Annotated in this window: 51 protein-coding genes (1 of these 51 running past the window's edge); 38 read left to right on the top strand and 13 right to left on the bottom strand. The window is 59.0% G+C overall.

The features are described 5' to 3' along the window. Nucleotides 1-57: 57 nt before the first annotated feature. Entirely contained in the window at nt 58-1,080 is a 1,023-nt protein-coding gene (locus HMPREF2857_RS09030; RefSeq protein WP_070643811.1) for a pirin family protein, read from the bottom strand. Nucleotides 1,081-1,197: 117 nt separating this feature from the next. Here HMPREF2857_RS09030 and HMPREF2857_RS09035 point away from each other — a divergent pair, with 117 nt between their 5' ends. Further along, nucleotides 1,198-1,602: a hypothetical protein gene (locus tag HMPREF2857_RS09035; protein WP_070643814.1), complete on the top strand. Its 405-nt coding sequence runs from the start codon at nt 1,198-1,200 to the stop codon at nt 1,600-1,602. A gap of 16 nt (nt 1,603-1,618) precedes the next feature. Here HMPREF2857_RS09035 and HMPREF2857_RS09040 read toward each other — a convergent pair whose 3' ends face one another. Genes HMPREF2857_RS09040 through HMPREF2857_RS09050 form a run of 3 tightly spaced genes read right to left on the bottom strand, consistent with a single transcriptional unit; the run spans nt 1,619 to nt 4,673 of the window. Next, nucleotides 1,619-2,335, bottom strand: a complete 717-nt coding sequence (locus HMPREF2857_RS09040) for a LutC/YkgG family protein (protein ID WP_016422443.1) — start codon at nt 2,333-2,335, stop codon at nt 1,619-1,621. 2 nt (nt 2,336-2,337) lie between these two features. Continuing rightward, the gene (locus tag HMPREF2857_RS09045; RefSeq protein ID WP_070643817.1) at nt 2,338-3,885 is read right to left on the bottom strand and encodes a LutB/LldF family L-lactate oxidation iron-sulfur protein; all 1,548 of its coding nucleotides are present in this window, start codon (nt 3,883-3,885) and stop codon (nt 2,338-2,340) included. Beyond that, entirely contained in the window at nt 3,885-4,673 is a 789-nt protein-coding gene (locus HMPREF2857_RS09050; RefSeq protein WP_070643819.1) for a (Fe-S)-binding protein, read from the bottom strand. The genes HMPREF2857_RS09045 and HMPREF2857_RS09050 overlap by 1 nt, the downstream gene beginning before the upstream one ends. Nucleotides 4,674-4,886: 213 nt before the next feature. Here HMPREF2857_RS09050 and argS point away from each other — a divergent pair, with 213 nt between their 5' ends. The 4 genes from argS to thrB all read left to right on the top strand — a co-directional run bounded on the left by argS (nt 4,887) and on the right by thrB (nt 10,281). Beyond that, the gene (gene argS, locus HMPREF2857_RS09055; protein WP_049172039.1) at nt 4,887-6,539 is read left to right on the top strand and encodes an arginine--tRNA ligase; all 1,653 of its coding nucleotides are present in this window, start codon (nt 4,887-4,889) and stop codon (nt 6,537-6,539) included. A gap of 65 nt (nt 6,540-6,604) precedes the next feature. Beyond that, entirely contained in the window at nt 6,605-8,023 is a 1,419-nt protein-coding gene (lysA, locus tag HMPREF2857_RS09060; protein ID WP_070643823.1) for a diaminopimelate decarboxylase, read from the top strand. Next, a complete protein-coding gene (locus tag HMPREF2857_RS09065; protein WP_070643826.1) occupies nt 8,020-9,354 on the top strand; it encodes a homoserine dehydrogenase in 1,335 nt (444 codons plus the stop codon). Before lysA ends, HMPREF2857_RS09065 begins: the two co-directional genes overlap by 4 nt. Continuing rightward, entirely contained in the window at nt 9,355-10,281 is a 927-nt protein-coding gene (gene thrB, locus HMPREF2857_RS09070) for a homoserine kinase (RefSeq protein ID WP_070643829.1), read from the top strand. A gap of 45 nt (nt 10,282-10,326) precedes the next feature. Here the strand turns inward: thrB and HMPREF2857_RS09075 are convergent, their stop codons facing one another. Continuing rightward, entirely contained in the window at nt 10,327-12,045 is a 1,719-nt protein-coding gene (locus HMPREF2857_RS09075; protein ID WP_070643832.1) for a long-chain fatty-acid--CoA ligase, read from the bottom strand. Between the two features lie 515 nt (nt 12,046-12,560). Between HMPREF2857_RS09075 and rho the strand changes: the two genes are divergently transcribed. The 16 genes from rho (at nt 12,561) to nucS (ending at nt 28,093) form a co-directional block, all read left to right on the top strand. Then, the gene (gene rho / locus HMPREF2857_RS09080) at nt 12,561-14,483 is read left to right on the top strand and encodes a transcription termination factor Rho (protein ID WP_070643834.1); all 1,923 of its coding nucleotides are present in this window, start codon (nt 12,561-12,563) and stop codon (nt 14,481-14,483) included. A gap of 103 nt (nt 14,484-14,586) precedes the next feature. Beyond that, entirely contained in the window at nt 14,587-15,660 is a 1,074-nt protein-coding gene (prfA, locus tag HMPREF2857_RS09085; protein WP_005509382.1) for a peptide chain release factor 1, read from the top strand. Continuing rightward, nucleotides 15,647-16,591: a peptide chain release factor N(5)-glutamine methyltransferase gene (gene prmC, locus HMPREF2857_RS09090; protein ID WP_069358825.1), complete on the top strand. Its 945-nt coding sequence runs from the start codon at nt 15,647-15,649 to the stop codon at nt 16,589-16,591. Before prfA ends, prmC begins: the two co-directional genes overlap by 14 nt. A gap of 37 nt (nt 16,592-16,628) precedes the next feature. After that, nucleotides 16,629-17,285 (top strand): L-threonylcarbamoyladenylate synthase, encoded by a 657-nt coding sequence (locus HMPREF2857_RS09095; RefSeq protein WP_070643837.1) that lies wholly within the window; start codon nt 16,629-16,631, stop codon nt 17,283-17,285. An 82-nt stretch (nt 17,286-17,367) separates the two neighbouring features. Next, entirely contained in the window at nt 17,368-18,600 is a 1,233-nt protein-coding gene (locus HMPREF2857_RS09100) for a glycosyltransferase family 4 protein (protein WP_246819692.1), read from the top strand. After that, nucleotides 18,597-19,046, top strand: a complete 450-nt coding sequence (locus HMPREF2857_RS09105) for a Cg1360 family ATP-synthase-associated protein (protein WP_005509564.1) — start codon at nt 18,597-18,599, stop codon at nt 19,044-19,046. Before HMPREF2857_RS09100 ends, HMPREF2857_RS09105 begins: the two co-directional genes overlap by 4 nt. A 390-nt stretch (nt 19,047-19,436) precedes the next feature. Further along, on the top strand, nt 19,437-20,231 hold the full coding sequence (gene atpB / locus HMPREF2857_RS09110; RefSeq protein WP_016422455.1) for a F0F1 ATP synthase subunit A: 795 nt from the start codon (nt 19,437-19,439) through the stop codon (nt 20,229-20,231). Nucleotides 20,232-20,371: 140 nt separating this feature from the next. Beyond that, the gene (locus HMPREF2857_RS09115; RefSeq protein WP_005509463.1) at nt 20,372-20,626 is read left to right on the top strand and encodes an ATP synthase F0 subunit C; all 255 of its coding nucleotides are present in this window, start codon (nt 20,372-20,374) and stop codon (nt 20,624-20,626) included. Between the two features lie 31 nt (nt 20,627-20,657). Next, nucleotides 20,658-21,221, top strand: coding sequence for a F0F1 ATP synthase subunit B (locus HMPREF2857_RS09120; protein ID WP_070643839.1), 564 nt, complete (start codon nt 20,658-20,660; stop codon nt 21,219-21,221). Nucleotides 21,222-21,226: 5 nt separating this feature from the next. Next, on the top strand, nt 21,227-22,045 hold the full coding sequence (locus tag HMPREF2857_RS09125; RefSeq protein ID WP_048735245.1) for a F0F1 ATP synthase subunit delta: 819 nt from the start codon (nt 21,227-21,229) through the stop codon (nt 22,043-22,045). Nucleotides 22,046-22,099: 54 nt separating this feature from the next. Further along, nucleotides 22,100-23,743: a F0F1 ATP synthase subunit alpha gene (atpA, locus tag HMPREF2857_RS09130; protein ID WP_070643842.1), complete on the top strand. Its 1,644-nt coding sequence runs from the start codon at nt 22,100-22,102 to the stop codon at nt 23,741-23,743. 53 nt (nt 23,744-23,796) lie between these two features. Further along, nucleotides 23,797-24,777 carry a F0F1 ATP synthase subunit gamma gene (locus tag HMPREF2857_RS09135; protein ID WP_070643845.1) on the top strand — a complete coding sequence of 327 codons (981 nt, stop codon included), beginning with the start codon at nt 23,797-23,799 and terminating at the stop codon, nt 24,775-24,777. Between the two features lie 2 nt (nt 24,778-24,779). Then, nucleotides 24,780-26,219, top strand: coding sequence for a F0F1 ATP synthase subunit beta (atpD, locus tag HMPREF2857_RS09140; RefSeq protein WP_005509621.1), 1,440 nt, complete (start codon nt 24,780-24,782; stop codon nt 26,217-26,219). 11 nt (nt 26,220-26,230) lie between these two features. Then, nucleotides 26,231-26,602 carry a F0F1 ATP synthase subunit epsilon gene (locus HMPREF2857_RS09145; protein ID WP_049172054.1) on the top strand — a complete coding sequence of 124 codons (372 nt, stop codon included), beginning with the start codon at nt 26,231-26,233 and terminating at the stop codon, nt 26,600-26,602. 217 nt (nt 26,603-26,819) lie between these two features. Beyond that, complete coding sequence (locus HMPREF2857_RS09150; RefSeq protein ID WP_070643848.1) at nt 26,820-27,323, top strand: DUF2550 domain-containing protein; 504 nt, start codon at nt 26,820-26,822, stop codon at nt 27,321-27,323. Between the two features lie 77 nt (nt 27,324-27,400). Next, on the top strand, nt 27,401-28,093 hold the full coding sequence (gene nucS, locus HMPREF2857_RS09155; protein WP_005509457.1) for an endonuclease NucS: 693 nt from the start codon (nt 27,401-27,403) through the stop codon (nt 28,091-28,093). A 364-nt stretch (nt 28,094-28,457) separates the two neighbouring features. Here nucS and mce read toward each other — a convergent pair whose 3' ends face one another. Then, on the bottom strand, nt 28,458-28,910 hold the full coding sequence (gene mce, locus HMPREF2857_RS09160; RefSeq protein ID WP_005509354.1) for a methylmalonyl-CoA epimerase: 453 nt from the start codon (nt 28,908-28,910) through the stop codon (nt 28,458-28,460). 31 nt (nt 28,911-28,941) lie between these two features. Here mce and HMPREF2857_RS09165 point away from each other — a divergent pair, with 31 nt between their 5' ends. Continuing rightward, nucleotides 28,942-29,247 carry a thiamine-binding protein gene (locus tag HMPREF2857_RS09165; RefSeq protein WP_016422461.1) on the top strand — a complete coding sequence of 102 codons (306 nt, stop codon included), beginning with the start codon at nt 28,942-28,944 and terminating at the stop codon, nt 29,245-29,247. A gap of 83 nt (nt 29,248-29,330) precedes the next feature. Continuing rightward, nucleotides 29,331-30,380, top strand: a complete 1,050-nt coding sequence (locus HMPREF2857_RS09170; protein ID WP_070643851.1) for a co-chaperone YbbN — start codon at nt 29,331-29,333, stop codon at nt 30,378-30,380. A gap of 51 nt (nt 30,381-30,431) precedes the next feature. Here HMPREF2857_RS09170 and HMPREF2857_RS09175 read toward each other — a convergent pair whose 3' ends face one another. Continuing rightward, on the bottom strand, nt 30,432-30,827 hold the full coding sequence (locus HMPREF2857_RS09175; RefSeq protein ID WP_048735265.1) for a TIGR02611 family protein: 396 nt from the start codon (nt 30,825-30,827) through the stop codon (nt 30,432-30,434). A 333-nt stretch (nt 30,828-31,160) separates the two neighbouring features. Between HMPREF2857_RS09175 and HMPREF2857_RS09180 the strand changes: the two genes are divergently transcribed. Further along, on the top strand, nt 31,161-32,333 hold the full coding sequence (locus HMPREF2857_RS09180; RefSeq protein ID WP_070643854.1) for a serine hydrolase: 1,173 nt from the start codon (nt 31,161-31,163) through the stop codon (nt 32,331-32,333). A 128-nt stretch (nt 32,334-32,461) separates the two neighbouring features. Here the strand turns inward: HMPREF2857_RS09180 and glgB are convergent, their stop codons facing one another. Together glgB and HMPREF2857_RS09190 are read right to left on the bottom strand one after the other, a co-directional pair. After that, nucleotides 32,462-34,657 (bottom strand): 1,4-alpha-glucan branching protein GlgB, encoded by a 2,196-nt coding sequence (glgB, locus tag HMPREF2857_RS09185; RefSeq protein ID WP_070643856.1) that lies wholly within the window; start codon nt 34,655-34,657, stop codon nt 32,462-32,464. A 180-nt stretch (nt 34,658-34,837) separates the two neighbouring features. After that, nucleotides 34,838-36,868, bottom strand: a complete 2,031-nt coding sequence (locus HMPREF2857_RS09190; RefSeq protein ID WP_070643859.1) for an alpha-1,4-glucan--maltose-1-phosphate maltosyltransferase — start codon at nt 36,866-36,868, stop codon at nt 34,838-34,840. A 140-nt stretch (nt 36,869-37,008) separates the two neighbouring features. Between HMPREF2857_RS09190 and HMPREF2857_RS09195 the strand changes: the two genes are divergently transcribed. From HMPREF2857_RS09195 to HMPREF2857_RS09230, 8 genes are all read left to right on the top strand, one after another. Then, complete coding sequence (locus tag HMPREF2857_RS09195) at nt 37,009-37,845, top strand: ABC transporter ATP-binding protein (RefSeq protein ID WP_049194094.1); 837 nt, start codon at nt 37,009-37,011, stop codon at nt 37,843-37,845. 6 nt (nt 37,846-37,851) lie between these two features. Further along, nucleotides 37,852-38,691, top strand: a complete 840-nt coding sequence (locus tag HMPREF2857_RS09200) for an NUDIX hydrolase (protein WP_070643861.1) — start codon at nt 37,852-37,854, stop codon at nt 38,689-38,691. 54 nt (nt 38,692-38,745) lie between these two features. After that, the gene (locus HMPREF2857_RS09205) at nt 38,746-39,930 is read left to right on the top strand and encodes a THUMP-like domain-containing protein (protein WP_070643864.1); all 1,185 of its coding nucleotides are present in this window, start codon (nt 38,746-38,748) and stop codon (nt 39,928-39,930) included. 337 nt (nt 39,931-40,267) lie between these two features. Then, complete coding sequence (locus HMPREF2857_RS09210; protein WP_070643867.1) at nt 40,268-41,053, top strand: electron transfer flavoprotein subunit beta/FixA family protein; 786 nt, start codon at nt 40,268-40,270, stop codon at nt 41,051-41,053. 54 nt (nt 41,054-41,107) lie between these two features. Then, nucleotides 41,108-42,052, top strand: a complete 945-nt coding sequence (locus HMPREF2857_RS09215; protein WP_070549672.1) for an electron transfer flavoprotein subunit alpha/FixB family protein — start codon at nt 41,108-41,110, stop codon at nt 42,050-42,052. A 253-nt stretch (nt 42,053-42,305) separates the two neighbouring features. Further along, entirely contained in the window at nt 42,306-43,457 is a 1,152-nt protein-coding gene (locus HMPREF2857_RS09220) for a cysteine desulfurase family protein (protein WP_070644043.1), read from the top strand. A gap of 63 nt (nt 43,458-43,520) precedes the next feature. After that, the gene (gene mnmA, locus HMPREF2857_RS09225) at nt 43,521-44,660 is read left to right on the top strand and encodes a tRNA 2-thiouridine(34) synthase MnmA (protein ID WP_070643870.1); all 1,140 of its coding nucleotides are present in this window, start codon (nt 43,521-43,523) and stop codon (nt 44,658-44,660) included. Next, entirely contained in the window at nt 44,657-45,709 is a 1,053-nt protein-coding gene (locus HMPREF2857_RS09230) for a uroporphyrinogen decarboxylase/cobalamine-independent methonine synthase family protein (protein WP_070643873.1), read from the top strand. Before mnmA ends, HMPREF2857_RS09230 begins: the two co-directional genes overlap by 4 nt. Nucleotides 45,710-45,714: 5 nt before the next feature. Here HMPREF2857_RS09230 and HMPREF2857_RS09235 read toward each other — a convergent pair whose 3' ends face one another. Both HMPREF2857_RS09235 and HMPREF2857_RS09240 read right to left on the bottom strand, forming a co-directional pair. Then, a complete protein-coding gene (locus HMPREF2857_RS09235; RefSeq protein WP_070643875.1) occupies nt 45,715-46,875 on the bottom strand; it encodes an ATP-binding protein in 1,161 nt (386 codons plus the stop codon). A 139-nt stretch (nt 46,876-47,014) separates the two neighbouring features. After that, nucleotides 47,015-47,683: a 3'-5' exonuclease gene (locus HMPREF2857_RS09240; RefSeq protein WP_070643878.1), complete on the bottom strand. Its 669-nt coding sequence runs from the start codon at nt 47,681-47,683 to the stop codon at nt 47,015-47,017. Between the two features lie 96 nt (nt 47,684-47,779). On the opposite strand from HMPREF2857_RS09240, the gene ligA reads away from it, so the two are divergent. Then, nucleotides 47,780-49,900, top strand: coding sequence for an NAD-dependent DNA ligase LigA (ligA, locus tag HMPREF2857_RS09245; RefSeq protein WP_141752753.1), 2,121 nt, complete (start codon nt 47,780-47,782; stop codon nt 49,898-49,900). Between the two features lie 39 nt (nt 49,901-49,939). On the opposite strand, the gene HMPREF2857_RS09250 is transcribed toward ligA, so the two are convergent. Continuing rightward, nucleotides 49,940-52,306, bottom strand: a complete 2,367-nt coding sequence (locus HMPREF2857_RS09250) for a glycogen/starch/alpha-glucan phosphorylase (RefSeq protein ID WP_070643881.1) — start codon at nt 52,304-52,306, stop codon at nt 49,940-49,942. A 144-nt stretch (nt 52,307-52,450) separates the two neighbouring features. Next, nucleotides 52,451-53,116: an ACT domain-containing protein gene (locus tag HMPREF2857_RS09255; RefSeq protein WP_048735304.1), complete on the bottom strand. Its 666-nt coding sequence runs from the start codon at nt 53,114-53,116 to the stop codon at nt 52,451-52,453. 227 nt (nt 53,117-53,343) lie between these two features. Here HMPREF2857_RS09255 and gatC point away from each other — a divergent pair, with 227 nt between their 5' ends. The 5 genes from gatC to HMPREF2857_RS09280 all read left to right on the top strand — a co-directional run. Then, nucleotides 53,344-53,637 carry an Asp-tRNA(Asn)/Glu-tRNA(Gln) amidotransferase subunit GatC gene (gatC, locus tag HMPREF2857_RS09260; protein ID WP_005509328.1) on the top strand — a complete coding sequence of 98 codons (294 nt, stop codon included), beginning with the start codon at nt 53,344-53,346 and terminating at the stop codon, nt 53,635-53,637. A 15-nt stretch (nt 53,638-53,652) separates the two neighbouring features. Next, the gene (gene gatA, locus HMPREF2857_RS09265; RefSeq protein ID WP_016422480.1) at nt 53,653-55,167 is read left to right on the top strand and encodes an Asp-tRNA(Asn)/Glu-tRNA(Gln) amidotransferase subunit GatA; all 1,515 of its coding nucleotides are present in this window, start codon (nt 53,653-53,655) and stop codon (nt 55,165-55,167) included. 115 nt (nt 55,168-55,282) lie between these two features. Continuing rightward, complete coding sequence (locus HMPREF2857_RS09270) at nt 55,283-56,350, top strand: FecCD family ABC transporter permease (RefSeq protein ID WP_083310548.1); 1,068 nt, start codon at nt 55,283-55,285, stop codon at nt 56,348-56,350. Next, the gene (locus HMPREF2857_RS09275) at nt 56,351-57,151 is read left to right on the top strand and encodes an ABC transporter ATP-binding protein (RefSeq protein ID WP_070643886.1); all 801 of its coding nucleotides are present in this window, start codon (nt 56,351-56,353) and stop codon (nt 57,149-57,151) included. A gap of 10 nt (nt 57,152-57,161) precedes the next feature. Beyond that, a protein-coding gene (locus HMPREF2857_RS09280) for an ABC transporter substrate-binding protein (RefSeq protein WP_070603750.1) crosses the window boundary here: on the top strand, nt 57,162-57,671 show its start. 615 nt of this gene lie beyond the right edge of the window; the window shows 510 of its 1,125 coding nt (coding positions 1-510); it begins with the start codon at nt 57,162-57,164; its stop codon lies beyond the right edge, outside the window.

Raw genomic sequence — 57,671 nt, forward strand, 5'->3', positions numbered from 1 at the left:
CCTGAAAGTGTCATAAACTCACACAGTTTCACATGTGCAGCCCGCCGGAGATCCTGGTTAGTTGACCGGGCGACGAACCGTACCGTCCGGATAGCGGGCAAAGCGCCCCTCTTCAAAGGGTGCAACCGGATCGTTGGAATCAAACCGCCATGCGCCGAACTCGCCACGCTGGTAGGCATCGAATGCCTCAACGAGCTCTTCGCGGCTATTCGCGACAAACGGGCCATGCTGATACACGGTAGCGCCAATTGGTCGGCCTTGGAGGATGAGCGCGAAGGCTCCCTCGTCACCTGCAGAAATGTCCAGTGCCTCGGTTGAGCGCAGCACTGCGCCCTCTTGCTCCAGCGTTTCGCCCTCGATAGTGAGGCTGCCGCGTAGAGAGTAGAGAGTCCGAATTGTCTCGGCATAATTGGTTGGTGGCAACGTTAGCTGTGCGCCCGGCTGCAGGCGCAGCACCCACACGGCTACATCGGAATCTGGTGCAGCGGCCCAGGATTCCGGTGGTGGAGTAAGCGGCTGAGTATCGCCGAATGCGCCCGCGATGACCTTTACGTCGTAGCCGTGGCCATTGTCATCAGTGCCGGTGACATGCGGAGTGTCTTCTGCCCAGAACATCTGGAAGTGCGGCTTTGCCCCCTTGCCTTCGGGCGGCAGGTTCAGCCAAATCTGAAACATGTGGTGAGGATTGGGGCTGTCGTTATGCAGAAGCGGGAACATTTCAGCATGCGCAGTGCCTGCGCCGGTGGTCAGCCACTGAGTGTCGCCGTCGCCGTAACGAGCCTGTGCTCCTTCGGAGTCGGTGTGGTCGACGTAACCTTCCTCGACAATCGAGATAGTTTCAAAGCCGCGGTGTGGGTGGGAGGGGAAGCCGGGGACAGTTGTGCCGTGGTACATGGACCAGCCGTCCTTGCCGGAAAAGTCCATGCCGATATTACGGCCGAGCAGAGAGGCATCGGGAGCCATAGTTTGGCCCTTGGCCTGTGGATATAGGTCATAGTGGTGGACGGCAAACAGGAAGGGATCCATGCCGGGAAGCTGTGGGTTGTCGGCTACTGAGAACTTTTGAATGATTGCGCTCATGGAAGGCTCCTTTAGCTAGGTTGTTTCATTTTCCATAACGCATTGTTGTCATGTCAATATTCCGAGGTTTGGTTGAAACCGCTGTGGAGCTTCGATTTGAGGTTTAGCCTGGAATCTATGACGGAAACCGAAGTTGCGCTGAAAAGACCCAAAAGCCCTAGTGCAGTATGGGGACAAGCAGTTATCTATGCTGCCATTTTCGGGTTCTTAATCGGAGTCATTGCATGGGCGGGATTGACAACTAAGTGGATTTTTCCCGGTGTGTTGCTACTAATCGCGGTTCAGTTCGTTTTTGATTACCGCAATAGGGAAGGGGTCTTTGACCCGGACTGGGAGGACAATGCCTTCAAATGGGATAAAAGGGCGCGACAAGGTTGGGCTGCAGTCCTTGCGCTGGTTATTGTGCTGGTAGTTGCATCAAATGTGCCGCGGCACCATGTTGGCGCTACCGCTGCGGTGACAACCGTGGCGGTAGCGGTGATGCTATTCGTGTCAGTCAAAAGGTACTGGCCAGGGCGATAACAGGGAGTATTCGCCCCTACCCAGCAATAATCACAATCAAGGTGCGCGGGCCGTGGACACCTTCGACGCGGGAAAGCTCGATATCCGAGGTCGCAGAAGGCCCGGAAATCATAGTGATTGGAGCCGTGGGGTCAACCTCTCGCAGGCGGGAAATGGCCTCCGGAATGCCAGAGACAATCGTCTCTGCTGGGACGACACAAATATGCTTATCCGGCACCAAGGTCAGGGCTCGGCGCCCGGAGGTAGCAGAGCCGTCCAGGAAAATGGTGCCGGTCTCCGCGCAGGTAACCGCAGAGCTGGTGACAATGGCATCGAGTTCGTCCAGTTCGCGGGCGTTGAAACCGGTATCGACGCGGATTTCGGTCGCCCCTTCAGCAGTCTCGCCAGAGCCAAGCCCCGCAACCCAGTCGCGGTCCAAGCCCTCGGGGATACCAATCAGCGAGGCCCCAACATCCGCAATAGCCTTCTTCACTGCGTCATTGATTTCAGTTGCCGAGCTGCCACAACGGCGCACATCGGCTTTGTAATCGGCGATGCGTTCGTCGGCAAGCGAAACGATGTCCTTGTGGGGCAGCTCCGAGCTTCGTTCATAGTCGCGTGGAACGGAGAAGTGCGCGCCGGGCTCGCCGGTGATAATGCCCACGTCAGAGGCTAAATCGCGGCCCTCAAAGGCAATCTTCTGCGCGTTGCGGATGCGGCCGAGAATGTCGTTTTTGGCGCCAGAGTTGGTCATCGCTAGGACTCCTTTTCGCTTTGGCCATTGATCTTGGTCGGTACCTGATGCGCCGATTCGCGTGCCAGCTGCGCCGAGAAATCCTTCGAACCCCACAGTGAGCGGAACGGCTTCTTCGGCGGAACCGGGGTATCACGCGCATCCGACCACCCGCTGAGGAAGAGCGGCAGGGCGTGAATCTCGCCGTCCTTCAAACCGAGTACGCGGGCGAGGGAGGCCATCTTTGCGCTCATGTTCCACAGCTTCTGATTGCCCATGATGAACCCGAGCGTGGCAAACAGCTTGCCCTCCACCGGCGGGCGGTGCTCCGTGACCTTACGGTGACGCAGCTCCAGCAGTGCCGCAGGGATGTCAATTCGCACCGGGCAGACCTCAAAGCAAGCCCCGCACAGCGAAGACGCATAGGGCAGCGAAGCATTCGGATCATCGTAGGAATCCATGCCAGTGAGCTGCGGGGACAAAATCGCACCAATCGGACCCGGGTAGACCGAACCGTAAGCGTGACCGCCCACGTGCTCATAAACAGGGCAGATATTCAGGCATGCCGAGCAGCGAATGCACTTCAGCGCTTCACGCCCAATCGGATCTGCAAGAGTGGCCGAGCGCCCATTGTCCAGCAACACAATGTGGAAATTCTTCGGGCCGTCGCCGTCGGTCGTTCCCGTCCACAGAGAGGTGTAGGGATTCATACGCTCGCCTGTCGACGACCGTGGCAGTAGCTGCAAGAAGACTTCCAGATCCTGGAAGGTGGGAAGCAGCTTCTCAATACCCATCACCGAAATCAGTGTTTCCGGCAGCGTGAGACACATACGGCCGTTGCCCTCTGACTCGACGACGGCCACAGTACCGGTTTCGGCCACACCGAAGTTGGCGCCAGAAATCGCAACCTTGGCCTCCATAAACTGCTCGCGCAGGAACTTACGGGATGCCTCGGCCAGATCGGCCGGATTGGCTTTCAGGTCCGGGTCGACTCCGGGGATTCCATTGAGGAAGATCTCGCGGATATCTTCGCGATTGCGGTGGATAGCAGGAACCAGGATGTGGCTCGGCATGTCGTCGGCAAGCTGAACGATGAGTTCCGCCAGGTCGGTTTCGCGGGCGGTGATGCCGGCGTCGGCAAGTGCTTCGTTCAAGCCGATTTCCTGTGTGGCCATCGACTTAATCTTGACGACCTTTTCTTCGCCGGTCTCTTTCACCAAGTCCGTGATGATGCGGTTTGCCTCGGCGGCATCGCGCGCCCAGTGGACGTGACCGCCGGCATTCGTAACTGACTCTTCAAACTGCTCCAGCAGTTCCGGCAGACGCGCCATAACATCGCGCTTGATGTGGCTGCCCGCGAGCCGCAGCTGCTCCCAGTCATTCTTCTCGGCTACGACATGCGCGCGCTTCTGACGAATCGAACGCGTGGCATGACCGACATTTTCGCGCATGCGAGTGTTCTTGAGCTCCTCGTGCGCTGCGGCCGTGAACCCGCGCGTACCGCGCAGATGCCCGACGTTGTGCGGCGCGCGGGGAGGAAGGGCTGGCATGCCGACGTTAATTGCGACCATTACTGTTCACCTCGCAGGGAAGCCTCTTGGCGGTTGTGCACATCAAACGGGGTCTCCTTGGTGGAGGCCAGAATCTCGGCCATATGGATGGCGTGCACGCCAGAGTCCTGGCGACGCAACGCGCCACCGATATTGAGCAAGCAGGAAGCATCGCCAGCGGTGACGAACTCCGCTTCCGCAGCGCGGATATTGGCTGTCTTGTCGGCAACCATTGCAGCGGAGGTCTCCGCATTCTTCACCGAGAAGGTGCCGCCAAAACCGCAGCACTCCGCCGCGCCAGGCAGCTCGCGCAGATCGATTCCATCGACTGCGCTGAGCAGCCGCCACGGACGGTCACCCACCTTGAGTACCCGCAAGCTGTGGCAGGTGGAGTGGTAGGTCACTGAGTGGGGGAAGTAAGCACCGACGTCAGTCACACCAGCGACATCGGTGATGAACTCGGAGAGATCCAGCGTCTTGTTCGCGCAGGCCTGTGCCGCGTGGACTTGGGCACGGGTACCGTAACGGCCCGCAATCATCGGATGCTGGTGGCGAACGGCGCCGGCGCAGGAACCGGACGGGGCGACAACGTAATCAATCGAGGAATCTGCAAAAGCATCAGCGTAGGTGTCCAGCTGAGGAAGGACTTCCTTCTGGTACCCGGTGTTGACGTGCATTTGGCCGCAGCAGGTTTGTTGTGGTGGAAAGACCACATCGCATCCTAGGCGCGTGAGAACTCTGGCGGTCGCACTCACTGCATCTGGAAACATCATGTCCCCGATGCAGGTCGCGAAAAGTGCTACTTTCACGGTCGCTCCAAAAAGGGTTGAGGGGTAAGGCAATAATTTCCTACCTGAATGCTACGCCTAGCCCCGGATTAAATCTGTTCTCAACCTGAATTCGGCTGGACTGTGAAAGCGGTGTAGGACAGCCGGACGCGGTGGCCTGCAGATACCCCTCAAATCAATCTTTTGGTGGCTGATGTTTCCACGACTGCGATTGACCTAATAGGATAGGCAATCGTGAATCCTGCTGATCTTGCTGTACTAGTCCGAAAAGTCACCGTCGAGGTTTTGACTGCCCACGATGCCGATGTCTCTATCGTGCCGGAAAACCCGACCGTCGAGCGTCCGCGTAACCCTGAGCACGGCGACTATGCAACCAATATCGCCATGCAGCTGGGCAAGCGCGTCGGCATGGTGCCGCGTGACTTGGCAACTGAAATTGCCACAGCGCTCGGCGCTTCTGAGGGCATCGATGAAGCAACCATCGCAGGCCCGGGCTTTATTAACATCCGCCTGGCCTCCGATGCCCAGGGCAAGATCGTCGAGGACGTCCTGGCAGCGGGGGAGAAGTGGGGTCATGCCGACTTCAACTCCAACCTCGACGTGAACCTGGAGTTCGTCTCCGCGAATCCGACCGGGCCGATCCACCTGGGCGGTACTCGCTGGGCAGCAGTCGGTGACGCTCTCGGTCGTGTCCTGTCCGCCACCGGTGCCAAGGTCACTCGCGAGTACTACTTCAATGACCACGGTCGCCAGATTGACCGCTTCTCCGACTCCCTGGTTGCAGCCGCTCGCAACGAGCCGACTCCGGAAGATGGCTACGGCGGAGAGTACATCCAGGACATCGCCGCTGCTGTGCTGGAGAAGAACCCGCAGGCACTCGAGGGCTCTGAGGAAGAGGTCCAGGAGCACTTCCGCGCCATCGGCGTGGACATGATGTTCGAGCACATCAAGAAGTCTCTGCACGAGTTCGGCACCGATTTCGACGTTTACTTCCACGAAAACTCGCTGTTCGAGTCCGGTCAGGTAGAAGCAGCTGTCAATTCCCTGAAGGAAAACGGCAAGCTCTACGAAGCTGACGGCGCATGGTGGCTGAAGTCCACCGATTACGGTGACGACAAGGACCGCGTGGTCATCAAGTCCGACGGCGACGCAGCCTACATCGCAGGTGACATCGCATACGTTAAGAACAAGTTCGACCGCGGCCACAACCTGTGCATCTACATGCTGGGTGCCGATCACCACGGCTACATCGCGCGTCTGCGCGCGGCCGCTGCAGCGCTCGGCTACAACGCCGATGGCGTCGAGGTGCTCATCGGTCAGATGGTCAACTTGCTTCGCGACGGCAAGGCTGTCCGGATGTCGAAGCGTGCGGGCACAGTGGTCACCTTGGACGACCTGGTTGAGGCAATCGGCGTCGATGCTGCTCGCTACTCCCTAATCCGTTCCTCTGTCGACTCCAGCCTGGATATCGACCTGGGGCTGTGGGCTTCGCAGTCCAGCGACAACCCGGTCTACTACGTCCAGTACGGCCACGCTCGTCTGTGCTCAATCGGCCGCCGTGCCGAAGAGGCCGGTGTGACCAGCGAAGGCGCTGACTTCTCCCTGCTGGTAGAGGACCGTGAAGGTGAGCTCATCCGCACTATCGGTGAGTTCCCGGCCATCATCAAGTCTGCTGCTGACCTGCGGGAACCACACCGCATTGCCCGTTACTCTGAGCAGCTCGCCGGTGTCTTCCACCGCTTCTACGACACCTGCCAGATTCTGCCAAAGGCAGACGAAGAGGTATCCGAGCTACACCGTGCTCGTCTCGGCCTGGCTGAGGCTACCCGCCAGACGCTGGCCAATGCTCTGCAGCTGCTCGGTGTTACCGCACCTGAGCGCATGTAGTCGAACGCGCCCGTAAAACTACACCCCGTTGCTCCGCCCGGGTAACGGAGAAAGAGAGCTGTTTCGTGCCTATCGACGGCAATGGTTTCGAACTGGGGGGCTACACCCGACCCGATTCCACCCAATTTAATGAACTACCACCGCATGTCTGGCCAACTACCGCCCGTCGTCGGGGCGCTGACGAAGAGAATCCCGGCTCGGTGGAAATTGGCGGCGTGAGCCTGGTCGACATTGCCAAGGAATTTGGCACTCCGGTTTTTGTCGTCGGTGAGCAGGACTTCCGCTCTCGCTGCCGCTCGATGGCCAAGGCCTTCCGCGGCGCGGAGAATGTCCACTACGCATCCAAGGCTTTCCTGTCGAAGACCATTGCCCGCTGGGTAATGGAGGAGGGGCTGCATCTCGATGTCGCCTCGGGCAACGAGATGGCTATCGCTCTGGCGGCGGGTTTCCCAGCCAAGGACATGACCTTCCACGGCAACAACAAGTCCACCGCTGAGCTGCGTGATGCTATCTCCGCTGGCGTGGGCAAGATTGTGCTTGACTCCCGTTCGGAGCTGCGTCGCCTGTCCCAGGTGGCGGCTGAAGCAGGCGTGGTGCAGGACGTGCTCGTTCGCGTGAAGCCCGGTGTGGAAGCGCACACCCACGAGTTCATTGCTACTGCGCATGAAGATCAGAAGTTCGGCTTTTCCCTCGCGTCCGGTTCGGCGCTGGAAGCTGCCAACCTCGTAGAAGAGGACGACAATCTGCGCCTGGTTGGTCTGCACTGCCACATCGGCTCCCAGATTGTCGATTCCGACGGTTTCATTCTCGCCGCCGAGCGCGTGTTCTCACTGGTGGAAAAGCTGGTCGAACGCCACGGCACTGAAATCTCGGAACACTTCAACACCCTCGACCTCGGTGGCGGTTTCGGAATCGCCTACACCGCAGGCGAGCAGCCCCTCGACGTTGCTCCGCTTGCCGACGAGATCCTCACTGCCGTAGACAAGCTTGCGCAGCGTATCGGCATTGCGACTCCGACAGTGGCTGTTGAACCAGGTCGTGCCATCGTTGGCCCGTCCATGGTCACGGTGTACGAAGTGGGCACTTTGAAGGATGTGACCATCGATGACGGCATGACCCGTCGTTACGTATCGGTCGATGGCGGCATGAGCGACAATATTCGTCCGGCGCTTTACGGCTCGAACTATGATGGTCGCGTTGTTAATCGCGAGGTGTCCGGTTCCAGGATTCCCACCCGCGTCGTCGGAAAGCACTGTGAATCGGGAGACATTCTGATTAACGATGCGAACTACCCGAACGACATTGTCGAGGGTGATCTGTTCGCGCTCGCTGCTACTGGGGCATACTGTTACGCAATGGCCAGCCGCTACAACATGCTGACGCGACCACCAGTAGTGTCGGTATGCGATGGTCAAGTGACCCAAATATTAAGACGAGAAACCGTACAAGACTTACTAAGCCTGGAGTGTGAAACGCCACGATGACTGCCGCAACGAATAATCCTGGAAAGGGCGAGGGCCACAAAGTTGGTGTCGCTATTTTAGGTCTTGGCACAGTCGGTACTGAGGTTTACCGCCTGCTCAACGAGAAGGCTGAGGACTTCGAGCGCCGCATCGGCGGACCGGTCGAGGTCGTTGGTATTGCTGTGAGCGACAAGACCAAGCCGCGTCCGAATGTGGATCAGGATCTTCTTACCGACGATGCTTTTTCGCTGGTTCAGCGCGATGACGTTGACCTGGTAGTCGAGGTCATCGGCGGCATTGATTACCCACGTCGCGTTGTGCTGGAGGCACTGCGTGCCGGCAAGTCGGTCGTGACCGCCAACAAGGCACTCGTCGCCGCACACGGTGAGGAGCTCTCTGAGGCTGCCGATTCCTCGGGTGTCGACCTGTTCTTTGAGGCAGCTGTGGCGGCAGCTATCCCGGTCGTCGGTCCGCTCCGTCGTTCGCTGGCCGGTGACACTGTCAATAAGGTCATGGGCATTGTCAACGGCACTACCAACTTCATCCTTGATGCGATGGACTCCACCGGTGCGGACTACGACGAGATGCTGGCAGAGGCCACCCGCCTGGGGTACGCCGAGGCCGACCCGACTGCAGACGTCGAGGGCCACGATGCCGCTTCCAAGGCAGCTATTCTGGCCAGCCTGGCATTCCACACCCGCGTGACTGCTGATGACGTTCACTGTGAGGGTATTACCGAGATCACCGCTGACGACATTGCAGCCGCCAAGAGCGCCGACTGCACCATTAAGCTGCTGGCTACCTGTGAGCGAGTCACGGACGAAGAAGGCAAGGAGTCCATTTCCGCCCGCGTGTACCCAGCGCTGATTCCACGTCGCCACCCGCTGGCAACTGTGCGTGAGTCCTTCAACGCTGTCTTCATTGAGGCCGAGGCCGCTGGTCGCCTGATGTTCTACGGCAACGGCGCTGGTGGTAACCCGACCGCCTCCGCAGTGCTCGGTGACCTTGTTGCAGCTGCTCGCAACATTGTCCACGGTGGTCGCGCACCGGGAGATTCCACCTACGCTAACCTGCCGATTCTCGACTTCGGTGACGTTCGCACCCGCTACCACATCGACCTGCACGTCGACGATCGTGTCGGAGTGCTTGCCGATGTCGCTCGTACCTTCTCTGATCACAACATCTCCCTGCGCACCGTCCGCCAGGAAGAGGGCGCAAACGGCGCTCGCCTGGTCATCGTGACCCACAAGGCGCTGGAGAAGGATTTGGAAGCAACGGTCGACGAATTGCGCGCCAATGACGCGGTTTTGGCCGTCAACAACGTCATTCGTATCGAAGGAATGGATATCTAAATGGCACAGGAGCTTTTCCCGGGTCAGAAGGTCACCGTCACGGTTGCAGGTTCGTCAGCGAACTTGGGCCCGGGCTTCGACACCCTGGGGTTGGCAGTTGCACTCTATGACATCGTCGAGGTCGAGGTCATCGAGTCCGGTGTCGTCGTTGAAATTCACGGCGAGGGCGAAGTCGACCTGCCGCGCAACGAGTCTAATCTGGTTGTGCGCGCGATTCGCGCGGGCCTTCGCGCCGCAGGAGTCGAGACGCCGGGGCTGAAGGTTATTTGCCACAACACCATTCCGCAGTCGCGCGGTCTGGGCTCTTCCGCAGCCGCCGCTGTTGCTGGTGTCGCTGCCGCTAACGGTCTGGCTGGCTTCCCGCTTACCGACGACCAGGTAATCCAGGAATCTTCGGTCTTCGAGGGGCACCCGGATAACGCTGGCGCATCCGTTCTCGGCGGGGCAGTGGTCAGCTGGACCGACAAGCCTGTCGATGGTCGCACCGCTCCTCAGTACCGAGCAGTGAGCATCCCGGTGCATGAGTCCATTCAGACGACCGCACTCGTACCGGCATTCCACGCCTCCACGAATGCAGTTCGTCAGGTGCTGCCGAGCGATGTTTCGCATGTCGACGCTCGTTTCAATGTCTCTCGTACTGCGGTTATGACCGCAGCGCTGCAGTCCCACCCGGAACTGCTGTGGGAGGGAACGCGAGATCGCCTGCACCAGCCGTACCGCTCCGACGTGCTGCCGGTGACCGCAGAGTGGGTCAACCGCCTGCGCAACCGTGGCTACGCAGCATTTCTCTCGGGTGCTGGACCGACCTGTATGGTTCTGGGAACTACTGCAGTGGATGAGAAGATCTTGGACGATGCCCGCGAGGCTGGCATCAAGGTCATGGAGCTGGGAATCGGCGAGCCGGTTAAGGTCGTGGTCGACGGCTAAGCCGCCGCTGCGGCCAGGTGCCGAGCCAGTGGCTTAGCCTGCCACCTACTTTTCGCCCGGCCCCTTCAGTTTCACGATGCTGTACTGACCTGCGCTCAAGTGCGAGCGCAGGTCTTTCTTGTCGAACTTGCCCACTGAGGTCTTATCGATTGAGTCCACGAAGGCCCAGTACTCCGGCAACATCCACTTTGGCAGCTTTGGCCGCAGCTCATCGCGGAGCATTTCAGCGGTCTCCTTGCTTGGTTCAACTTCCGGCATCAGCACTGTAATGGCCAGTGGGCGCTCACCCCACTTCTTATCTGGCATGCCGATAATCGCGCACTCGAGTACCTGTGGGCTTTCCATTACGAAGTTCTCCAGCTGAGCAGAGTAGATCCACTCGCCACCGGAACGAATGACATCGCGAGCACGGTCATGAATAGTCAGATAGCCGTCGTGAGTAATCGAGCCGACATCGCCAGTGCGGAGCCACCCGTCCTCGGTGAACTGTTCGCTAGCCTCGTCGACCTCCGCACCGCGGAAGAAGTGCGCGGTGCCTCCATCTTGAGCCTCCGGAGAACTGTAGTAGCCTCCGGTGACCGTGTTGCCGCGCACCTGCAGCTCACCCTGGTTGCGGTCATGCAGGTCGAGCACGCGGTCGTTGTCATCAACAATGCGGAACTGCATGATGTCCGGGAAACGCCCTTGGCTGACACGGTAGCGTTCGCGGGCCTCACCGGAGGCGCCGTACGGAGGTCGTGCCACGGTACCGATAGGCGAAGTCTCGGTCATGCCCCAGAAATGGATGACATCGACACCGTAGCGCTCTTCCCATAGCCGAATCAGTGCAGGTGGCACAGGGGAACCGCCCGAGAAAATCTCCTGCAGACTCATGCGCTTCGGAGGATTGCTGAGGTAGTGCGCCATGAGGTTAATCCACAGCGTCGGCACGCCCTGAGCTACGCGCGGCATTGAGGTTTCGATGATTTCTGCCAGACGCGGTGCGGACAGGTCCGCGCCGGGGAAGATCAGCGATGCCCCGCACATGAAGGAGGCCAGCGGCACGCCCCAGGACAGGACGTGGTAAATGGGCACACAGCAAAGCCACGGGTTTCCATGCGAAATGGCAAAGGAGTCAGTGGTGCGCATATTCAGGCTGTGCAAGTACAGCGAACGGTGGCTGTAGACGACACCTTTAGGTGCGCCCTCGGTGCCCGTCGAATAGCACATGGCTGCACCGGAGTTTTCATCGAGCTCAGGCCAGTCGAAGCGGCTGGGGCGTCCGTCGATGAGTGATTCGTAGGAGTACCACGGGATACCATCCGGCAGTTGCTCAGCCACGTCGGACAGATCACCGATACCGATAATGATGACAGCGCGGACGCGCGGGCAGTGCGGAAGAATCTCGGCGAGCAGCTCAATCTCGGTCGGGTCCGCGATAATGACCTGGTCATCGGCGTGATTGATAATGTGCACAATCTGATCCGGCATGAGCTGCTTGTTCAGCGGCTGGAATACCGCGCCCATGGAGGCGACGCCGAGGAAGACCTCGAAGTGTTCGGTGCAGTTGTACATCAGGGTAGCGATGCGCTGGTCACCGTCGATGCCGAGCTCATCACGAAGTGCATGTGCCAGCGCACTAGCGCGCGCGGCGATGGCGGAAAAAGTGGTGGTCTCAGGTCCGTCACTGTTCCAGGAGGTCACCGGAGTCCGACCGTGAATGGTGCGACCGTATTCCACAATCTGAGCGATATTGAGAGGAATATGAGGCATCGTACTGCGCATGAGCTCTACAGTACCGACTCGCAGCCCCGCGACCTAGCGAAACGCAGGTGAGAACTAGTGTTGCTACCTGACTATTTGGTGACTATCCTTGGTCAATAGGTCGTTTTCAATACGCGGATAGATACGTACTTCTTCATGTACTCCGCATGCCGTTGACCTTCGCAGTTGTTCACACAACGCGATGGCGCAACGTGACATTGAAAACACATAAATCAGTAGTGCGACTACATAGTCTTGCGGTGCTGTGGACCTAAAATTTCCTAACCATCTTCAGCCCGGACGCTCGGGTTTGAGATGCGGAAATAATGTAGGCAAGATGCCTCGGTTTAGTTTCAACGTCGAGGTCTTTTGCCTGGCTTTTTCGATAATTTCCCGTCAGCTGCGGCTACTTTTCCGCACGTGGTAAAGGTTCGACGACGGAGCACACGCGGTGGCGGGCAGTAAGAGCGAAAAAGTGTCAATGACATAGCCCCCTGTAGAGAGTGACTGCAGGGAAGGTCGATGAAAGGACATCCGTGACCGATACGGACACCACTGCCACGGCAGGCGGCCCAGAGAATCTTGCGGCCCTCCGAATGGCAGAACTGCGTGAAATCGCTTCCAGCAAGGGCATTCGCGGCATCTCCGCCATGCGCAAGCATGAGCTGATTGAGGCCATTAAGAATGGTGCCCCGGCTGCTGGTTCCGCTCCCGCTCGGAAATCCCGCGCGAAGAAGGCTGTGGCTGGGGCTGCGGATACCGGCTCCAAGGCGAAGGATGCCAAGGAATCGCCGTCGGAAAGCGCGGATAAGGGTTTTAGTAAGAGCGCCGACAAGAGCGACAAGGGCAACGACAAGCGTGACGACGCCAACGCGGATGGCCGCGAGGAGATGTCCCGTTCTCAGCAGCGTCGAAATCGTCGTAACCGTGCTCGTCAGCGCGAGCAGGAGAATCAGGACGATCGCAGCAACGATAGCCGCGACGATTCCGATAACGGCAACGACCGCGGTGAGCGTAACGACAATCGCAACGATCGTAATGATCGTAATGACCGCGGTGACCGCAACGATCGCAACAACCACGATCGAGACAACGATGATGAAGGCCGCGGCAACCGCAACAACCGCCGCGGTCGCAACAACAATCGCAATAACCATGACGATGACGGTCGTGGCAACCGTAACCGCCGCAACCGTCGCAATCGCCGCGACCGTCGCGGACGCGATAACAACGGTGGGGGACACGGCGGCCAGGACGAGATCCGCGAGGATGACGTTCTCCAGCCGGTGGCTGGCATCGTCGATGTGCTAGATAACAAGACCGCATTCGTGCGCACGTCCGGCTACCTGCCGGGATCTAACGATGTGCTGGTGTCCGCGCAAATGGTTCGTAAGTACGGCCTGCGCAAGGGCGACGCCGTCACCGGTCAGGTCCGCATGCCACGGGAGAATGGCTCGGGCCAGGTCACTCATGGCAACGGCCGTAATCGCCGCAAGTACAACCCGCTGGTCAAGGTCGAAACCGTAAACGGCATCAATCCGGAGCAGGCAAAGCAGCGCCCGAACTTCGCAAAGCTCACCCCGCTGTACCCGAACCGTCGCCTGCGTCTGGAGACCGAGCAGAAGATCCTCACCACTCGCGTCATAGACCTGATTATGCCGATTGGTAAGGGTCAGCGTGCGCTCATCGTTTCGCCGCCGAAGGCCGGTAAGACCACGATCCTGCAGAACATCGCGAACGCTATCGCGACGAACAACCCTGAGTGCTACATGATGGTTGTGCTTGTCGACGAGCGCCCGGAGGAAGTCACCGACATGCAGCGCAGTGTCCGTGGCGAGGTTATTGCTTCTACCTTCGACCGCCCGCCGTCAGATCACACGGCAGTGGCCGAGTTGGCTATTGAGCGTGCAAAGCGTCTGGTGGAACAGGGGCAGGACGTCGTCGTACTGCTGGACTCCATTACCCGCCTTGGCCGTGCGTACAACAACTCTTCGCCGGCATCGGGACGAATCCTCTCCGGTGGTGTGGACTCCAACGCTCTGTACCCACCGAAGCGCTTCTTGGGTGCTGCCCGAAACATCGAGGAAGGCGGCAGCCTCACCATCATCGCCACCGCGATGGTGGAGACCGGCTCCGCAGGCGACACCGTCATCTTCGAGGAGTTCAAGGGCACCGGTAACGCCGAGCTGAAGCTCGACCGTAAAATCTCCGAGCGCCGCGTGTTCCCGGCAGTGGATGTCAACCCGTCGGGTACTCGTAAGGATGAGCTGCTGCTCAGCACGGAGGAGGCTCGCATTATGCACAAGCTGCGCCGCATCCTCTCCGCGCTGGAGTCGCAGGCTGCTATTGACCTGTTGATTAAGCAGCTGAAGAAGACCCGGAACAATAAGGAATTCCTGATGCAGGTGGCTTCTTCTGCACCAATGGCCGCCGACGTTGATGTGGACGACATGCTTTAGCTGGGGTTAGCCACGCGGAGTGGTGCCGACGACGCAGCGCCACTCCGGCCGAAACCACAGCACCAACCAGCATTTCACCCATCACAATCTGAAGGAATATTCAATGGCTAATCAGGTTTCCGCAGTTGACGACATCCTCTCCGAATACCACGGTCTCGAGGCGCAGCTGGCTGACCCCGAGCTGCACAACGACCCGAAGGCTGCCCGTAAGGTCGGCAAGCGCTTCAATGAGTTGCAGCCGGTCATTCAGACTCACAAGAAGTTGACTGAGGTCCAGGATGACCTGGAAGCAGCTCGCGAGATGGCATACGAGGACTCCGAATTCGCAGCTGAGGCTGAGCGTCTCGCTGCCGAGGCAGAGGAACTCGAGGAGAAGCTCGCCGACCTGCTGGCTCCGCGCGATCCGCACGACAGCGATGACATCGTTATGGAGCTCAAGTCCGGTGCCGGCGGTGAGGAAGCAGCGCTCTTCGCAGGTGAGCTCGCTCGCATGTACCAGCGCTATGCAGAAAAGCACGGCTTTACCACCGAAATTCTCGGGTTGTCCGAGTCTGATCTCGGCGGCGTGAAGGACATGACTATGTCCATCCGAGCTAAGACTCCGTCCCGCGACGGTGCGTGGAGCGTGTTCAAGTTTGAAGGTGGCGTCCACCGCGTGCAGCGCGTGCCGGTTACCGAATCTCAGGGCCGTATTCAGACGTCCGCCGCTGGTGTGCTGGTCTACCCGGAGCCCGACGAGGTCGAAGACATTCAGATTGATGAAAAGGATCTGCGTGTCGACGTCTACCGCTCCTCCGGTAAGGGCGGTCAGGGTGTTAACACCACTGACTCCGCCGTTCGCCTGACGCACCTGCCGACTGGTCTCGTTGTTACCTGTCAGAAGGAACGCTCGCAGATTCAGAACAAGGCCCGCGCTATGCAGGTCCTTGCTGCTCGACTGCAGCAGATGAAGGAAGAGGAGATCGCCGAGGCTGCCTCTGACCAGCGTAAGTCTCAGGTGCGCAACATGGATCGCTCCGAGCGCATCCGCACTTACAACTTCCCGGAGAACCGCGTTTCCGATCACCGCATCGGTTACAAGGCTCACAACCTGGACTCGGTGCTGGGCGGCGACATGGATGATCTGCTCAAGGCCCTCCACGACGCGGAGCGCGCTGAGCGTCTTGAAGCCGAGTAGCCCCACGCCCGCAGAAAATAGCTCGCCGACGTTACCGGATTCCGTCCGTACTCTCGGCGAGCTGTTTCGCTATGCGCGTCGCACGCTTGACGACGCGGCGCTGGCTTCTCCGGATGCCGACGCGCGGGCGCTGTTTGCAGCTGCTATCAATGCGGGACCAGCAGACATCATCTTCCGCGGAGACGAACCGTACACCGATGAGGACGGTCGCAAGTATCTGGCCGAGGTACTGGCCCGCAGAGTGGCTCGTGAGCCACTGCAGCACATCCTCGGTACGGCGCCGATGATGAGCCTGGAACTACAGGTTGGGCCCGGTGTTTTTGTACCCCGGCCGGAGACGGAACTGCTTGCGCAGTGGGCAATCGATCGAGCCCGTGAACTGGTCGCAAGTGGCGTCGTCAAGCCGAAAATCGTTGACTTGTGTACTGGATCCGGTGCGTTGGCGTTGGCGATCGCCGATGCCGTACCCGAAGCGGACGTGGTGGCTGTGGAGCTCTCTGAGCGGGCACGGGCGTGGGCTGCGAAGAATATCGAGACGTACGGCGATGGGCGTGTGCGTCTGATTGCTGGCGATGTTACCGATGTTCAGCTGATCGATGATGGCGCTGAGCTCACAGATTGGGTAGGCGAGACCGACATTGTTGTGTCCAACCCTCCATATGTGCCCGAAGACACCGAGGTTGCCCCCGAGGTGAGAGCTGATCCGCACTCTGCGGTCTTCGGTGGCGACGATGGGCTAGATGTCATTCGACCTATGATGAACCTAGTGGATGCGCTGGTGCGGCCGGGTGGAGTCATCGGCATCGAGCACGATGACTCTTCAGGAGACGATGTCAGTTCACTGCTAAAGGACACCTGGGATTACGCTGATGTAGAGGTCCACCGTGACTTTGCGGGCCGTGACCGTTTTACGGTGGGACGCAAAAATTGATCTTAAAAGCAAACTTTGAAGCAGGAGCACAAATCTGATGAGCAGGATTATGGACTGCAGCACAGATGAAAACCGCGAACGCACAATTGCAGCAGCAGCAGATGCAGTGAAGGCAGGACGGCTGGTCGTTATGCCTACCGATACCGTCTACGGCCTTGGCTGCGATGCCTTTGATAACCAGGCCGTTGCCTCCTTGCTGCGTGCCAAGCACCGCGGCCCGGATATGCCGGTACCGGTGCTCGTGGGTTCCTGGAACACGATTGAGGGGCTCGTCCGCGAATACTCGCCAGCTGCTCGCACGCTGGTGGAGGCTTTCTGGCCGGGCGGACTGTCGCTGGTTGTGAACCAGGCGCCGAGCTTGCCGTGGAACCTTGGTGATACCGCGGGAACGGTCATGCTGCGCATGCCGCTGCACCCAATTGCTATCGAGATTCTGCGCCGCACCGGTCCGATGGCCGTGTCCAGTGCGAACATCTCTGGCCAGGCACCGGCCACCAATGCCGTGCGCGCCAAGCAGATGCTCGGTGGGGAAGCAGCGGTCTACGTCGACGGCGGTGAAGCCACGATTGGCACCCCATCGACGATTGTCGATATCTCGACTCCAGTGCCGCGGATTCTGCGCGAAGGCGCTGTGTCAGCAGCGGCGGTTGCCGAGGTTTTGAGTACTACGCCCGAGCGACTGCTGGGGCAGTAGTCTTGTCTACCTAAGGCTTTTCCTGTTTAGTATCTGCAGCGATTGTGTGGGTGAGTAGTACCTAGTGGCGGACATGAGCTTATTGGCAGCCCAGTCGGGTGGGGCAGGTGTGCCCATCCGCGAGCTCGCCATGCTCGTTTTAGTTTCCGCTGCTGTCAGTTATTTGCTCACTGGAGTGGTGCGTTATGTGCTGGTCCGTTCGGGCTGGTTGGATGCTCCCCGCACGCGCGATGTCCACGATATTCCGAAGCCCAGACTCGGAGGCGTGGCGATGTACTCCGGCGTGGTCGCAGCTATCGCCCTTGCCTCCGTGATGCCGGCCCTCAACCGTGGTTTTCCACCTATGACTCCAGATATGAGGGCAGTCGTGGCGGCCACGTCGCTCCTGCTAATCGTCGGTATTTGGGATGACCTCTTTGACTTAGATGCCCTCACCAAGCTGGTGGGGCAGGTCGCGGCGGCACTTTTGATGTCATTTATGGGCGTCAACTGGTATCTGCTCTATATCCCTTTTAGCGGCGGCGCCACGCTCATTCTCGATCCAATCATGTCCACAGTGTTGACTGTCCTATTTACTGTGGCATTGATTAACGCCTTCAATTTTGTTGACGGCATCGATGGTCTCGCAGCTGGACTCGGCATGATTGCCGCAGCTGCAATCCTTGTCTATTCGATGGTCATGCTTCACGACCAAGGTGGCACCGTTTCCGCCTATCCACCCGCGATGATTTCCGCGTGCCTCCTCGGCGCTTGCCTGGGTTTCTTGCCGCACAACTTCGAGCCCGCACGCATTTTCATGGGCGATTCCGGTGCCATGATGATCGGCTTGCTGCTCGCTGCGGCATCGGTGTCGGCGTCGGGACGCATCGCGCCCTCCATGTACGGCACCGCTGACGTCATCGCTCTAATCTCGCCGGTTGTGGTCGTCATCGCAGCAATTAGCGTGCCAATGCTCGACCTACTTCTCGCTGTCGTTCGCCGCGTCAGTCAGGGCAAGTCACCTTTCTCACCCGACAAAATGCATATTCACCACCGCCTCCTGTCGATGGGGCACAGTCATCGCCGCGTGGTGCTAGTGCTTTACCTATGGGTGTCGGTCGTCGCGTACGCCGCCGTTGCCACTACCATTTTCCCCTTTGAATTTGTCGCTCTCACCTTCGGAATCCTGCTTATCATCGCGGTTGTCTTCACCCTCCGCCGTCGCAATGCGCTTGCCGACGACCGTTCAAGGGGAGCGCGTCCCAGAAGTGGAAGTGGGGTCCGGCAGGTTATAAGACGTCGACGTGGACGCAGAAGGTACAATGTTCGACCGTGACTGAAAAAACAACTCCGGAGCCCGAGTCTAAATACGACGATTCGCGGCGACCGCTGCTGGCTGCTGCTCGCTCGGGCGCGATCGCGCTCGCTGTGATTACCGTGCTTTCGCTGCTGGTCTGGGGTGGCAAAAACGGTATGCCCGGCGTCTGGGGCGTACTCCTTGGTGCGGGCATTAGCGGAAGCTTCGTATTGCTTACCGTTCTAGGCATCCTCTTTACTGCTCGAACTTCGCCGTCCGTCACGCTTGCCGTTGTACTGGGTGGCTGGTTGTTGAAGATTGTCGTATTGATCGGTGTCCTGGTTGTTATTAGAAATCTTGAGTTTTATGACAACATGACTTTCTTCGTCACTGTTGTACTCACTCTGATGGTGACACTCGGTGCAGAAGTGTGGGGAATGTCGCAATCTAACCTCACTTATGTGCAACCAATGAAGGACGAATAGCTCGTTAATAACATGTTGACCTGCTGAGAGGCTGCAATGCGCTTCTAAAACCGCAGGTAATAAGCATATTGTCCAGTTTGTGCAGAAGATGCCACAAATAGAGGCCGAAACCCACAGCGGGGGTCGGCCTCTTTGTTGGTTTCGGGGTCGGAAACGCGGGGGTGTACCGGGTGGGGAAAATGAGTCAGAACTGTTATCCTGAGTTTCGGGTAAGACGGCCTGTAGCGAAATAACTATCATTTCCACAGGTACGGTCCCCGTGAGCGCCGTGCTGATGAGCGAATGGAATCCGCGGCGCGACACGTTAAATGACGTCCTTCGCACCGCTTGACAATAGTTCTAGCGGCCCAATCACGGGAGAGAACGCTGAGCGTTACAACACTTGCCGAGATGCGGGGTGAGTTTCACTCACCCAACTTGCAGGAGGAGTATTTCCCGGGTGAACAATTTGGCGACTTCATTCTAGGTGGCAGTGGCGACTGGTACGCCATGGACCGCCTGATGATTGTTCGTCTTTTGATGGCCGTGATCGTCGCCGTGTTCTTCGTCGTCGCAATGCGTCGTCCGAAGCTCGTGCCGACTGGTCTGCAGAACGTTGCGGAGTTGATGCTGGACTTCGTCCGCATCCACATCGCGGAGGAGATTCTGGGTAAGAAGGAGGGGCGTCGTTTCCTTCCGGTTCTGGCCACCATCTTCTTCCTTGTTATCTCGATGAATATTGCGGCTATTATTCCTGGCCTCAATATTTCGCCGAACGCCCGAATCGGTATGCCACTGGTTCTGGCCCTGTTCGCATACGTTGCCTTCATTTACGCGGGCTCGAAGAAGATGGGCTTCTTCAAGTTTGTGAAGTCGGCAGTCGTTATTCCGAACTTGCCACCGGTACTCCACCTCATCGTGGTGCCGATCGAGATTTTCTCCAACTTCGTTCTCCGCCCAGTTACGCTGACCATCCGTCTGATGGCCAACATGCTGGCGGGCCACATGGTTCTAGTCCTGCTTTTCGGTGCCACGAACTTCTTCTTCTGGCAGCTGAATGGTTGGACCGCCCTGTCCGGGTTGACCCTTGTCGCTGCGGTAGCATTCACGCTGTTCGAGATGCTGGTGATTTTCCTGCAGGCATACATCTTTGCCCTGCTGAGCGCCGTCTACATCGAACTGTCGCTGCACGCAGACGAGCACTAACCCATAACTAATGAGGCCGCAAATTCGGCAACAAGGCCTCGCAAATTTAATAGCAAGACCCACTTGACCCACAAAGCCCCGGACCTACTTAGAACAATCTTTAATCCGGGGCCATCCTTTAAGAAAGGGAACGGTTCATAATGAACGACGTCATCCTCTCCGCCCAGGACGCTGTCCAGGCTGTCGACACCAACGCTGGCCTGAAGACCATCGGTTACGGTCTGTCCACCCTGGGCCCGGGCCTCGGCATCGGCATCGTCGCCGGCAAGACCGTTGAGGGTATGGCACGCCAGCCTGAGATGGCCGGCCAGCTGCGTACCACCATGTTCCTGGGCATTGCCTTCACTGAGGCTCTCGCCCTAATCGGCCTGGTCGCAGGCTTCGTTTTTGTTTAAGTCCGGACCTCAGGCGGAGAACACGTAAACCATGACAGATTTCACCTTTTTGCTAGTGGCGGGTGACCTCCCGATGGGAGAGTCCATTAACCCGCTGCTGCCAAAGACCTATGACATCGTCTGGTCCGTTGTCCCGCTGGTAGTTATCCTGGTTCTCTTCTGGAAGCTCGTTCTTCCGAAGTTCCAGGAGGTCCTGACCGAGCGGGAGGACCGGATTGAGGGCGGCATTGAACGCGCTGAAGCTGCACAGGCTGAAGCCAAGGCCGCTCTGGAAAAGTACAACAGTCAGCTCGCAGAGGCCCGTACTGAAGCAGCAAAGATTCGCGACGAAGCCCGTGCACAGGGTCAGCGCATCATTGCAGACGCTACGACCAAGGCTAATGACGAGAGCGCACGAATCATCGAGTCCGGTGAGAAGCAGCTCGCTGCCCAGCGTGAGCAGGTAGTCGCAGAGCTGCGCAAGGAAATGGGCCAGAACTCCATCAATCTCGCTGAGCGCCTTCTGGGCGAGCAGCTTTCCGACGACGTTCGTAACTCGTCGACGATTGACAACTTCTTGTCCAACCTTGACACCGTGGCCCCGGCCGGAAAGTAGGCGACATGCACGCAGCAAGCCGCGAATCCCTGGCAGCCCTTAGCCAGCGACTGGACGCCGCTATCGGTGGCGACAATGTCGCTGTTGCTCAGGCTGCTCAGACTGGTTCCGAGCTTTTCGACATCGTCGAGGTCCTGGACTCCGACCGCGGCCTGCGTGTCGCTGTCGCCGACACCTCGGCGACTGCGGAACAGCGTTCCGGCCTTGTCCGGAGCCTGTTCGCGGGCAAGGTATCTGAGACGACTCTTAACCTCGTCGTGGATGCTGCCGCGCAGGTATGGTCCACCCCGCGTGAAATGCGTGAGGGTTTGGTAGAGCTGGGCCGTCGAGCCCTCCTTCGCTCTGCCGAAGGCCAGGGACAGCTTGAGACTGTTGAGTCTGAGCTGTTCCAACTGGGACACATCCTGGCTGAGCAGTCGCAGCTTGAACAGCTGCTGGCCGACAAGGCCGCAACCCCCGAAGCCAAGCGTGGGCTCCTCGCCTCTGTGCTGTACGGCAAGGTCACTTCCGTGACCGAAACCCTGGCACTGCAGGCTGTTGGCCGCCCATCCAAGCGCCCCGCGGACGACATTGACTCCCTGTCCCGGCTAGCCGCCGGCCTGCGGAACCACGTCGTCGCTCGCGTGACCAGTGCCACGGCCGTCTCTGACGAGCAAGAGCGAGCACTGGCGGACAAGCTCGGCCGAGTCTACGGCAAGGCGATGTCCATCCACACCGTGATCGACAAGTCGATTCTCGGTGGACTGGTCATCCGGGTTGGCGACGAGGTCATCGACGGTAGCCTTTCAACAAAGCTTGAGAAGCTGCGCGTCGGCCTCGGCTGACGGATGGTTTAGACGATTAATCACTGGAAGAATATTACCGAGAGCAGGAAGAACATGGCGGAGCTGACGATCTCCTCCGACGAGATCCGTAGCGCGATTGCGAACTACACCTCGAGCTACTCCCCGGAGGCCTCCCGTGAGGAGGTTGGCGTTGTTATCAGTGCAGCTGATGGTATCGCCCAGGTTTCGGGAATGCCGTCGGTCATGACGAATGAGCTTCTGGAGTTCCCGGGCGGCGTTATTGGCGTCGCTCAGAACCTCGACACCGACACGGTCGGCGTTGTGGTGCTGGGTAACTTCGAGTCGCTTAAAGAGGGTGACGAGGTAAAGCGGACGGGTGACGTCCTTTCGATTCCGGTCGGGGACAAGTTCCTCGGTCGCGTAATTAACCCCCTGGGCCAGCCGATTGACGGCCTGGGCGACATTGAGGCTGAAGAGGACCGCGTCCTCGAGCTGCAGGCACCGACTGTGCTGCAGCGTCAGCCGGTTGAAGAGCCGATGGCTACTGGTATTAAGGCCATCGACGCAATGACCCCAATTGGTCGTGGTCAGCGTCAGCTGATCATTGGTGACCGTAAGACCGGTAAGACCGCGGTCTGCCTGGACACCATTTTGAACCAGAAGGCTAACTGGGAGTCCGGTGACCCGAGCAAGCAGGTGCGATGCATCTACGTTGCTATCGGTCAGAAGGGCTCCACCATTGCTGGTGTGCGCCAGACCCTCGAGGAGCAGGGCGCACTCGAGTACACCACCATCGTTGCTGCCCCGGCGTCGGATGCCGCAGGCTTCAAGTGGCTTGCACCATTCGCAGGCGCCGCACTGGGTCAGCACTGGATGTACCAGGGCAAGCACGTCCTGGTCATTTACGATGATCTGACTAAGCAGGCAGAGGCATACCGTGCCATCTCGCTGCTGCTGCGTCGCCCGCCGGGACGCGAAGCTTACCCGGGTGACGTCTTCTACCTCCACTCCCGTCTGCTGGAGCGTGCTGCGAAGCTCTCCGACGACATGGGTGCAGGCTCGCTGACCGCACTGCCGATCATCGAGACCAAGGCAAACGACGTGTCGGCCTTCATTCCGACCAACGTCATTTCCATTACCGACGGCCAGGTCTTCCTCGAGTCCGACCTGTTCAACCAGGGTGTCCGCCCGGCTATTAACGTCGGTGTGTCGGTTTCCCGTGTTGGTGGTGCCGCACAGACCAAGGGCATGAAGAAGGTTTCCGGTAACCTGCGTCTGGACCTCGCGTCCTACCGCGACCTGGAAGCATTCGCAATGTTCGCATCCGACCTGGACGATGCCTCCAAGCGTCAGCTGGAGCGCGGTCAGCGTCTGGTTGAGCTGCTGAAGCAGAAGGAAAACCACCCGCAGCCGGTCGAGTACCAGATGACCTCCATCTACCTCGCTGGTGAGGGCGAATTCGACGATGTCCCGGTTGAGGACGTCCGTCGCTTCGAGGCCGAGCTGCTTGAGCACCTGCAGGACACTCAGCCTGCAGTCTTCGAGCAGATTGACGGCGGCGTCGCCTTCTCTGACGAGTCCAAGGCTGCTCTGAAGTCCGCTACCGCTAACTTCAAGAAGTCTTTCCAGACTTCTGAGGGCGCACCGCTGGCTTCCGAGGCTCCGGTCGACGCACTCGACGAGGGCGAGCTCAAGAAGCAGCAGATTTCGGTCTCCCGCAAGACTGCCCAGAACTAGGCAGGTTGAGCTACTCAATGACCGTTTTCGCAATTGAAGGGAGGGAATAGGACATGGCGAATCTTCGTGAACTTCGAGCCCGAATCAAGTCGGTGAACTCGACCAAGAAGATCACCAAGGCCCAGGAGCTTATCGCAACCTCGCGCATTACTAAGGCGCAGCGTCGCGTAGCAGACTCCCAGCCGTACGCCGACGAAATCGAGAAGGTCATCGGACGTCTCGCATCGGCTTCGTCGTTGGATCACCCGATGCTCGTAAAGCGTGAGGGTAACCAGCGTGTTGCAGTCCTGGTTGTCACCAGTGACCGCGGCATGTGTGGCGGCTACAACCACAACGTCCTGAAGAAGGCTGCAGAACTGCGTACCGCTCTGGAAGAGCAGGGGCATGAGGTCGTTCTCTACGTGACTGGCCGTAAGGGCACCGACTACTACGACTTCCGTGGTGTCGAGCTCGCCGGTACGTGGGAGGGCTTCTCCCAGGATCCGGACTACGCCGCAACCCACGACGTGCGTCGTCACCTCATTGATGGTTTCAACGCTACGGCCGAGGGCACTGCCAAGTACCGCGAAGGCCTGCGTGGCACCAACGGCGAGGCCGTTCAGGGCTTCGACCAGGTCCACGTTGTCTACACGGAATTCGTGTCCATGCTTTCTCAGATTCCGCGTGCACACCAGATGCTCCCGATTGAGCCTGTGTACGAGGATGTCGAGATTGCTCAGGGCGAGGACATGCTGTCCGATGGATCAGATGACCTCAATCCGGACTATGAATTCGAGCCTGATGCAGACACCCTGTTGGCAGAGCTGCTGCCGCAGTACGTGTCCCGCACTCTGTTCGCAGTGATGCTCGAGGCCGCTGCCTCTGAGTCCGCTGCCCGTCGTAACGCTATGAAGTCCGCGACGGACAACGCTACCGAGCTGGTCAAGGACCTCTCGCGTGTTGCTAACCAGGCACGTCAGGCACAGATTACCCAGGAAATCACAGAAATCGTCGGTGGCGCCGGTGCGCTCGACGACAGCGGAGAAAGTGACTAGATATGAGCACAGCTCTAAGTGAGCAGAACACCACCACGGCTGTGGGCCGTGTTGTGCGTGTCATCGGTGCCGTCGTCGACGTGGAGTTCCCGCGTAACGAACTGCCGGCACTTTACAACGCGCTGACCGTGGAAGTTACCCTTCCTTCGGTCGCCAAGACCATTGTCCTCGAGACTGCACAGCACCTCGGTGACAACATGGTTCGTACCATTGCTATGGCTCCGACCGACGGCCTGGTCCGCGGTGCAGAGGTCAAGGACACCGGTAAGCCGATTTCGGTTCCGGTTGGTGACGTCGTCAAGGGTCACGTCTTTAACGCAATGGGCGACTGCCTGGATGAGCCGGGCCTGGGTCGCGATGGTGAGCAGTGGGGCATCCACCGTGAGCCGCCGGCCTTCGACCAGCTCGAGGGCAAGACCGAGATTCTGGAAACCGGTATTAAGGTCATCGACCTGCTGACCCCGTACGTTAAGGGCGGCAAGATTGGTCTGTTCGGTGGTGCCGGTGTCGGTAAGACCGTTCTGATCCAGGAGATGATTACTCGTATTGCACGCGAGTTCTCCGGTACTTCGGTCTTCGCCGGTGTTGGTGAGCGTACCCGTGAGGGCACCGACCTCTTCCTGGAAATGGAAGAGATGGGCGTTCTCCAGGACACCGCCCTCGTCTTCGGCCAGATGGACGAGCCGCCGGGAGTCCGTATGCGTGTCGCGCTGTCGGGTCTGACCATGGCGGAGTACTTCCGCGATGTTCAGCACCAGGACGTGCTGCTCTTCATTGACAACATCTTCCGTTTCACCCAGGCCGGTTCTGAGGTTTCGACCCTGCTGGGTCGTATGCCTTCCGCCGTGGGTTACCAGCCGACCCTGGCTGACGAGATGGGTGTTCTGCAGGAGCGCATTACGTCCACCAAGGGCCGTTCGATTACCTCTCTGCAGGCCGTCTACGTGCCTGCCGATGACTACACCGACCCGGCTCCGGCAACGACCTTCGCCCACCTCGATGCAACCACCGAGCTCGACCGCTCGATCGCATCGAAGGGTATTTACCCGGCAGTGAACCCGCTGACTTCGACTTCTCGTATCCTCGAGCCGTCGATCGTCGGTGAGGAGCACTACCGAGTTGCTCAGCAGGTTATTAACATCCTGCAGAAGAACAAGGAACTCCAGGACATCATCGCCATCCTCGGTATGGACGAGCTGTCTGAGGAGGACAAGGTGACCGTGCAGCGTGCACGTCGTATCCAGCGATTCTTGGGTCAGAACTTCTTCGTTGCTGAGAAGTTCACGGGTCTGCCTGGTTCGTACGTCCCGCTGAAGGACACCATTGTTGCCTTCGACCGCATCTGCAAGGGCGACTTCGACAACTACCCGGAGATGGCCTTCGACGGCCTGGGTGGCCTCGACGATGTCGAGAAGAAGTACGCTGAAATGCAGAAGAAGTAAGGGGCATCCTCATGGCTGAAATCACCGCTGAACTGGTTGCCGTTGAGCGACCGCTCTGGAAGGGCAAGGCCACTTTGGTCTCTGCTCAGACCACCGAGGGTGAGATCGGCGTGCTGCCCGGACACCAGCCGTTGCTTGGCCAGCTGGTCAACAACGGTACGGTGACCATCAAGACCGCAGACGGCAAGGTTCTTGTCGCTTCGGTACAGGGTGGGTTCATTTCCGTGTCTACCTCGAAGGTTTCGATCCTCGCGGATAAGGCAGTCTGGGCTGACGAGGTTAACCTCTCCGAGGCCGAGTCCAACCTGACTTCGGATGACCCTGCAGTAAAGGCACAGGCTGAGTCGGAGGTCCGCGCGGCTCGTCGCGCTTCCACCAACTAGTCTGTTCGCCTGAACATCCGGTCGCACGACCGTATTCTTCCTGCTTCTTTAAACGGGGCGGGGAGCTCGCAAGAGAAATCTTGCCAGCTTCCCGCCCCGTTTTTCTTAGTTATTTTTCATGTCAGTGCAACAATCGGGTAGGGTTTGTAAAAAGCCTCTAATGCGCTTTTGAACCAAGGTTCGTCGTCTATTCACCCGGATGCGAGGCTGGCAGATAGTGTTTTCAAGCGTAACCATGATGTCAATCATGTTCATGATTATCGGTGCGATGTTGATCGTCGGCGGGGTCCTTGCCCTGTGGCGTTTCGCCAGCCTGCATGCAAAAGGTACTCCTGTTATTGCTCGTCGCCTTCCTGCAGGTGATGGCAGTCATTGGCGCCATGGTGTCATTGTTTATTCCGAGTCGACGTTGAAGATGTACAAGCTACGTTCGCTGCGTCCTGGCTGTGATGCCGAATTTGCCCGTCACGATGTCTCTATTGTGGATCGCCGAGATCCGACTGACATCGAGGCGGGTTTTTTCGCGCCCGGGCTTCGGGTAGTCAGGATTAAAACGGGGAAAAATACCGAATGGGAGTTTGCCGTGGACTCGTCCTCGGACACTGCGCTGGTGGCGTGGGTGGAGTCGAAGCCGTCGTCACGCCAGACTCGTGAGTTTCCTACTGACATTGAGCGCCGTTTCCGTTCGGCTTATAACCGTGGCCGAGGAAGTCAGTATTAGCCTCGGACGACAGGCTATTGCTAAGGCTCTAGTGGGTATTGTTTTCTCCCGCGCGGCAGTCACGTTAGGGTAGGGGAATGCGCCTTGTGATTGCTGAATGCACCGTTGACTATGTCGGTCGCTTGAATGCCCATCTGCCTCATGCCCCGCGCTTGCTGTTGGTGAAAGCTGACGGTTCTGTTTCTGTGCATGCCGACGACCGTGCATATAAGCCTCTGAACTGGATGACACCGCCGTGCACGCTGACGGAGAAGGATATTCTCGACGAGTCGGGTGAAGACACTGGTGAAAAGCTCTGGGTCGTCGAGAATAAGAAGGGCGAGCAGCTTCGTATAACTATCGGCAAGGTGCTGGCTGATAGCACGTACGAACTGGGAGAGGACCCTGGCCTTGAGAAAGACGGGGTAGAAGCGCATCTACAGGAACTGCTTGCAGATCAGTTCACAACGTTTGGCGAGGGCTACACCCTGATTAGGCGCGAATACCCAACCCCGATTGGGCCGGTGGATCTGCTTGGCCGCGATGAAAACGGCGCCACTGTTGCAGTAGAGGTTAAGCGTCGGGGCGGTATCGATGGTGTTGAGCAGCTAACCCGTTACTTGGAGATGCTGAACCGCGATGAGCTGCTGGCACCGGTGGAAGGGATTTTTGCTGCCCAGGAGATTAAGCCACAGGCCAAGACTCTGGCAGAGGATCGTGGGATTCGCTGTGTGACCGTGGATTACGACGCCCTGCGTGGCCTGGAGTCCAATGAATTGCGGTTGTTCTAGCCATGCCTAGGCGAAACCACAAGCGGCGCGGTAATCAACGAGGCAACCAACGCGGCGGGCGTAATAACCACGGCCAGAATCGCGGCAGCCTGCCCGCATTTGGCAGTTCTTTCCAAAACACCCGCACTGAATCTGGGCCTGCCGGTTGGCAGGACGTGGACTTTGCGGTGCGTAACATCAGCGCTGGACAGTCGAACAAGGTTTATCGCTGTCCAGGGTGCGACCAGGAAATCATGCCCGGGACCTCGCACATCGTAGCTTGGCCGCAGGATTATGGTGCAGGTGCCGATGACCGGCGCCATTGGCACACTAACTGCTGGCGCAATAGAGCTCACCGCACTATCACGCGCCGCTGGGGATAGATTTACTTAGCCGGCTCAACGAGCTCCAGCAGGACGCCACCGGCATCCTTCGGGTGGATGAAGTTGATGCGCGAACCTGCGGTACCGATCTTCGGCTCCGGGTACAGCACCCGGGTGCCCTGCTCCTTCAGGTGCGCCATCAGCGCCTCCAGATCAGTGACACGAACTGCGTACTGCTGGATTCCTGGACCCTTCTTGTCCAGGTACTTTGCAATCGTGGACTGGTCATTCAGTGGCGCGAGAATCTGAACCAGAGTGCCACCTTCAACCTTGTCGGCCGGGCCGACCATGGCCTCGTGGACACCCTGCTCTTCATTGACTTCATCGTGGTAGTTGATGAAACCAAGGTTTGCGCGGTACCACTCGATAGCGGCATCAAAATCCGGGACTGCGACGCCGACGTGATCAACAGCGACTACGTACTTATGGGGAACGGGAATCTGTGTCTCACTCATAGTTCCCAGGGTACTCGCTATTATCGGCGCCATGATTGTCGCATTTTCTGTTGCCCCCACTTTCTCCGATCCTGAGCAGGGAATGGCTGAGGCTGTTGCTGAAGCCGTGCGTGTTGTGCGCGAATCTGGCCTGCCCAACGAGACCAATGCCATGTTCACCCTTGTTGAAGGCGAATGGGATGAGGTGATGGATGTCATTAAGCGAGCCACGGAAGCAGTCAGCCGTGTCAGTCCACGAACTTCTCTGGTCATCAAGGCGGACATTCGTAACGGATATACCGGGCAGCTGCGTGCGAAAGTGGATGCGGTCGAGGATGTGCTAAAAGCCACCGACTAGTCTCTTGTTCGGATTGGACACGTAGGCTCTACATAGGTCTTCACATAGGCTTTACGACGACACTGGAGAGGAACCCTTTTACGATGCCAGCTGGACATGGTCACGCACATGGCCATTCTCATGGTCACTCGCATGGAGCACACGGTCACCGCGAGTGCTCGACTCCGCCACCACCGCCCGGCACGGTTGATTTGGAGCAGCTCCACCAGCGCGCCGAAGCCGAACGTAAGCGCCGAGAGGAGATCGAGCGGGCAACCAGTGATCAGGGAAATGGGCTTCCTCCTGTAGTTGAGATTGCCCCGCAGACTCTTGAGGCAGAAGTCGTTCTGCGCTCGGAGCAGGTACCGGTTATTGTCTTGATCGGCATGGCTGGAGCAGCTGATTCGTTGCGTCTTCGGGCTGAGCTAGAAGGCTTGGCCCGTGAGGCTAATTTGAACTGGATCCTGGCGTGGGCAGATGCTGAGGAGCATCCGCAGCTGGCCCAGGCATTCGGTGTGCAGGCAGTGCCGACAGTAACGGCTGTGGCTATGGGCAGTCCCATTGGCATGTTTGTCGGCGAGAAAACCAGGGATTGGCTGGAGCAGTGGCTGGCGCAGGTTATGGAGGCCACTCGGGGTCGTCTCAAGGGGTTGCCGGCGGGAACTCGTATGGCTGGGGAGGGCAGCGGACCGGAGGCTCCGGAGCCTACTGACTTCTTCGGCAATCCCGTACCCACCGATGACCCGCGTTTGGAGCAGGCCGAAGAGTTGCTCGAGGAGGGCGATTTCGACGGAGCGTTGGAGCTGTATGACGCCATGCTGCAGTCCGAGCCCGCAAATCAGGGGCTGAAGCGCGCCCACGCGAATGTGTCCTTCTTCGCTCGCGCTGCCAAGATTGATCGCAGCGCAGATCCAATTGCAAAGGCCGACGCTGCGCCGAAGGACGTCGCGCTCGCCCTCGATGCCGCGGATGTCACGATGCTTGTCGACGATCCAGCGAAGGCGCTCGATCGTTTGTTAAAGTTGCTCCCGCAGGTGTTTGGCGATGACCGCGAGGCCATCAAGTCGCGTCTACTAGAGCTGCTTGTGCTATTCGATACCGCAGATCCAGTGGCATTGGATGCACGCCGGAGGATGGCTAGCGCGCTGTACTAGGGGCACTGTACTAGAAGCACTGCACTAGGAGCCTGGAAAGCGCTCAGGCTCCTAGCTTGAAGCGTCGGTGTATGGCCAGTCATCCGGAGCCATGAAGTAGTAGACGCTGCCCATTACAGCGGCCATAAACGCCATCAGCAACAAGAAAAGTGTGGCTTTCATTGCCACATGACGCTCCGCATACCAGGCGTAAAAGGCGTCCAATTTTGCTGCCAACCAGATGTTCAGGCGACGTGTCGGCGGATGCACCAACGAGAGAATTCCCAGTGCAACAAAGATGCAGAGCCATCCGGGAGCAGGAGTTGGCAAAATGATAATGCCAACAATGAGCAGTGCGAAGCCTGCGACGAGAAGAACCGGGGAGAGTACCGGCCCGTACCAGGTGTTGCGCATATGTGCATGGCGAATCTGCATGCGGTCCATCAAGCGATGTACCTTTTCCTCCATTGCGATTCACTTCCTCCGATTTTCGGTGCCGTGCGCTATTTCTAGCAGCGGTCTCGAACGAGGCATCGTTGAAGCATTAAGCATCAAATGTGCAGCTCAACTGCCTGGGTGCACCGTTGGACATTGATTCTTTTAATCATGTCTATATTTAATCCATTGTTGCACAAAAGCTGCGCCCCAGTGCAACGAGATTTTTCGGAAGGTGGTAATCTTCCAACAGTTCTCAGTGGTTTACAGCAGTTACCACTGCATCTCATCCACCTGTTCACCTCAGACAGTTCATACTGCGCTAGGTGCCTTTGGTCTTCAGTTTTCTGCAGCCAGGAGTTTTGCATGCGACTTCGCCCCAAAGCCCTTCGCGCTACTTCCGCCTCGGTCATTGTTGCGCTTTCGGCCTCTACTCTGTTGGCGGGGTGCACCATCGATGTCCCAAGCACCACCGGGTCCAAGGCCACCACTGCTACCACAAAACCTAATGCTCCAGATAACGGTTGGGATGCGTCTGAGGAAGTCACCTGGTCTGATGCACAGGACGTCCTCGATACTGCGGCTAAGAATTTCTCCGACAACTATGGCATTGATTTAGGTGTCTATTTGCGTGTCATTGACGGTCCATACAAAGGGCTCACGGCGTCGGTAGGCGAGGATACGAAGGAGTACTCCGCATCGACCATCAAGGCTCCGTTAGTGGTTACTGCGCTGAAGAAATTCGGCGACGACCTAGACAAGACGGTGACGGTCGATTGGGACAACGGTGTTGGCGGAAGCGTGATTGGTCCTGGCCAATACACGCTCGACGGGCTGTTGCAGTACGTGATGCGGTATTCGGACAACACCGCGGCGAATGGGGTGATTGACGCTGTCGGTGGTTTCGACGAGGTCAACAAAACCATCAAGGAAGCCGGTGTTGACGACAAGCGCTACCACCTGGGAAACAAGTTCAACATCCCCAATCCCAGCGGTGATCGGTCCTGGTTTACTCCCTCTCAAGCTGCGCTGTTCATGGCACGTCTCCAGGAAGTGGCCGATGGCACCTCAAAGCACAACTTCATTACCAAGGACACGGCACAAACTGCATTGACCTACCTCACTTACGGTGGTTCGCAGAAGTTTGTGATGTACGTCGGCTCCGCAGTCCAGAAGACCGGTGACACTGCCGAGGGCGTTAATGACCACGGTATTTTGTACACCGCAGCCGGCCCCATCGCTTACGCCATTACGACGCGCTTTGATGAGGTGCCGCTCAATGAGTTTACCGACGGCCTGCTCGGCCAGCTGGGTTCCCAAATAGCCCAGCTTCTGCCGGATTACAATCGCCTTGGTAAGGATGGCAAGCCACTGACTGCTAAGCAGGCTGCGACGTGGAGCGCGGATGAGGATGGCGACGGCATTCCGGATCGTATCGGAACCGACAGCATGGATGGATCCGGGTACATCGATGATTCAGATTCTGCGAATTACAACGAATCTTTGGAACCTGACTGGTTCAATCCGTTCCGAGGATAGGACCTGGATACGCTCCCCAAAACAAAATTGCCCGTGAGTCAGGTTTTCAGGCTGAAACTCAGATCACTGAAAACCGTGCAGCACGGGCAATTCCTATGTGATTGTCTTTTGTTTGGCTGGATTCGGGACTAGCCCTGCCACTTCAGCCAAACGGCGGTGTTGGCCGGCAGCACCAAATCAATCGAGTGAGCCTGGCCGTTCCAACCGTGCTCGACCGCGGTCACAGTACCGTTTTCACCGTAGCCGGAGCCCTCGTAACGCGATGCGTTTGTGTTCAGAATCTCCGTCCATTGGCCACCGCGCGGTACGCCAATCTTGTAGATTTCCTGCGTGGTTCCCGACAGGTTATAGACGCAGGCGACGACCGAGCCATCGGTGCCGTAACGGACAAAGGACACAACATTGTTTGTGGAATCATCCGCGTTAATCCACTGGAAGCCCTCTGGGCGGTCATCCTGGGTGTAGAACGCTGGGTTTTCCTTGTAGATGGCGTTGATGTCCTTAACCAGCAGCTGAATGCCGCGGTGGAATTCGCCGCTCCAACCTTCGAGGTTGTCCCAAGCCACGGACTCATCGTGGTTCCACTCGTGGTTCTGGCCAAGATCCTGACCCTGGAATAGAAGCTGCTTGCCCGGGTGCGCCCACATGAAGGTCAGGAAAGTACGTAGGCCTGCGGCCTTATCCCAATCGCCGCCCGGCATGCGCTCCCACAGCGAGCCCTTGCCGTGCACGACCTCGTCGTGGCTAATCGGCAGAATGAACTCTTCCGAGTAGGCGTAGACCATAGCGAAAGTGAGCTCATGGTGGTGGTAGGAGCGGTAAATCGGCTCCTTGCTGAAGTACTCCAGCGTGTCATTCATCCAGCCCATGTTCCACTTCATAGAGAAGCCCAAGCCACCGTGCTCGGTAGGTGCGGTCACACCCGGCCAAGAAGTGGATTCTTCGGCCACGGTGAGGAAGCCCGGGTTGTGCTTGTGTACAGTGGCGTTGAATTCCTGCAGGAACTGAACAGCATCGAGGTTTTCACGACCACCGTACTGGTTCGGCAGCCACTCGCCTTCATTGCGGGAGTAGTCCAGGTACAGCATGGAAGCCACTGCGTCGACGCGCAGACCGTCGATGTGGAACTCTTCTGCCCAGTACAGTGCGTTGGCGTAGAGGAAGTTGCGTACCTCGTTGCGGCCGAAGTCGAAAACGTAGGTGCCCCAGTCGCGCTGCTCGCCGCGACGCCAGTCCGGGTGCTCGTAGCAAGCCGTGCCATCGAAGCGGGCAAGTGCGAACTCGTCCTTCGGGAAGTGCCCCGGAACCCAGTCCATGATGACACCGATGCCAGCGGCGTGGAAGGCATCAACCAGACCGCGGAACTGATCTGGGGTGCCGAAGCGACTGGTCGGAGCGTAGTAGCCGGAAACCTGATAACCCCAGGAACCGGTGAACGGGTGCTCACATACTGGCATGAACTCCACATGGGTGTAGCCCATGTCGACCACGTAGCGCACCAGCTTCTCCGCCATAACTTCGTAGCTCAGGCCCTGCTTCCAGGAACCCAAGTGGACCTCGTAGATAGAGATGGGCTCTTCGGTCCAGTCTGTGTTGGCGCGCTTTTCCATCCACGCTTGGTCGCTCCAGGCGTAGTCGGAGGTCGCAACAATCGACCCGGTAGCCGGTGGGAGCTCAGCAGCACGCGCCATCGGGTCGGCCTTATCGCGACGCTGTCCCTCCGGCGTCGTGATGGCGAACTTGTAGACTTCGCCCTCACCCACACCCGGGATGAACAGCTCCCAGATACCTGCGCCACCCATAGAGCGCATTGGGTACTGCGCGCCGTTCCACATACAGAAGTCACCGACCACGGCTACGCCACGTGCGTTCGGAGCCCAGACCGTAAACGAGGTGCCTTCGACCGTACCCAGCTCTGTGTCGTAACTGCGAAGGTGAGCACCGAGAACCTTCCACAGTTCCTCATGACGTCCTTCGCCGATTAGGTGCAGGTCACCAGCGCCAATAGTGGGGAGGAAACGGTAGCCGTCGGCACGCTCTACGGTTTCGCCGGAGTCCCACGTAATGCGCAGGCGGTAGTCGAAGTCATCGCCGCCTGGGACGAGGGCGGTGAAGAAACCGTCGCCCAGGTTCTCCGCTTCAAACTCGCCGCGCGTGCTGACGACAGTAACTGCCTGAGCGCCGAAGACCCTCGTGCGAATAACCGTGTCACCGTCCACGACGTGTGCGCCGTAGATGCTGTGCGGATCGTGATGGGTGCAGTAGCGCAGGCGATCCATATCGCCGGAATCAATTGCGAGGCGGGGATCTGTGTGGGCTCCCATGGAAGGTCCTTCCGAAGCGTTTCTAGGTAGGTGAATGTGAAGTTGTTGAGTTCAGTTCTAAAGAAATAGAGGGAGGTAGGGGAAAGTGGGCTGCTAACTCACCCGCCAGCCTAACGACGAATCGTTGCGACAGTGGTCAGGTCAGCGGCCCACTAACCCCGAAAGTTCCCAGCAAGCGTTCTAGCCCTCGTAGTCGGGGACGTCGCGCCAAGCCAACTTGTGGCGGAGCTTGACGTCGATTTCTGGCAGCTTGATGATGTGCGCAACGTTTTCCCACGGTGCCAGGCGGACGTAGTTGTCCTTGCCCCAGTTGAACTGGTTGCCGGTAATCAGGTCAGTGACATCCATGCGGTCGTGGTTGCGGAGCCCAATGCGATCCATGTCGAGGTGCACGGTAGCTTCCTGGGCATTCCACGGATCGAGGTTGAGAACAACGAGGATGGCATCGCCGGTGACCGGATCGAGCTTCGAGTAAGCCAGCAGGTTGTCATTGTCGATGTCGTGGAAGTGCAGGTTGCGCAGCTGCTGCAGAGCCGGGTGCTCGCGGCGAATCTTGTTCAGCGTGGCAATGAACGGCTCCAGCGAGTTGCCGGTGGCCAGTGCCTGGTCGTAATCGCGGCTGCGGAGCTGGTACTTCTCGCTGTCGAGGTACTCCTCGGAGCCCTCCTTGACCGGAACGTTTTCAAACAGCTCGAAGCCGGAGTACATGCCCCACAGCGGAGATAGGGTGGAAGCCAGCGCGGCGCGGATGGCGAAGGCGCCACGGCCGCCCTTGACCAGGAAGTCATGCAGAATATCTGGGGTATTGACCCATAGGGATGGGCGAGCGATGTCTGCATGGCGGGTAATCTCCTCGCCGAATTCGGTCAGCTCTTCCTTCGTAGTCTTCCACGGGAAGTAGATGTAGGACTGAGTGAAGCCAGCCTTGGCCAGGCCGTAGAGGCGGGCCGGGGCGGTGAAGGCCTCGGCGAGGAAGATGACCTCCGGGTTGGTTTCGTGAACGGTTTCAATCAGCCATTCCCAGAAGTTGCCCGGCTTGGTGTGGGGGTTATCCACGCGGAAGACCTTGACTCCACGCTTGACCCAAAACTTCACTACACGCAGAACCTCTGCGTACAGGCCCTTGGCATCGTTGTCGAAGTTCAGCGGGTAGATGTCCTGGTACTTCTTCGGCGGATTCTCGGCGTAGGCAATGGTGCCGTCCGGCAGCACGGTGAACCACTCCGGGTGAGCCTTAGCCCAGGGGTGGTCCGGTGCACACTGGAGCGCTAGGTCGATAGCGACCTCGAGGTTGCGCTCCTTAGCAGCCTTGATGAATTCCTTGAAGTCCTTTTCGTCACCAAGGCTCGGGTGGATGGCGTCGTGGCCACCTTCTGCGGAGCCGATAGCCCACGGAGATCCGACATCGCCCGGTTCCGGGGTCAGGGTGTTGTTGCGACCCTTGCGGTTGATTTCACCGATTGGGTGAATCGGGGGCAGATAGACCGTGTCGAAGCCCATGCGCTGAGCGCGATCAAGCTGTGCAACCGCAGTCTTGAATGTGCCGTGTAGCAGCTCGCCATTTTCGCCGTAACCACCGTTGGAACGGGGGAAGAACTCATACCAAGAGGAGTACAGGGCTTCGCGGCGGTCAACCTTGATCTTGCGGGTCTTTCCGCGGGTCAAAAGGTCGCGCACCGGGTGCGCCTGCAAAATGGCGCGGGTCTCGTCGGAAAGCGCGGCTGCAATGCGGGCGCGAAGATCGCCGTCGCCGCGCAGACCTGCGGCGATGGAGCGTAGGTGGTTGCGGTGGATAGCAGCGGCACCAGCGGCGGCGCGGTCGAAGAGAGCGGCGCCAATTTCTAGATCATTAGCGAGTTCAGCTTCGCTCTGACCGGCCTCGAACTTCTTGGTGATAGCGTTGCGCCACGTTGCCATCGGGTCGGACCAGGCATCAATGCGAATGGTCCACAGCCCGGGAACGTCTGGGACGAAGGTGGCATTGACCTGATTTGGATCATGGTCAGAAAAGTGCATTGGAATGCGCTGTGAGCGGGACGCAAAAGCTGATTCCTTCGGCCCCTTGACGTTGAGCGTGGCGTTCATCGCGTCGTGGCCTTCTCGCCAAATGACGGCGAACGTTGGGACGACTTCACCCACTACGGCCTTCGATGGAGTTGCACCACCGTTGATTTGAGGACGGATGTCATCAATACCGATTCGACCAGTCATAAAAGACGTTCTCCTAATTGTCGGCGAGCTAGGTGAAAATCGAAGCAAAACCATCTCGAGTGAACTCGATTTGCTCTCTACCGAGGATAGATGAGAATGTCCAAGCGCACATTTGGGCAAAGTTAGGGCACCATGGATGTGTGGCTGAATTGGAAGAAGACTTTAACGAAGATTTGCTACTCGACTTTCGCGACGTAAACCTCATCCGTGGTGGCCGTACGCTGGTCGGGCCGGTGGATTGGCAAGTAGAACTTGACGAGCGCTGGGTCATCATGGGGCCGAACGGCGCAGGCAAGACTTCTTTAATGCGCATTGCTGCAGCGGAGGAGTTCCCGTCTTCAGGGGTGGCTCATGTGATGGGCGAGCAGATTGGGCGCACCGACATGCGTGATCTGCGCACCATGATTGGTTTGACATCATCGTCGATTGCTCACCGCATTCCCAATGATGAAAAGGTCGCGGACCTTGTAATCTCTGCCAGTTACTCCGTCTTGGGTCGCTGGCGTGAGACCTATGAAGAGATGGATTTCGAACAGCTCTCCGAGATTCTCGAGCGCATGGGTGCTGAGCATCTTGCAGACCGCACCTGGGGCACTCTCAGTGAGGGGGAGCGCAAGCGCGTACTCATCGCACGAGCCATGATGGTCAACCCCGAATTGCTGCTTCTCGACGAGCCGGGAGCCGGACTCGACCTCGGCGGCCGTGAGGACCTGGTCGGTTACTTAGGCGAACTCGCACTCGACCCGGATGCGCCGGCGATGGTGATGATTACGCACCACCCGGAAGAAATTCCGTACGGCTTCACCCATGCGATGCTCCTCGACGAAGGCAATGTCATCGCACAGGGGCTTATTGACGACGTCCTGACCAGCGAGAACCTGACCAGGGCTTTCCACCAGGAAATCGTCGTCGATCGCATCGATGATCGCTACTTTGCGCGCCGGGCACGGCCTGCTGGAAAGCACCGGAAGAAGTAGACGCTCATGGCGGTTCCGACACCTGAAACCCCGAATACGCCCGCGTCGCCGAAACTGGCTGCGACTGTGTTGCTGCTCCGCGACACCCACTGCGGGCTCGAGGTCTACGTTCAAGAACGCGTATCCTCAATGCGCTTTGCGGCCAACATGACCGTGTTCCCCGGCGGTGGAGTAGACCAGCGTGATTTCCCAGCTGTCGCGAATGAGGTCATGGCCGTGACCGAGCCGTCGGAAGCCGACCCCGAGTCGCGGATCGCGCAGGCTTTTAACGTCGACCGCGCGCGGGCGCACGCGCTCACCTGCGCGGCCGTGCGTGAGACCTTTGAGGAAACAGGCACTCTGTTGGTTCGCGATGCTGGCGGTGAGATTGTCGCAGATGGCTACCGCTTCCACCGTCAGCGACGACAGTTGGAAGCCCACGAGTTGTCATTGACGGATTTCCTTAGCAATGAAAATCTGGCGCTCGATGCCGAACTCGTCAGTCCTTGGGCTAACTGGGTGACACCCGAATCCAACCCCATTCGCTACGACACCTATTTCTTCCTCGCCGCGCTTCCCGACGGTCAAAGGGCCGACGGTGACACCTCTGAGGCATCATCTTCAGGTTGGTTCCGCCCGACGACGATTTTGGATGGATGGCGCCGTGGTCTACTTGGCCTCATGCCTCCGACCTGGGCGCAACTAACTCGCTTGGACGGCGTCAGCACTGTTGCGGAGGCTCTCGAGGCGGCCAGAAACACTCCGGTGCGACGCACCAGTAGTGACTTCCTCGGGGAACCTTTTATGGATGAGTACTTTGCCGTTGCCACCCACATGGGGCATTTGCGCAAAGGTATGAACCGTTAGCCGACTACTCAACCCCCGTTAACCGGCTGATCCCTAGTTGGAAGGAGATAACGAGTGTCCCTGTCCGCTGCAGAGGTGGCCGCTGTTGCTGCTCATCCGGAGTGGCTAGATGAGGCCGACCAGCTCGCGCTCACTAAAAAGTCTCTGATTGCAGACTCCGCGCATCTACGCCAACACTGTGGCGAGTTTGGTCGCGCGGTCATTGAAGTCGCGGCAGCTCGGCGTTCTGCGGTCAGCAAACTGCCAGGGGACTGGATCTTCTCTTCCGAAGCAGCGCAGCAGGCCACGCCCTTTGTCGTCGCGCTGGCTCGCGCCCGTAGGCTTGCGGATCTCGGTGTCGAAGTAGTGGCCGATGTGACCTGCTCCATTGGTACTGAAGTGGCAGCAATTGACCACGAGGGCCTGACCGTTGTCGGGTCTGATCTCGACCTTGCGCGGCTGGCCATGGCGCGGCATAACGTCGGCAAGAACATTTTCGCGCAGGCCGATGCTTTGCAACCGACCTTTGACGCACCCGTCATTGTCGCTGACCCTGCACGCCGCTCCGGTGGTCGCAGGATCACCAACCCGGAGGACTTGCTCCCATCGCTGCCGGCGCTCATAGCCGCCTGGCCCGACAAAGAACTAGCTATCAAATGTGCGCCGGGCCTCGACTTCAGCGAGTGGAGCGGGGAAGTGGCTGTCACTTCGGTGGACGGTGCGGTCAAGGAGGCATGTCTATATACGCCGGGGTTGGCCGGAGTTACCGATGGGCAATCCGTAACGCGATCGGCGATGGTTATCCAGACCGTCGATAAGCACAGGCCGTTAGAGTTTTCGGCGGTGGACGTGCAGACCTACGACGACACCATGCCTGACGACGTCGATGTGCGCGCTGCCGGCCGGTACATCATTGATCCGGATGGGGCGATTGTGCGCGCCGGGCTGGTGCGGCATTTTGCGGCGGCGCATGGGCTCTGGCAGCTCGATGAGCGGATTGCGCACGTCAGTGGCGATGTTTTGCCGCAGGGGATTGCCGGGTTCGAAGTTATTGAGCAAGTGGGGTTGAAGCAGGTTCGCAAGGCACTGGCAGCGTTGGATTGCGGATCGGTGGAGATTCTCGTGCGCGGCGTAGACGTCAACCCCGACGCGTTGCGCAAGCAGTGGAAGCTTAAGGGCTCCAGGGCGTTGGCGGTGGTGGTCACGCGCATCGGACGGAGCGCGACGGCGTTTATCTGTCAGCCCCGGGAGATCGGTTGAGGACCGCTTTACGACGGAACATTGGTGGGGGTAGCCCGTTGGGGATCGGTGTTTGCTGTTGGCGAATACTGCGGAGACAGCTGCAGTTGATTGCGTACTATTAACGTCTGACATGCGGAAATAGCATGTTGGCGGGCGGGCTGTGCTCGTGGTGTAGAAAAAAATTTAAAAAAATAACGACATTGTTATCTGGATCACCTTCGCATTGGCGATAGGTTCTGTTATCTTCAACACAGACGACCTAGAGCGTGGCCTGGTTCACTTTATTGTGAGGCGGCTTGCGAAGTAAGGTCAGATAAACGTTCACCAGTAATCAACCAGTAAGGACGACAGAAAAATGCCGAACATCGTGGTTCTGGTCAAGCAGGTTCCGGACACCTGGTCCGAGCGTAAGCTCACCGATGACAAGTTTGTCCTCGATCGTGAGTCTGCAGACGCAGTTCTCGACGAAATTAATGAGAACGCTGTTGAGGCTGCCCTGCAGCTGAAGGAAGAGCACGGCGGAAACGTTACCGTCGCAACTGTTGGCCCGGATCGTGCCATCGAGGCACTGCGCAAGGCTCTGTCCATGGGTGCAGACGACGCCGTCATTCTTTCGGACGACGCACTTGAAGGTTCCGACGCTGTTCAGACCGCATGGGCTCTGTCCAACGTCATTGACACCCTCGAAGATGTTGACCTCATCGTCACCGGTAACGCCTCCACCGACGGTGGCACCGCTTCCGTCCCGGCTATCCTCGGTGTCTATCGCGACCTCCCGGTTCTGACTCACCTGCGTTCCGTCGCTATCGACGGTGACTCCATCACCGGTGAGCGCGAGGTCGAAGACGGCATCTACAAGCTCAAGGCATCCCTGCCGGCAGTCGTCTCCGTCACTGAGAAGGCTAATAGCCCGCGCTTCGCATCCTTCAAGGGCATCATGGCCGCTAAGAAGAAGCCGGTCACCGAGCTGACTCTGGACGATGTTGCTGCTGAGGCAGAGCAGGTTGGTCTCGAAAACGCTGCTACCGGTGTCACTGGCTCCACTCCGAAGCCGGCTAAGACCGCTGGTGAGCGCATTAACGATGAGGGAGACGGCGGCGCCAAGCTGGCCGAGTACCTCAAGGCCCAGAAGTTCATCTAAGGCGCTTGACGCGAATAGAAGACAAATAGAGATACAAGTAGGAGAAAGATCACTATGACCGACGTCCTCGTTCTCGTCGAGCACGCAAATGGCGAGCTGAAGAACACCACCGCTGAACTGCTGACCGCTGCTTCCGCATTCGGCACCCCGGCCGCAGTTGTCGTGGGTACCCCGGGTACCGCTGCTAGCTTCGCAGACACCCTGGCCTCCTACGGCGCTGGCGAGATTCTCGCTGCTGAGTCCGACGATGCCGACAAGTACCTGATCACCCCTGAGGTTGACGTTCTCGTCGGCCTGGCCTCCGAGCGTGAGGTTCCGGTGCTGGTTTCCGCTTCCGCAACCGGCAAGGAAATCGCTGGCCGCGTCGCTGCGCTGACCGGTTCCGGTCTGCTGTCCGACGTTGTTGCTATCAACGATGACGCTTCCGTTAAGTACTCCATCTTCGGTGGCGAGTACATCGTTGACGGTGTCGGCTACGGCGCATCCCCGGTCTACGCTCTGCGTCCGGGCTCCGTTGACCCGGAGGAGAAGTCCGGTTCCGCTGACGTTACCGAGATTGCATTCCCAGAGATCGGCAACAACGCTGTCGAGATCGTTTCCTTCGCACCGGCTGAGGGCGGCGACCGTCCGGAGCTGACCGAGGCTAAGCTGGTTGTTTCCGGTGGCCGCGGTGTCGCATCCGAGGATGGCTTCAAGAACGTTGTTGAGCCGCTGGCAGACGTTCTCGGCGCAGCTGTTGGTGCTTCCCGTGCTGCTGTTGACGCTGGCTACTACCCGGGTCAGTTCCAGGTTGGCCAGACCGGTAAGACCGTTTCCCCGGACCTCTACGTTGCTCTGGGTATTTCCGGTGCTATCCAGCACAAGGCAGGTATGCAGACCTCCAAGACCATCGTTGTGGTCAACAAGGACGAAGAGGCTCCGCTGTTCGAGATTGCTGACTTCGGTGTCGTCGGTGACCTGTTCGACGTTGTTCCGCAGGCTATCGAGAACCTGAAGTAATACGCACTTGCCTGAAGTCTGCTAGTTGCGTAAGGCTGCTGGTCGAGAGTCAACTCGGCTAGCAACTACCCGCTCGGGGTGGGCACAGATTTCCTGTCTGTTCCCGCCCCGAGCATTTTTTTGGTCCTACTCATCTGTTCGTGCAGATAGTGAGATTTAACTATGGCGGATAGTGAGCATAAGGCGCACGCAGCGTTATACTGCCTGCATGCTTAATGACCACATCGTTGCCGCTCCGGACGTGAAGAGTGAAATGAAGTCTGCTGCGAAGACCCGTCACTTTGTGGATCATGCCGCGACTACACCATTGCGCCCAGAAGCGCGCACGGCAATGGTCGAGAACCTAGGTCTGGCCAACCCCTCGGGGCAGTACGCCACCGCACGCATTGCGAAAAAGGTTCTGGAAGAGTCCCGAGAAGAAATTGCAGAGCTGCTTGGTGCCGATCCCATCGAGGTAGTTTTTACTTCCGGTGGAACTGAGGCCGACAATCTAGCGATTTCAGGCCTGTACTTCAAGGCCTCTGGCTCGGACATTGTGGTTCCACCAATCGAGCACGATGCAGTGTTGAAGACATGCCACCATCTGGAAAAGGAACACTGGGCCAAGATTGTTGAGGCTCCTGTAGGTGCTGATGGTCGCGTTGACATGGTGCAGTTCCCGGAGATGAGTCGGCAGAACACCGCGCTGGTGACGTGCATGTGGGCGAACAATGAGACCGGCACCATCCAGCCGGTGGAGGAGATTGCCAAGCGGGCGAAGGATGCTCGCGTGCCTTTCCATATCGATGCTGTGCAGGCAGCCGGACATCTGCCCATTGATTTCCACGCAAGTGGCGCCACTACAATGGCCATCTCCGCGCACAAGTTCGGCGGTCCCCGTGGGATTGGGGCGCTGCTTGTTCGTCGTGAAGCGAAACTTACCCCGCATAACAACGGCGGCGGGCAGGAACGCGGACTGCGTTCGGGCACGCAGGACGTGGCGTCGGCGGCGGGCATGGCGGCAGGACTGCGCGCGGCGGTGGACACGATGGCGGCGGACAATGAGCGAATCCGCGGTCTGACGCAGCAGCTCATCAGGGCAATCATGCACATCGACGGTGCGATTATCCACACCAGCGAGCTCGCTTTGCCGGGGCATGTCTACGCCAGCTTCCCGGGCGCGGAGGCCGATAGTTTGATCATGCTGTTCGATGCGGCGGGAATTGACTGTTCTACGGGATCGGCATGTAGCGCGGGCGTTAATCGTCCCTCGCACGTGCTGATGGCGATGGGCGTTTCGGAGCCGGAAGCGCGGTCGTCGATTCGTTTTACGCTGGGGTACACCTCGACGCAGGCGGATGTCGACGCCGTCATTTCGGCGCTGCCGGAAACGGTCGAGCGGGCGCGGCGTGCTGGCATGGCTTAGTTTTTGCCCCGTGGTGGTACGGTGACACGTGCACAAAATCTAGAGGGGAAAGGTTGCAACGCAATGCGAGTTCTTGCAGCAATGAGCGGTGGTGTGGATTCTTCCGTGGCTGCGGCGCGTGCATTGGCCGCAGGTCACGAGGTCGTCGGCGTGCACTTGGCGCTGTCGAAAGATCCGCAGTCCGTTCGCGCCGGATCCCGCGGCTGCTGTTCGCTAGAGGACTCCGGCGATGCCCGCCGCGTCTGCGATGAGCTGGGCATTCCCTTCTACGTCTGGGATTTCTCCGAGCGCTTCAAGGAAGAGGTCATGGATGACTTCTACGACTCCTACGAGCGCGGCGAGACGCCGAACCCATGCCTGCGCTGCAATGAACGCATCAAGTTCGCCGCTCTACTAGAGCGCGGCATCGCGCTCGGCTTCGACGCTGTGGTCACGGGGCACTACGCTTTGCTTGGCGACGACGGCCTGTTGCGCCGCGGCCGCGATGCGAAGAAGGACCAGTCCTATGTCCTGGGCGTGCTGGATCGCGAGCAGCTGCAGCGCTCGATGTTCCCGGTAGGAAACACCGAGAAGCCAGAGATTCGTGAAGAAGCCCGCGGGATGGGACTAGGCACTGCCAACAAGCCGGACTCTTACGACATCTGCTTCATCCCGGATGGCAATACCAAGGCGTTCCTGGGCGCGAAGATTGGCCGTCGCCCGGGCACCATTGTGGATAAGGAAACTGGCGACACCGTCGCTGAGCACGACGGTGTCTACGGTTTCACCATTGGTCAGCGCAAGGGGATTGGCCTGGCGGGGCCGATGCCGGATGGCAAGCCGCGCTATGTCACCGGCATTGATGCAGAGACCGGCACGGTGACAATCGGCACGGCTGCGGACTTGAATGTCAACGTGCTCGAGGCCGACCGTGCCATCTGGCTGGCCAACCCGGATGAGGTACTCGCTGCCTCGGAGGCCGGCAAGCTGCAGGTGCAGGTGCGTGCGCACGGTCGCCCCATCGACTGCCGCATTGAAGTGCTGGCAGGACCTGACGATGACATCACCGGACGCGGTGGCGCCTTCCGGCTGCACCTGAGCGATCCGCTTCGTGGTGTCGCTTCTGGTCAGGCCGCTGTTTTGTACCACACTGACACTGCGGGCGACTACGTGCTGGGCTCCGGCACGATTGTCTCGACCGCCCGTGAAGAGGACTTGTCGTGACCTCCTTTGTCGGCCTTGGCCCGATGCCGGGCCGCAATCCACGCGAGGCGGCAGAGATTGTCATTGGCGAATGCCTGGAAGGTCACCTCACGCTACCGACGTTGCCCGCCCGGGGGTTCGGCGCCGATGCCGTCGGTCGCACGGCCGCCCTCATGGCTGACCTCGTCGTCGACAGGGGAGCGCGCTCCTGGAAAGTCGCCGACCGTCGTGGTCGCGCGAGTGCCTTGGCCACTGATTATCTCCACCGTGACATCGACGCGTGCGAGGAAGCGTGGGGACGCACCCCGCAGAAGATTCGCCTGACCGCTCTCGGCCCATGGACGATGGCGGCTTCGGTGGAAAATGCCGCAGGCCATCTCATCGCCGTTGACCGCGGCGCCGTGAAGCACTTCGCGCAGTCGCTAGCCGCGGGATTGGCTTCCCACATCACCGATGTCCGTCGGCGTTTCGACAGCGACATCGAGGTACTTCTGGCAGAACCCGCACTCGGCGCAGTCGTACAGGGCAAAATCAAGGCCCCGTCCATGCTGATGGGCAACGCGGGCTATCTCCCCGCCCAGGGGCACCGCGAAATCGCGGAGATCTTCCGCGAGGTCACGGGGCCGCTGCGTGACGACGAAATCGAAGTGACCATCGCGCTGTCGAGCCCCGATGGCCTGGCTGTTCAGGCCTTGGCGGATTCCGGTGCGGCCGGAGTGTGGCTACCTCGCAAAGAACTGACCACCACGCAGCAACTGGATTTTGTGGCTGCCGTGGTCGGTGCCGATATGTCCCTGGAGCTGGGTATTGTGCCAGTGACGGTCACGGAGCGAGAAGAGCACACGGGCGTCCCGGTGGCGACACCGGCTCGAGCACTCGCTGAGCAAGCAGCGCTGTTCTGGGATGAGCTGGGCTATTCGCGCCTACAGATTGCTGAGAGCCTGAATCTGGCGCCGATGGGCGGCTTTGCTGCCAGCTCCAATGAAGAAGCACAGGCGCAACTCGGCGCAGGCCGCAATGCCACGGAGCTTCTTCGTCGGGCAGCCGGTGACTTGGCTCACGACGAATAGTGACCTTATTCCACCAGCGTATTGAGGTAGTCGGCGAAGTAGGGAAGTGTGAATTCCACGTATCCCGTCGACGCTGAAACAATCAACTCGCGGTAAATCAGGTCATGGCGAAGCTGTGAGATGCCAGAGAGTTTGCGTCCCATGGTCTCTGCGATGGCGCTCGTGGCCACGGGCTTTCCATTGGGGGAGAGGCGCGCCATCGCTTTGAGAAAATCAATCTGGCGAGGTGGCACTTTCCGCAGGCTGGGCGCATGAACTTGCAGCCCGATGCGGCGGATGGATTCCGCTGTGGCATCCGAGGCATGCTGAGCGGTAATGGTGTCCGAGTGGGCCAACCTGGCCTTAGCCCAAGCGACTGAGCCAATGGTCTGTATGAGATACGGGTAGCCGTGGCTGAGTTCAGCGGCCAGCTCGACGGCATCCTCGGTCATCGCGCGTTCGCCGAGTTCTGCAGTTCTGCGAATGATGTCCTTGGTGGTCTCCACGTCCAATCGGCCCAGAGTCACGCGTTCGGCACGGCGTAAGAATGTTGCGCCCTCTAGCTGGAGCAAGTCTTCGATACCGCTGGGCAGCCCGGCTGCGACAAAGGCAATCTCCGCATCGTCGCGATTTAGGTCCTGGATTGCATGGGCAATTTCGTTGAGCTGTGCGGGGGCTGCACTTTGCACCTCGTCGAGAGTGAGCAAGATGCCGGATCCCTGTGGCATGAGGAGAGCCGAGAGATCCTGAAGTTGGCTGAGCAGATTCCTGCCGGGCTCGGGCTGAGAAGTGCTGACTTCCGTCTTAAACCCGCCAATGCCGGCGATGGACAGGCCGGTGAGGTGACGGCCCTTGCCCGTCGGTGCACTGTCAATGGCACTGAAAGCGCGCGGAATGGTGACATCGGTGAGCTCAGAAATCATTTCAGAGCCGATGTGAGCACGCAGCACAATCCATCCCAGTTGCTTTGCTGCGGCTTCAAACTCGTTGAGAAGTACCGTCTTGCCGATTCCGCGGGTACCGGAAATTAGCGCGGTTCGCCAGGGATTACCGGGGCCTTCCGCCAGAGCCAGCTCAAACGAGTCCAGCTCGACATCGCGCCCACCGATGATGGCCGGGGATCGGCCGAATGTGGGGTGGAAAGGATTGCGTGGGATGGAGATGGCCTTGTCGCTGCGAGTGGTCACGCATCAATCATAGCAATGGATAATCCACATCGACTTGGATAACTTGGATACACCGCCGGATTTTGGATATTCGGTTTCCGTTGGATAATCACAAAACTCTGGATATTGGGAGAGCCGGGGAGGGTGAGGGGGCCGCTGCTCAGTCCATCGGCCACCCGAAGGTGAAGTCCGACGTATCCTTACCCTTTTCGGTCAGGTACTGCTGCAGGTTCTTCTTGTACTGGTAGTACGCGACGGCCTGCAGCTCCATTAGCTCTTCTCCCGATTTTTCGGTTAGCTCCCGGTAGTGGCGCGCCATCACCCATGCGATACGCGCGGCAGCCAGGGCATCTTCGGTGGCATCATGTGCTCCGTCCAGGCGCACCTGATAATGGCGGGAGACATCAGTCAATGTGCGTTTTTCACGACGTTCCGGATCAAAGTAGTGGTCCAGCACAAAGGGATCGACCACGAGCCCGTCAACGGTAAAACTGGAATCCTGCGAGCGCAGTACCGTCAGATCATAAGCCGCGTTATAGGCCACTACGGTCAGACCATCGCGCCAGGCAGCTCGAAGGCCGGCAATGGTATCCGCTAGCACTTCATCGTGCGGGCGCCCCTCCGCGCGAGCTTTTTCAGTGGTGATGCCATGCACATCAGACGCAGCTTGCGGAATTTCGACACCGGGATTAGCGAGCATGATGGTGGAATCTTTGCCCTGCTCAGTCAGTCGGACCAGTGCGGAAGTGACAATCTTGCAGGTGCGAGGATCCGTGCCGGTAGTCTCCAGATCAAACGCGAGCATGCGTCGCGGATCGAAATTATGCATGTCTCAACTGTAGCGGAGAGTGCGGATTCGCTGAGGGGCAGGAACAAGGTCAAGAGAATTTCCGTGTCCCCCGGCGCATCCGGGCAATGACATAGAATGAGCGACGTGACTTCCTCGACCGATGAGAACTCCGACCTGTCAACCTCCGATTTGTCTTCGTTTTCCAGCGCCCCCGCCTCCGAGCCAGCGCCGGCGGACGTCCGGGAGAAGTGGCAAGATCTAGCAACTCGCATCCGCGAGAACGCTGCGCTGTACTACACCGCGCAGCCGGTTATCTCCGATGCTGAGTATGACGAGATGTTCCGTCAACTGCAGCGGTTAGAGGAGCAGTGGCCCGATCTGGTGGTGCCGGACAGCCCCACGCAGCAGGTCGGTGCGCAGGTCGACACGCCTGCCGACGGGGAAGTGTTCGAGCCCGTTGAGCACCTCGAACGCCTCTACAGCTTGGACAATGTTTTCGATGAGCAGGAGTTGCGCGGCTGGCTGGCCCGCACCCCGGCCAGCGCGTATCTGACCGAGCTGAAAATCGATGGCCTGTCTATCGACCTGGTCTATGAGAAGGGCCGCCTTGTCCGGGCGGCCACCCGCGGAGACGGCCGCGTGGGGGAGAACGTCACCGCCAATGCGCGCACTATCGAAGATATTCCGCATGAAATCAGTGGCGAGAACATTCCCGACGTGCTCGAGGTGCGTGGTGAGGTCTTTATCTCGTTGGAAGAGTTCGAACGCATCAATGCTGATCGCGTCGACGCAGGCCAGAAGCCGTTTGCCAACCCCCGTAACGCCGCCGCCGGTTCCCTGCGACAGAAGGATGTTGCAGAAGTGGCGAAGCGTCGCTTGTCCATGATTTGTCATGGAATTGGTCATATCGAGGGCTGGCGTCCACAGTCTCAGCACGAGGCCTATCGTGCCTTGGACGAGTGGGGTTTCCACGTGTCGCCGTATACAAAGCAGGTTCATTCCGCGGATGACGTCGTCAAGCAGATGCAGTACTGGGGCGAGCACCGTCACGATGCCATCCACGAGATGGACGGGCTTGTGGTCAAGGTTGACTCCCTTTCCGAGCAGCGCGCGCTGGGCGCGACCTCACGGGCGCCGCGCTGGGCGATTGCCTACAAGTATCCGCCAGAAGAGGTCACCACGGACCTGCTGGACATTCGAGTCTCCATCGGCCGAACTGGTCGTGCGACGCCATATGCCGTGATGAAGCCGGTCTTCGTGGCCGGGTCAACTGTCGAGATGGCGACGCTACACAACCCTTCCGAGGTGCACCGAAAGGGTGTGCTCATCGGGGACCGTGTGACCATCCGCAAGGCCGGTGACGTGATTCCAGAGGTACTCGGCCCCGTGGCCGATCTCCGAGATGGTAGCGAGCGAAAGTACATTTACCCGACTCTCTGCCCCGAGTGCGGTACTCGTTTGGCTCCGGCAAAGGACAGCGATGCCGATTGGCGTTGCCCCAATACCCGCTACTGCCCAGGTCAGCTGCGGCGTCGAATTGAATTCCTCGCCTCCCGCTCCGGGTTCGATATCGAAAACCTGGGGGAGAGGGGCGCTGCCGATTTGATTCATCGCGGCGTGCTTGCCGACGAGTCCCGCCTCTTCGACCTCACCGAGGAAGATTTGCTCGGCACTGAGGTCTACACTACGGCTTCGCGGAAAACCCTGAACGCCAATGGTAAGAAACTGTTGGCCAACATCGAGGCAGCTAAGGATAAAGAGCTGTGGCGCGTATTGGTCAGCCTGTCCATTCGTCATGTGGGTCCAACAGTGGCGCGGACCTTGGCACAGAAGTTCGGCTCGATGGAGGCGCTGCGCGCTGCGAGCCGCGAGGAGATTTCGGCCATCGATGGCATTGGCGAGATCATCGGCGATTCCGTGGCTGACTGGTTCGAGGTGGACTGGCACCGCGAGGTTGTCGAGCGCTGGGAAGCTGCCGGTGTGCGTATGGCCGATGAGGTCGCCGATCGTCCAGATCAGGTGCTAGAGGGATTGACCGTGGTAGTCACCGGCTCTTTGGAGGACTTCACTCGCGACAGCGCGAAGGAAGCCATTATCTCCCGTGGCGGTAAGGCCGCAGGGTCGGTGTCGAAGAAGACCGACTACGTGGTGGTTGGCGAAAACGCCGGTTCCAAGGCCACAAAGGCCGAGGAACTGGGCTTGCCCATCCTCGACGAGGATGGGTTCAAGCGGTTGCTGGAAACTGGTCAGGCCTAGCTGGGGCTTGGCCCAGCCAGGATTTGGCCCAGCCGGGGCCTAAATCTTGGTCTCTTCCAGCTTCCAGACCTCATTGGCGTAATCGCGGATGGTGCGGTCGGAGGAGAAGCGGCCCGAACGGATGATGTTCAGGAAGCACTTCTTGGCCCATGCCAGCTCGTCGCGGTAGTCTTCCGCCATGCGGTCGCGGGTCTCGCGGTAGTCAGCGAAGTCGCCGAGGACGTAGTAAACATCGGCCGGCTCGTACCCGTTGGACTCCAGCAGCGAGAAGTGCAGGTCGTGGAACATTCCGCTGCCACCGTCAGCAAAAGTGCCGTCGACAAGCGAATCGACCGCGCGTTTGAGGCCCGGCACCGTTTCGTAAGTGCCACGCGGGCTGTAGGTGCGGCGCAGCTCCGGCAGTTCCTCTTCCAGCGCACCGAAGATGTAGGCGTTTTCTTCGCCGGCGGCGTCGACGATTTCGACGTTTGCGCCGTCCATGGTGCCCAGCGTCAGTGCGCCGTTCATCATGAACTTCATGTTCGAGGTACCCGAAGCCTCCTTACCGGCAGTGGAAATCTGCTCGGAGATGTCGGTGGCCGGGATGATGTGCTCTGCCGGGGTGACGTTGTAATTCTCAACGAAGGCGACCTGCAGGCGGCCGTCCATGTCCGGATCGTTGTTGACCTTGTCCGCGATAGCATTGATGAACTTAATGATGGCCTTCGCGCGAACGTAGCCTGGGGCGGCTTTGGCACCGAAGATGAATACGCGCGGTGGCACGTCCAGCGTTGGGTCTTCCTTGATGCGGTAGTAGAGATCCAGGATGTAGAGCGCGTTGAGAAGCTGGCGCTTGTACTCGTGCAGACGCTTAATCTGGGTATCGAAGATGGCGTCCGGGTTCACCGAAATACCCTGGCGGTGCTCCAGCCAGGTGGCGAAGTCCTTCTTGTTCTCGTGCTTGATCTCGAGAATCTCACGCAACACGGCCTCGTCGTCAGCAAACTTTTCGAGCTCAGCGAGCTTGTCCAGGTCAGTGACCCAGGCGTCCGAACCCGACAGGCGAGTCAGCAGTGCCGACAGGCGCGGGTTGCACTGGTTGAGCCAGCGGCGCGGGGTGACTCCGTTGGTCTTGTTGTTGAAGCGCTCCGGCCAGATATCGTGCCAGTCCTTCAACGTTTCGCGCTTAATGATCTCCGTGTGCAGAGCAGCAACACCGTTGATGGAGTACGCGGCGTAGCAGGCGATCCACGCCATGTGGATGCGACCGTGAGAAATCGGCGCCATGTAGTCAATCTTGCCCTGGTCGAAGCCGCGCTCCGCCAGGTCTTCGCGGAAGCGGCGGTCAATCTCGCGGGTGATCTCCAGAACGCGGCCGAAGAGACGGTCAAAAATGGAGTATTCCCAGGTCTCCAACGCTTCTGCCAGAACGGTGTGGTTGGTGTAGGCGAAGGTGTTGGACACGACGTTCCAGGCGTCGTCCCAGCTCATATCGTGCTCATCCAGGAGCAGACGCATCAGCTCTGGGATAGCGAGCACCGGGTGGGTGTCATTGAGCTGAATGGAGTTGTACTTGTGGAAATCGCGCAGGTCCTCGCCGTGATTCTCGATGTAAGAATCGATCATCGTCTGCAGCGAAGCGGAGACGAAGAAGTACTGCTGGCGGACACGCAGGACCTTGCCGTCATAGGTCGAGTCATTCGGGTAGAGCACGCGGCACAGGTCATGGACGCGTTCACGCTCGACAATGGCGTCGGTGAAGCGCTGCGAGTTGAAGGCGTCATAGTCGAACTCACGCATCGGCTCCGAGTGCCACAGGCGCAGCGTGCCGACGTTATCGGTGCCGTAGCCGGTAATTGGCATGTCATATGGAACAGCGCGCACCACCAAGTCATCAAAGGTGACAATCTTGGACAGTTCCTCGCGACGAATGACGAAGGGGTAGCCCTCTTCCATCCACGGGTCCGGGTGCTCATCCTGGAAGCCATCTTCGAAGGTCTGCTTGAACAGACCGTAGCGGTAGAGGATGCCATAACCGGTCACCGGCAGATTCTGCGTGGCACAGGAATCCAGGAAGCAGGCGGCCAGACGACCCAGGCCACCGTTACCGAGAGCGGCGTCGTGTTCAGCCTCGAGCACGTCTGTCAGATTCTTGCCGTACTTTTTCACGGCAGCAGAGGCCTCATCCACCAGACCTGCATTGAGCAGGTTATTCAGCAGGGCGCGACCCATGAGGAACTCGGCGGAGAAGTAGTGCTGCTGGCGGGTAGCAGCGTATGCCTCCGTGGTGCGCTGCCAGTTGTCCGCTAGGTTATCGACAACAACCCGTGACAGACCGGACCAGAATTCCATCTCAGTGGACGACTGGGGGACACGGCCGGACTCGGCACGAATGTGGGATCCGACGAGGTCACTCAAGTTCGACATCAAAGAAGCTCCTTATTGACTGGTATCAGTTCCAGACTTTACCGCTAAGCGTGAATCACTGCGCTCCATAGGGGAGGAGCCTTAGGGTAAGAGCTTCGAGCGGAAGGGGGCTGCCCTCAGAAGAGGGCAGCCCATTAGCCGCTGCTAGTCGATGATTGCGCCGACAATCGTGCCAATCCGGCCCAAGTGCTCAACCTCACTTGGTAGGAAGTCCGGCCCGCCGGGCCGGCCAATAACGAGAACGAGGCCCTTGCCCATCGGAGTGGCGGCAATGGAGGAGTCCATAACTGTCCAGTCCTCCGGCAGCCACGTTTCTTCGTCCGGATCGAGGTTTCGCGGCGAGTCAATCGGGGCTTCCGGCAGAGTCCGGCCGTTATCCTCTGGAGCAGCGGTAGAGGAAGCGCGACGTACCCAGCGGCCATCGCTCTGTTCGCCGAGGACGATAGCCCAGCCGGCAGTCATAGTCTGAGGCAGGCCGTCGACGACATCTCCGAGGGCACGATCCAAGTTCTTCGTGTGCTGTGAGAACTTGGCCAGCAGTGCAATCTGTCCGCGGCGGTCAACCGAGCCGGAGAAAGGCCTAATTGAATCGACTTCCACTCCGCTAATGGACTGAGCCGCTGTAATCAGTGTGTCTGGTAGCAGGCCCATGGGCAGGTCAACCACGATGTCGTCAACAACAACGCCATTAGCGCCGTAATCTACGACATCGACACTGCGAATATCACCTTCTACTTCGCCCAGGGCAGCCGCGACGTAGCCAAGTGCGCCTGGTTCGTCGGGAAGCTGGATGCGAAGGAGGTAACTCATGGCTGTGTGCACAACCTTTCGAATAATTGATAGTGATGCTTGCGGTGTAACTATAGAAGTAGTGATTTAGGCTACAGGGTAAACCTTTGAAATGTAAGACCCTGCGGACAACTGCTTGGCGACAACGACTACTGTTGGCAAGTACAGCCCGCTCGCGCGGTTCAAAATCAGTTTCAACTAAACTTCTGTGCACTAGCTTCGTACGAAGAAATGAAAGGGGTACTAGCGTGCCAGCTATCTCACGCGATGAGGTCGCCCACCTAGCGCGATTGTCCCGTCTGGCTCTGACTGACGCGGAACTCGACGAGTTCGCCGGTCAGATCGACGGCATTATTAACCATGTCCAGGCCGTTCAAAAGGTGGCTGCGGATGATGTTGAACCGATGAGTCACCCCTCTTCGCTGTCCGGTGTGATGCGCGAGGACGTCGTCAAGCCGACGCTGACTGCGGAGCAGGCGCTGGACCAGGCGCCGTCGCAGGACCGCCAGCGCTTCGAAGTTCCCCAGATTCTCGGCGAGTAGGAGTACGTGGAAGAAATGACTGCAGCTAACCCGAACCTGCATGCCGCTGTTGCTGAGGACCCGATTCTGGGGCTGAGCGCTTTTGAGCTCGCACAGAAGATTCACGCTCGTGAGCTGACCTCGGTAGAGGTCACCCAGGCGTTCCTCGACCGTATCGCGGCAATTGATGAGGACATTCACGCATTCCTGCACGTCGGTGCCGAAGAGGCCCTGGCTGCAGCTCGCAAGGTCGATGAGTCGCTGGATGCTGGCGAGGAGCCGGCCTCCGCACTGGCCGGTGTTCCGCTGGCGCTGAAGGATGTCTTCACTACCACCGATGCGCCGACCACCTGCGCTTCCAAGATGCTCGAGGGCTACATGAGCCCTTACGACGCAACGGTTACTGCCAAGTTGCGTGCAGCTGGCATCCCAATCCTGGGTAAGACCAACATGGATGAGTTCGCGATGGGCTCGTCGACTGAGAACTCCGCTTACGGCCCGACTCACAACCCGTGGGATGTTGAGCGCACCGCAGGCGGTTCCGGTGGTGGCTCTTCCGCGGCGCTGGCCTCCGGTATGGCTCCGCTGGCTATCGGTACTGACACCGGTGGCTCGATTCGTCAGCCAGCAGCTCTGACCGCAACGGTCGGTGTGAAGCCGACCTATGGCACGGTATCCCGCTACGGCCTGGTCGCTTGTGCCTCCTCGTTGGACCAGGGTGGCCCGACCGCGCGTACCGTTCTGGACACCGCGCTGTTGCACGAAATCATTGCTGGCCACGACGAGAACGACTCGACTTCCACGGAGCAGCCGATTGCCGATGTGGTTGCTGCTGCCAAGGAAGGTGCTACCGGTGACCTCACGGGGGTTAAGGTCGGCATCGTCAAGCAGTTTGACCGCACCGAGGGGTACCAGGCCGGTGTACTGGACAGCTTCCACGAGGCCGTCGACAAGCTTAAGGAAGCTGGCGCGGAGGTTGTCGAGGTCGATTGCCCGAACTTCGACCACGCACTGAGCGCGTACTACCTGATTCTGCCGTGTGAGGTCAGCTCCAACCTGGCTCGTTTCGACGGCATGCGTTACGGCCAGCGTGTTGGTGATGACGGTACGCACTCCGCCGATGAGGTCATGGCTATGACCCGTGCCGCTGGTTTCGGCGATGAGGTTAAGCGACGCATCATCATCGGTACCTACGCGCTATCGGTCGGCTACTACGACGCCTACTACATCCAGGCACAGCGTGTCCGTACCTTGATTCAGCAGGACTTCGAGCGGGCCTTCGAACAGGTGGATGTCCTGATCTCGCCGACCACTCCGACCACTGCGTTCAAACTGGGCGAGAAGGTTGACGACCCGCTGAGCATGTACATGTTCGACCTGTGTACTCTGCCGCTCAACCTGGCCGGCATGTGTGGCATGTCCGTGCCGTCGGGCCTGGCTGAAGACACCGGCCTGCCGGTGGGCCTGCAGATTATGGCTCCGCGCCACGGTGATGATCGTCTGTACAAGGTCGGCGCGGCCTACGAAAAGGTTCGTGGCCCGATTGCATAAAAGCGCTCAATAAGCGTTAGTCGGTTTTCTTCAACCGTCGTTTTCTCACCGAAGTGGGAGAGCGGCGGTTGTTGTCGTGCCGGGGGAAATTTCATACATGCGCAGGAACGCAAACATGAAGAGGGTCAGAATTAAAAACCCGCCGCGGTTTATGCCGTGGATTTATGGGCTGGTCATTGTCATAGCCATTGCCATCAGTCTGGTCGCTGCGGTGGTCTTCGGCTCGGCGGATATCACCTGGTCCACCACGACACAGGTCATTTCGCAACACCTCTTCGGCACTGAGCTCGATGAGTCTGTGCCCGCCAGTTCGGACACCATCATCTGGAATCTCCGCGCTCCCCGGGGAATTCTCGCAGCGATTGTAGGGGCGGGGCTAGCTGTCTCCGGTGTGGCTATGCAGACATTGGTCCGTAACCCGTTGGCAGACCCGTATCTGCTAGGTATTTCCGCGGGTGCCGGCGCCGGTGCGACCGCGGTGATCATCTTTGGTGCTTTCTCCGGTAGCCCCATCGCGCCGCTGACATTCGGCGCACTCCTCGGTGCAGTCATGGCCACCCTCGCAGTCGGCGCCTTCGCCACGGCCGGGGGAGGACTAACCCCGCTGCGTTTGGTGCTCTCTGGCGTTGTGCTCTCCGCTGCGTTTTCCGCGCTGAGTAGCTTCATGGTCTTCGCTGGGCCAGACCCGAGGGCCGCGCAGTCCGTGATGTTTTGGATGCTGGGCTCGGTTGCCGGTGCGACATGGATGAAGACACTCTTCCCGCTCATCGTCCTCATCGCAGTACTGTTGTTTTTCCTGTTCAAGGCCCGTCATCTCGATGCGCTGGCAACTGGTGAGAGCACCGCAGCGGCCGTAGGTATTGACGTTTCTCGGCTACGCACGCAGGTATTTGTGCTCCAGGCTGTCCTCGTCGGCACGCTCGTGGCGGTATCGGGCGGTATCGGGTTTGTCGGCCTGGTGATTCCGCACTTGACCCGCATCTTGGTAGGTGCCACGCACCGCGTTGTCCTACCGGTTGCTGCACTCATGGGTGGGCTGTTTCTCATCTGGGTGGACATCATCGCGCGCGTAGTGGGCGGAAGCCAGGAAATGCCGCTCGGCGTGGTCACGGGACTGGTTGGCGCACCGCTCTTCCTCTACCTCATGAGCCGCTCGCACTACAGCTACGGAGGTGCCGAATAAATGAGCGCCCCACAAAAATCTGTCCTCTCCGCGAAAGATGTGCGCTGTGACATCGCCGGACGCACCATCGTCAGTGGAGTCAACCTCAGCTTCGGCGCGGAGCCCATGACCGCCATCATCGGTGTTAACGGCGCGGGCAAATCCACGTTGCTGCGTGCGCTCGGCGGAATCACGAAACCGGCCGCGGGCGAGGTCAAGATTAACGGCACATCGATGAGTTCAATCACCTCGAAGCACCGCGCTCGTGATCTCGCTTTCGTCGCACAAAACGAGGTCCCACCCGCCGAAATGCGCGTGCGCGACTTTGTCTCCCTCGGTCGGTTGCCCTACCAGCGACTTTTGGGTGGCAACACTGCCGAGGACAACTCCCACGTCGACCGTGCGCTGGCGCTCGTAGGTCTGGAAACAGTCGCGCAACGCCTGTGTGGGCAGCTCTCGGGCGGGCAACGTCGTCGCGTATGTTTGGCGCGCGCCATCGCCCAGGACTCGCCGATTATGCTTCTCGACGAGCCCACCAACCACCTCGACGTGCGCCATCAACAATCCGTCCTCCGGCTGGCCCGCTCCAGCGGAGCGTGTGTCATTGCCGCCATCCACGACTTGGACCTGGTGATGAACCACTTCGACCGCGTCATCGTGGTCGCGGACGGCGGTATCGCGGCCGACGGCATCCCCGTAGACGTGCTGACCCGCGACTTCGTCGCCAAAATCTTTCAGGTTGAATCCTGTCAGCTCAATTCCCCCTCTGGCCGCCGTCATCTCGCAATCGATAGCGAGCTGGATGCTGCCACCATCAACTAGGAGTACTCCCTTGAATAACGCACATGCTTTCCGACGTCCCCTGCGTGCCTCAGCAGCTGGTATCGCAGTGGCTGCACTGGTATTCGGAGCCGCCGCCTGTGGCTCTGATGAGGGAACGCAGGCTTCGTCGTCAGGCCTTACCCTCACCAACTGCGGTGAAGAAGTCAGCTACCCGGGTGTAGCTAAAAAGCTGCTCATCAACGACGGTAATATCGCCTCGCTGGCGCTAGCTGTGGGGGCCGCGGATGAGATCACTGCAGTGAGCTCTATGGCCTCGCACCTGCCGGTGTTGACCGCAGCTTACGGCGATGAAATTGCGCAGAAGCCAGAAGTTGCGAAGGAATACCCGAATCTGGAGCAGGTTATTGCGGCCGAGCCGGATCTGATGCTGGCGGGCTGGGGCTATGGATTTAGCGAGGATAAGGGTATTACCCCGGAATCGCTTTCCGAGCACGGTATCGGTGCCTACACCCTGACGGAATCTTGCCGCACTGGTGACGCAGCCTCGGCGGGCAAGGAA

This window comes from Corynebacterium sp. HMSC076C10 (assembly GCF_001812455.1).
GTDB lineage: Bacteria > Actinomycetota > Actinomycetes > Mycobacteriales > Mycobacteriaceae > Corynebacterium > Corynebacterium jeikeium_D.

Excerpts from the sequence above, each read along its gene's own strand:
- HMPREF2857_RS09030 (WP_070643811.1), bottom strand. The coding sequence starts at position 1,080 with ATGAGCGCAATCATTCAAAAGTTCTCAGTAGCCGACAACCCACAGCTT.
- HMPREF2857_RS09035 (WP_070643814.1), top strand. The coding sequence starts at position 1,198 with ATGACGGAAACCGAAGTTGCGCTGAAAAGACCCAAAAGCCCTAGTGCA.
- HMPREF2857_RS09040 (WP_016422443.1), bottom strand. The coding sequence starts at position 2,335 with ATGACCAACTCTGGCGCCAAAAACGACATTCTCGGCCGCATCCGCAAC.
- HMPREF2857_RS09045 (WP_070643817.1), bottom strand. The coding sequence starts at position 3,885 with ATGGTCGCAATTAACGTCGGCATGCCAGCCCTTCCTCCCCGCGCGCCG.
- HMPREF2857_RS09065 (WP_070643826.1), top strand. The coding sequence starts at position 8,020 with ATGACTGCCGCAACGAATAATCCTGGAAAGGGCGAGGGCCACAAAGTT.
- thrB (WP_070643829.1), top strand. The coding sequence starts at position 9,355 with ATGGCACAGGAGCTTTTCCCGGGTCAGAAGGTCACCGTCACGGTTGCA.
- HMPREF2857_RS09075 (WP_070643832.1), bottom strand. The coding sequence starts at position 12,045 with ATGCGCAGTACGATGCCTCATATTCCTCTCAATATCGCTCAGATTGTG.
- prfA (WP_005509382.1), top strand. The coding sequence starts at position 14,587 with ATGGCTAATCAGGTTTCCGCAGTTGACGACATCCTCTCCGAATACCAC.
- HMPREF2857_RS09095 (WP_070643837.1), top strand. The coding sequence starts at position 16,629 with ATGAGCAGGATTATGGACTGCAGCACAGATGAAAACCGCGAACGCACA.
- atpB (WP_016422455.1), top strand. The coding sequence starts at position 19,437 with ATGCGGGGTGAGTTTCACTCACCCAACTTGCAGGAGGAGTATTTCCCG.
- HMPREF2857_RS09115 (WP_005509463.1), top strand. The coding sequence starts at position 20,372 with ATGAACGACGTCATCCTCTCCGCCCAGGACGCTGTCCAGGCTGTCGAC.
- HMPREF2857_RS09120 (WP_070643839.1), top strand. The coding sequence starts at position 20,658 with ATGACAGATTTCACCTTTTTGCTAGTGGCGGGTGACCTCCCGATGGGA.
- HMPREF2857_RS09125 (WP_048735245.1), top strand. The coding sequence starts at position 21,227 with ATGCACGCAGCAAGCCGCGAATCCCTGGCAGCCCTTAGCCAGCGACTG.
- atpA (WP_070643842.1), top strand. The coding sequence starts at position 22,100 with ATGGCGGAGCTGACGATCTCCTCCGACGAGATCCGTAGCGCGATTGCG.
- HMPREF2857_RS09135 (WP_070643845.1), top strand. The coding sequence starts at position 23,797 with ATGGCGAATCTTCGTGAACTTCGAGCCCGAATCAAGTCGGTGAACTCG.
- atpD (WP_005509621.1), top strand. The coding sequence starts at position 24,780 with ATGAGCACAGCTCTAAGTGAGCAGAACACCACCACGGCTGTGGGCCGT.
- HMPREF2857_RS09145 (WP_049172054.1), top strand. The coding sequence starts at position 26,231 with ATGGCTGAAATCACCGCTGAACTGGTTGCCGTTGAGCGACCGCTCTGG.
- nucS (WP_005509457.1), top strand. The coding sequence starts at position 27,401 with ATGCGCCTTGTGATTGCTGAATGCACCGTTGACTATGTCGGTCGCTTG.
- mce (WP_005509354.1), bottom strand. The coding sequence starts at position 28,910 with ATGAGTGAGACACAGATTCCCGTTCCCCATAAGTACGTAGTCGCTGTT.
- HMPREF2857_RS09165 (WP_016422461.1), top strand. The coding sequence starts at position 28,942 with ATGATTGTCGCATTTTCTGTTGCCCCCACTTTCTCCGATCCTGAGCAG.
- HMPREF2857_RS09170 (WP_070643851.1), top strand. The coding sequence starts at position 29,331 with ATGCCAGCTGGACATGGTCACGCACATGGCCATTCTCATGGTCACTCG.
- HMPREF2857_RS09175 (WP_048735265.1), bottom strand. The coding sequence starts at position 30,827 with ATGGAGGAAAAGGTACATCGCTTGATGGACCGCATGCAGATTCGCCAT.
- HMPREF2857_RS09180 (WP_070643854.1), top strand. The coding sequence starts at position 31,161 with ATGCGACTTCGCCCCAAAGCCCTTCGCGCTACTTCCGCCTCGGTCATT.
- glgB (WP_070643856.1), bottom strand. The coding sequence starts at position 34,657 with ATGGGAGCCCACACAGATCCCCGCCTCGCAATTGATTCCGGCGATATG.
- HMPREF2857_RS09190 (WP_070643859.1), bottom strand. The coding sequence starts at position 36,868 with ATGACTGGTCGAATCGGTATTGATGACATCCGTCCTCAAATCAACGGT.
- HMPREF2857_RS09200 (WP_070643861.1), top strand. The coding sequence starts at position 37,852 with ATGGCGGTTCCGACACCTGAAACCCCGAATACGCCCGCGTCGCCGAAA.
- HMPREF2857_RS09210 (WP_070643867.1), top strand. The coding sequence starts at position 40,268 with ATGCCGAACATCGTGGTTCTGGTCAAGCAGGTTCCGGACACCTGGTCC.
- HMPREF2857_RS09215 (WP_070549672.1), top strand. The coding sequence starts at position 41,108 with ATGACCGACGTCCTCGTTCTCGTCGAGCACGCAAATGGCGAGCTGAAG.
- HMPREF2857_RS09220 (WP_070644043.1), top strand. The coding sequence starts at position 42,306 with ATGAAGTCTGCTGCGAAGACCCGTCACTTTGTGGATCATGCCGCGACT.
- mnmA (WP_070643870.1), top strand. The coding sequence starts at position 43,521 with ATGCGAGTTCTTGCAGCAATGAGCGGTGGTGTGGATTCTTCCGTGGCT.
- HMPREF2857_RS09240 (WP_070643878.1), bottom strand. The coding sequence starts at position 47,683 with ATGCATAATTTCGATCCGCGACGCATGCTCGCGTTTGATCTGGAGACT.
- ligA (WP_141752753.1), top strand. The coding sequence starts at position 47,780 with ATGAGCGACGTGACTTCCTCGACCGATGAGAACTCCGACCTGTCAACC.
- HMPREF2857_RS09250 (WP_070643881.1), bottom strand. The coding sequence starts at position 52,306 with ATGTCGAACTTGAGTGACCTCGTCGGATCCCACATTCGTGCCGAGTCC.
- HMPREF2857_RS09255 (WP_048735304.1), bottom strand. The coding sequence starts at position 53,116 with ATGAGTTACCTCCTTCGCATCCAGCTTCCCGACGAACCAGGCGCACTT.
- gatA (WP_016422480.1), top strand. The coding sequence starts at position 53,653 with ATGACTGCAGCTAACCCGAACCTGCATGCCGCTGTTGCTGAGGACCCG.
- HMPREF2857_RS09270 (WP_083310548.1), top strand. The coding sequence starts at position 55,283 with ATGAAGAGGGTCAGAATTAAAAACCCGCCGCGGTTTATGCCGTGGATT.
- HMPREF2857_RS09275 (WP_070643886.1), top strand. The coding sequence starts at position 56,351 with ATGAGCGCCCCACAAAAATCTGTCCTCTCCGCGAAAGATGTGCGCTGT.